The 56064-nt window shown below is 73.9% G+C and carries 57 protein-coding genes, 1 tRNA gene, 1 other RNA gene and 3 pseudogenes (1 of these 62 only partly in view); 23 read left to right on the top strand and 39 right to left on the bottom strand.

Annotation, left to right across the window (positions count from 1 at the left end):
- Positions 1–64 carry the 5' end (the start) of a dioxygenase family protein gene (locus ACI79A_RS08610; protein WP_457082013.1) on the bottom strand. Its footprint begins 842 nt before the window's first position, so 64 of the gene's 906 nt are visible here — the first part of the coding sequence; the start codon lies at positions 62–64; the stop codon falls past the left edge of the window.
- Positions 65–175: 111 nt separating this feature from the next.
- Positions 176–613 carry a DoxX family protein gene (locus ACI79A_RS08605; RefSeq protein ID WP_457082010.1) on the bottom strand — a complete coding sequence of 146 codons (438 nt, stop codon included), beginning with the start codon at positions 611–613 and terminating at the stop codon, positions 176–178.
- Positions 614–779: 166 nt separating this feature from the next.
- On the opposite strand from ACI79A_RS08605, the gene ACI79A_RS08600 reads away from it, so the two are divergent.
- Entirely contained in the window at positions 780–1310 is a 531-nt protein-coding gene (locus tag ACI79A_RS08600) for a MarR family winged helix-turn-helix transcriptional regulator (protein WP_457082008.1), read from the top strand.
- A 157-nt stretch (positions 1311–1467) separates the two neighbouring features.
- On the opposite strand, the gene ACI79A_RS08595 is transcribed toward ACI79A_RS08600, so the two are convergent.
- Positions 1468–2667: a DUF222 domain-containing protein gene (locus ACI79A_RS08595; RefSeq protein ID WP_457082006.1), complete on the bottom strand. Its 1200-nt coding sequence runs from the start codon at positions 2665–2667 to the stop codon at positions 1468–1470.
- Positions 2668–2891: 224 nt separating this feature from the next.
- Between ACI79A_RS08595 and ACI79A_RS08590 the strand changes: the two genes are divergently transcribed.
- Genes ACI79A_RS08590 through ACI79A_RS08580 form a run of 3 tightly spaced genes read left to right on the top strand, consistent with a single transcriptional unit; the run spans position 2892 to position 4861 of the window.
- Positions 2892–3299, top strand: coding sequence for a YciI family protein (locus tag ACI79A_RS08590; protein WP_457082004.1), 408 nt, complete (start codon positions 2892–2894; stop codon positions 3297–3299).
- A 1-nt stretch (position 3300) separates the two neighbouring features.
- Positions 3301–4437 (top strand): RNA polymerase sigma factor, encoded by a 1137-nt coding sequence (locus ACI79A_RS08585; RefSeq protein WP_457082002.1) that lies wholly within the window; start codon positions 3301–3303, stop codon positions 4435–4437.
- Positions 4438–4492: 55 nt separating this feature from the next.
- Complete coding sequence (locus tag ACI79A_RS08580; protein ID WP_457082000.1) at positions 4493–4861, top strand: VOC family protein; 369 nt, start codon at positions 4493–4495, stop codon at positions 4859–4861.
- 75 nt (positions 4862–4936) lie between these two features.
- Here ACI79A_RS08580 and ACI79A_RS08575 read toward each other — a convergent pair whose 3' ends face one another.
- Complete coding sequence (locus ACI79A_RS08575) at positions 4937–5080, bottom strand: hypothetical protein (RefSeq protein ID WP_457081998.1); 144 nt, start codon at positions 5078–5080, stop codon at positions 4937–4939.
- Between ACI79A_RS08575 and ACI79A_RS08570 the strand changes: the two genes are divergently transcribed.
- A complete protein-coding gene (locus ACI79A_RS08570; RefSeq protein WP_457081996.1) occupies positions 5079–5801 on the top strand; it encodes a hypothetical protein in 723 nt (240 codons plus the stop codon). The two genes, ACI79A_RS08575 and ACI79A_RS08570, sit on opposite strands and share 2 nt — an antisense overlap.
- Positions 5802–5971: 170 nt before the next feature.
- On the opposite strand, the gene ACI79A_RS08565 is transcribed toward ACI79A_RS08570, so the two are convergent.
- Positions 5972–6838 carry an AraC family transcriptional regulator gene (locus ACI79A_RS08565; protein ID WP_457081994.1) on the bottom strand — a complete coding sequence of 289 codons (867 nt, stop codon included), beginning with the start codon at positions 6836–6838 and terminating at the stop codon, positions 5972–5974.
- Between the two features lie 1423 nt (positions 6839–8261).
- On the opposite strand from ACI79A_RS08565, the gene ACI79A_RS08560 reads away from it, so the two are divergent.
- Both ACI79A_RS08560 and ACI79A_RS08555 read left to right on the top strand, forming a co-directional pair.
- On the top strand, positions 8262–8561 hold the full coding sequence (locus ACI79A_RS08560; protein WP_457081991.1) for a helix-turn-helix domain-containing protein: 300 nt from the start codon (positions 8262–8264) through the stop codon (positions 8559–8561).
- A gap of 73 nt (positions 8562–8634) precedes the next feature.
- A pseudogene (locus tag ACI79A_RS08555) lies at positions 8635–9708 on the top strand (tyrosine-type recombinase/integrase); the annotation flags it as partial.
- Positions 9709–9860: 152 nt separating this feature from the next.
- Here the strand turns inward: ACI79A_RS08555 and ACI79A_RS08550 are convergent.
- The 6 genes and pseudogenes from ACI79A_RS08550 to ACI79A_RS08525 all read right to left on the bottom strand — a co-directional run bounded on the left by ACI79A_RS08550 (position 9861) and on the right by ACI79A_RS08525 (position 13590).
- Positions 9861–9933: transfer RNA gene (locus ACI79A_RS08550), tRNA-Ala, on the bottom strand.
- A 93-nt stretch (positions 9934–10026) separates the two neighbouring features.
- Complete coding sequence (gene kdpC, locus ACI79A_RS08545; protein ID WP_457082173.1) at positions 10027–10638, bottom strand: potassium-transporting ATPase subunit KdpC; 612 nt, start codon at positions 10636–10638, stop codon at positions 10027–10029.
- On the bottom strand, positions 10638–11006 hold the full coding sequence (locus ACI79A_RS08540; protein WP_457082177.1) for a hypothetical protein: 369 nt from the start codon (positions 11004–11006) through the stop codon (positions 10638–10640). Before ACI79A_RS08540 ends, kdpC begins: the two co-directional genes overlap by 1 nt.
- Positions 11007–11133: 127 nt before the next feature.
- Positions 11134–11334: pseudogene (locus ACI79A_RS08535) on the bottom strand (HAD family hydrolase); the annotation flags it as partial.
- Between the two features lie 20 nt (positions 11335–11354).
- Entirely contained in the window at positions 11355–12176 is an 822-nt protein-coding gene (locus ACI79A_RS08530; RefSeq protein WP_457081989.1) for a P-type ATPase, read from the bottom strand.
- Positions 12177–12339: 163 nt separating this feature from the next.
- Entirely contained in the window at positions 12340–13590 is a 1251-nt protein-coding gene (locus ACI79A_RS08525; RefSeq protein ID WP_457081987.1) for a 3-deoxy-7-phosphoheptulonate synthase, read from the bottom strand.
- 190 nt (positions 13591–13780) lie between these two features.
- On the opposite strand from ACI79A_RS08525, the gene ACI79A_RS08520 reads away from it, so the two are divergent.
- Positions 13781–14050 carry a helix-turn-helix transcriptional regulator gene (locus tag ACI79A_RS08520; protein ID WP_457081985.1) on the top strand — a complete coding sequence of 90 codons (270 nt, stop codon included), beginning with the start codon at positions 13781–13783 and terminating at the stop codon, positions 14048–14050.
- Positions 14050–14532, top strand: coding sequence for a hypothetical protein (locus tag ACI79A_RS08515; RefSeq protein ID WP_457081983.1), 483 nt, complete (start codon positions 14050–14052; stop codon positions 14530–14532). The genes ACI79A_RS08520 and ACI79A_RS08515 overlap by 1 nt, the downstream gene beginning before the upstream one ends.
- A gap of 72 nt (positions 14533–14604) precedes the next feature.
- Here ACI79A_RS08515 and ACI79A_RS08510 read toward each other — a convergent pair whose 3' ends face one another.
- From ACI79A_RS08510 to ACI79A_RS08490, 5 genes are all read right to left on the bottom strand, one after another.
- Complete coding sequence (locus ACI79A_RS08510; protein ID WP_457081980.1) at positions 14605–15399, bottom strand: M23 family metallopeptidase; 795 nt, start codon at positions 15397–15399, stop codon at positions 14605–14607.
- 204 nt (positions 15400–15603) lie between these two features.
- On the bottom strand, positions 15604–16686 hold the full coding sequence (locus ACI79A_RS08505) for a hypothetical protein (RefSeq protein WP_457081978.1): 1083 nt from the start codon (positions 16684–16686) through the stop codon (positions 15604–15606).
- Between the two features lie 8 nt (positions 16687–16694).
- On the bottom strand, positions 16695–17384 hold the full coding sequence (locus tag ACI79A_RS08500; protein WP_457081976.1) for an SCO family protein: 690 nt from the start codon (positions 17382–17384) through the stop codon (positions 16695–16697).
- A complete protein-coding gene (locus ACI79A_RS08495) occupies positions 17381–18097 on the bottom strand; it encodes a YcnI family copper-binding membrane protein (protein WP_457081973.1) in 717 nt (238 codons plus the stop codon). The genes ACI79A_RS08500 and ACI79A_RS08495 overlap by 4 nt, the downstream gene beginning before the upstream one ends.
- A gap of 24 nt (positions 18098–18121) precedes the next feature.
- Entirely contained in the window at positions 18122–19855 is a 1734-nt protein-coding gene (locus tag ACI79A_RS08490; RefSeq protein ID WP_457081971.1) for a copper resistance CopC/CopD family protein, read from the bottom strand.
- Positions 19856–20026: 171 nt separating this feature from the next.
- On the opposite strand from ACI79A_RS08490, the gene ACI79A_RS08485 reads away from it, so the two are divergent.
- The 7 genes from ACI79A_RS08485 to ACI79A_RS08455 all read left to right on the top strand — a co-directional run bounded on the left by ACI79A_RS08485 (position 20027) and on the right by ACI79A_RS08455 (position 26171).
- On the top strand, positions 20027–20644 hold the full coding sequence (locus ACI79A_RS08485; RefSeq protein WP_457081969.1) for a DUF47 domain-containing protein: 618 nt from the start codon (positions 20027–20029) through the stop codon (positions 20642–20644).
- A 7-nt stretch (positions 20645–20651) separates the two neighbouring features.
- Positions 20652–21653 carry an anion permease gene (locus ACI79A_RS08480; RefSeq protein ID WP_457081967.1) on the top strand — a complete coding sequence of 334 codons (1002 nt, stop codon included), beginning with the start codon at positions 20652–20654 and terminating at the stop codon, positions 21651–21653.
- 9 nt (positions 21654–21662) lie between these two features.
- Positions 21663–23105, top strand: a complete 1443-nt coding sequence (locus tag ACI79A_RS08475) for an MFS transporter (protein WP_457081965.1) — start codon at positions 21663–21665, stop codon at positions 23103–23105.
- 58 nt (positions 23106–23163) lie between these two features.
- Positions 23164–23271, top strand: a complete 108-nt coding sequence (locus ACI79A_RS08470; RefSeq protein ID WP_457081963.1) for a putative leader peptide — start codon at positions 23164–23166, stop codon at positions 23269–23271.
- Positions 23272–23355: 84 nt separating this feature from the next.
- A complete protein-coding gene (locus tag ACI79A_RS08465) occupies positions 23356–24345 on the top strand; it encodes a sulfite exporter TauE/SafE family protein (protein WP_457081961.1) in 990 nt (329 codons plus the stop codon).
- A 145-nt stretch (positions 24346–24490) separates the two neighbouring features.
- Positions 24491–25510: an NAD(P)/FAD-dependent oxidoreductase gene (locus ACI79A_RS08460; protein WP_457081959.1), complete on the top strand. Its 1020-nt coding sequence runs from the start codon at positions 24491–24493 to the stop codon at positions 25508–25510.
- 10 nt (positions 25511–25520) lie between these two features.
- Entirely contained in the window at positions 25521–26171 is a 651-nt protein-coding gene (locus tag ACI79A_RS08455; RefSeq protein ID WP_457081957.1) for a class I SAM-dependent methyltransferase, read from the top strand.
- Between the two features lie 57 nt (positions 26172–26228).
- On the opposite strand, the gene ACI79A_RS08450 is transcribed toward ACI79A_RS08455, so the two are convergent.
- The 8 genes from ACI79A_RS08450 to ACI79A_RS08415 all read right to left on the bottom strand — a co-directional run bounded on the left by ACI79A_RS08450 (position 26229) and on the right by ACI79A_RS08415 (position 33989).
- Positions 26229–27206: an NAD-dependent epimerase/dehydratase family protein gene (locus tag ACI79A_RS08450; RefSeq protein WP_457081955.1), complete on the bottom strand. Its 978-nt coding sequence runs from the start codon at positions 27204–27206 to the stop codon at positions 26229–26231.
- A 73-nt stretch (positions 27207–27279) separates the two neighbouring features.
- On the bottom strand, positions 27280–27762 hold the full coding sequence (locus ACI79A_RS08445) for a DUF5994 family protein (protein WP_457081952.1): 483 nt from the start codon (positions 27760–27762) through the stop codon (positions 27280–27282).
- 424 nt (positions 27763–28186) lie between these two features.
- Positions 28187–30076 (bottom strand): translational GTPase TypA, encoded by a 1890-nt coding sequence (typA, locus tag ACI79A_RS08440; RefSeq protein WP_457081950.1) that lies wholly within the window; start codon positions 30074–30076, stop codon positions 28187–28189.
- 150 nt (positions 30077–30226) lie between these two features.
- Positions 30227–30571, bottom strand: a complete 345-nt coding sequence (locus ACI79A_RS08435) for a hypothetical protein (RefSeq protein WP_457081948.1) — start codon at positions 30569–30571, stop codon at positions 30227–30229.
- Between the two features lie 26 nt (positions 30572–30597).
- Positions 30598–31878: a DUF4232 domain-containing protein gene (locus ACI79A_RS08430; RefSeq protein ID WP_457081946.1), complete on the bottom strand. Its 1281-nt coding sequence runs from the start codon at positions 31876–31878 to the stop codon at positions 30598–30600.
- Between the two features lie 40 nt (positions 31879–31918).
- Positions 31919–32686 (bottom strand): DsbA family protein, encoded by a 768-nt coding sequence (locus ACI79A_RS08425; protein ID WP_457081944.1) that lies wholly within the window; start codon positions 32684–32686, stop codon positions 31919–31921.
- Positions 32676–33149, bottom strand: coding sequence for a MauE/DoxX family redox-associated membrane protein (locus tag ACI79A_RS08420; RefSeq protein WP_457081941.1), 474 nt, complete (start codon positions 33147–33149; stop codon positions 32676–32678). Before ACI79A_RS08420 ends, ACI79A_RS08425 begins: the two co-directional genes overlap by 11 nt.
- 282 nt (positions 33150–33431) lie before the next feature.
- Complete coding sequence (locus ACI79A_RS08415; RefSeq protein WP_457081939.1) at positions 33432–33989, bottom strand: YceI family protein; 558 nt, start codon at positions 33987–33989, stop codon at positions 33432–33434.
- Between the two features lie 88 nt (positions 33990–34077).
- Between ACI79A_RS08415 and ACI79A_RS08410 the strand changes: the two genes are divergently transcribed.
- Together ACI79A_RS08410 and ACI79A_RS08405 are read left to right on the top strand one after the other, a co-directional pair.
- Entirely contained in the window at positions 34078–34569 is a 492-nt protein-coding gene (locus tag ACI79A_RS08410; RefSeq protein WP_457081937.1) for a MarR family winged helix-turn-helix transcriptional regulator, read from the top strand.
- Between the two features lie 328 nt (positions 34570–34897).
- Positions 34898–35476, top strand: a pseudogene (locus ACI79A_RS08405) (endonuclease domain-containing protein); the annotation flags it as partial.
- Positions 35477–35616: 140 nt separating this feature from the next.
- On the opposite strand, the gene ACI79A_RS08400 reads toward ACI79A_RS08405, so the two are convergent.
- From ACI79A_RS08400 to ACI79A_RS08390, 3 genes are all read right to left on the bottom strand, one after another.
- The gene (locus tag ACI79A_RS08400) at positions 35617–36777 is read right to left on the bottom strand and encodes a glycerophosphodiester phosphodiesterase (RefSeq protein WP_457081935.1); all 1161 of its coding nucleotides are present in this window, start codon (positions 36775–36777) and stop codon (positions 35617–35619) included.
- 187 nt (positions 36778–36964) lie between these two features.
- Positions 36965–37813 (bottom strand): patatin-like phospholipase family protein, encoded by an 849-nt coding sequence (locus ACI79A_RS08395; RefSeq protein ID WP_457081933.1) that lies wholly within the window; start codon positions 37811–37813, stop codon positions 36965–36967.
- On the bottom strand, positions 37810–39930 hold the full coding sequence (locus tag ACI79A_RS08390; protein WP_457081931.1) for an MMPL family transporter: 2121 nt from the start codon (positions 39928–39930) through the stop codon (positions 37810–37812). The genes ACI79A_RS08395 and ACI79A_RS08390 overlap by 4 nt, the downstream gene beginning before the upstream one ends.
- 66 nt (positions 39931–39996) lie before the next feature.
- Between ACI79A_RS08390 and ACI79A_RS08385 the strand changes: the two genes are divergently transcribed.
- On the top strand, positions 39997–40527 hold the full coding sequence (locus tag ACI79A_RS08385; RefSeq protein ID WP_457081929.1) for a MarR family winged helix-turn-helix transcriptional regulator: 531 nt from the start codon (positions 39997–39999) through the stop codon (positions 40525–40527).
- A gap of 60 nt (positions 40528–40587) precedes the next feature.
- Complete coding sequence (locus ACI79A_RS08380) at positions 40588–41616, top strand: potassium channel family protein (protein WP_457081927.1); 1029 nt, start codon at positions 40588–40590, stop codon at positions 41614–41616.
- Between the two features lie 11 nt (positions 41617–41627).
- On the opposite strand, the gene ACI79A_RS08375 is transcribed toward ACI79A_RS08380, so the two are convergent.
- The 3 genes from ACI79A_RS08375 to ACI79A_RS08365 all read right to left on the bottom strand — a co-directional run bounded on the left by ACI79A_RS08375 (position 41628) and on the right by ACI79A_RS08365 (position 43375).
- Positions 41628–41804 carry a DUF1059 domain-containing protein gene (locus ACI79A_RS08375; RefSeq protein ID WP_457081925.1) on the bottom strand — a complete coding sequence of 59 codons (177 nt, stop codon included), beginning with the start codon at positions 41802–41804 and terminating at the stop codon, positions 41628–41630.
- Positions 41805–41904: 100 nt separating this feature from the next.
- Positions 41905–42087 carry a DUF1059 domain-containing protein gene (locus ACI79A_RS08370; protein WP_457081923.1) on the bottom strand — a complete coding sequence of 61 codons (183 nt, stop codon included), beginning with the start codon at positions 42085–42087 and terminating at the stop codon, positions 41905–41907.
- A 40-nt stretch (positions 42088–42127) separates the two neighbouring features.
- Positions 42128–43375, bottom strand: a complete 1248-nt coding sequence (locus tag ACI79A_RS08365; RefSeq protein WP_457081921.1) for an EAL domain-containing protein — start codon at positions 43373–43375, stop codon at positions 42128–42130.
- A gap of 186 nt (positions 43376–43561) precedes the next feature.
- Here ACI79A_RS08365 and ACI79A_RS08360 point away from each other — a divergent pair, with 186 nt between their 5' ends.
- The 3 genes from ACI79A_RS08360 (at position 43562) to ACI79A_RS08350 (ending at position 47213) form a co-directional block, all read left to right on the top strand.
- Entirely contained in the window at positions 43562–44953 is a 1392-nt protein-coding gene (locus ACI79A_RS08360) for an APC family permease (protein ID WP_457081919.1), read from the top strand.
- 78 nt (positions 44954–45031) lie between these two features.
- Complete coding sequence (gene ggh, locus ACI79A_RS08355; protein WP_457081917.1) at positions 45032–46561, top strand: glucosylglycerate hydrolase; 1530 nt, start codon at positions 45032–45034, stop codon at positions 46559–46561.
- Positions 46562–46670: 109 nt separating this feature from the next.
- Positions 46671–47213, top strand: a complete 543-nt coding sequence (locus ACI79A_RS08350) for a superoxide dismutase family protein (RefSeq protein ID WP_457081915.1) — start codon at positions 46671–46673, stop codon at positions 47211–47213.
- Positions 47214–47262: 49 nt separating this feature from the next.
- On the opposite strand, the gene ACI79A_RS08345 is transcribed toward ACI79A_RS08350, so the two are convergent.
- The 9 genes from ACI79A_RS08345 to ACI79A_RS08305 form a co-directional block, all read right to left on the bottom strand.
- Entirely contained in the window at positions 47263–48264 is a 1002-nt protein-coding gene (locus tag ACI79A_RS08345; RefSeq protein ID WP_457081913.1) for an aldo/keto reductase family protein, read from the bottom strand.
- A 61-nt stretch (positions 48265–48325) separates the two neighbouring features.
- A complete protein-coding gene (locus ACI79A_RS08340; protein WP_457081911.1) occupies positions 48326–49165 on the bottom strand; it encodes a hypothetical protein in 840 nt (279 codons plus the stop codon).
- A gap of 299 nt (positions 49166–49464) precedes the next feature.
- Positions 49465–49599 (bottom strand): methionine/alanine import family NSS transporter small subunit, encoded by a 135-nt coding sequence (locus ACI79A_RS08335; RefSeq protein ID WP_457081909.1) that lies wholly within the window; start codon positions 49597–49599, stop codon positions 49465–49467.
- A complete protein-coding gene (locus ACI79A_RS08330) occupies positions 49596–51224 on the bottom strand; it encodes a sodium-dependent transporter (protein ID WP_457081907.1) in 1629 nt (542 codons plus the stop codon). The genes ACI79A_RS08335 and ACI79A_RS08330 overlap by 4 nt, the downstream gene beginning before the upstream one ends.
- Positions 51225–51441: 217 nt before the next feature.
- Positions 51442–51817: a transfer-messenger RNA gene (ssrA, locus tag ACI79A_RS08325) on the bottom strand.
- Positions 51818–51894: 77 nt separating this feature from the next.
- Positions 51895–52440 carry a GNAT family N-acetyltransferase gene (locus ACI79A_RS08320; RefSeq protein WP_457081905.1) on the bottom strand — a complete coding sequence of 182 codons (546 nt, stop codon included), beginning with the start codon at positions 52438–52440 and terminating at the stop codon, positions 51895–51897.
- Position 52441: 1 nt separating this feature from the next.
- Complete coding sequence (gene corA, locus ACI79A_RS08315; protein ID WP_457081903.1) at positions 52442–53611, bottom strand: magnesium/cobalt transporter CorA; 1170 nt, start codon at positions 53609–53611, stop codon at positions 52442–52444.
- 261 nt (positions 53612–53872) lie between these two features.
- Complete coding sequence (locus ACI79A_RS08310) at positions 53873–54757, bottom strand: hypothetical protein (protein ID WP_457081901.1); 885 nt, start codon at positions 54755–54757, stop codon at positions 53873–53875.
- Positions 54758–54775: 18 nt separating this feature from the next.
- Complete coding sequence (locus tag ACI79A_RS08305) at positions 54776–55771, bottom strand: GNAT family N-acetyltransferase (RefSeq protein ID WP_457081899.1); 996 nt, start codon at positions 55769–55771, stop codon at positions 54776–54778.
- Positions 55772–56064 lie beyond the last annotated feature (293 nt).

Below are 56064 nucleotides of genomic sequence, written 5' to 3'. Positions count from 1 at the left end.
CGGCGAACGGGTGCGCGGCCGGGATGCGCGCGTCGGCGGTCGCGGTCGTGCTGAGCGTGGTCATGAGACTCCTCGGTGGTCGTGACGCGAAGGCGGAAGTGCCCGAAGGCGACCGGGACGGTCGGAGCGGGCCGGGCAGCCTCTCGCGAGCTGCCCGGCCCACCGGAGCACTGCGTCAGGCGCCCGCGGGCTGCGCCACCCGCCGGCGGTCGGCGATCAGGTGGTCGATGCTGTAGCGCCCCGCGCCGATGACGGCGAGCAGGAGGGACACAGCGCCGAGCACCAGGACGAACTCGTAGCCGCCCGCGTCGACGAAAAGGCCGGACCCGGCGTGGGCGAACGCGAACGCACCCACCATGTCGACCAGGAGCAGCAGCCCGACGACCGGCACGGCCAGTCCGACGACGAGGGCGGCGCCGCCGACGAGCTCGACGATCGCGGCCAGCCATGCAGCGGCGGTCGCGGCGGGCACGCCGATCTCCGCAAAGAAGGCGGCGGTGCCGTCGATGCCGTTGGTGAACAGCTTCTGCCAGCCGTGGGCGAAGAACACCACGCCCACGGCGACGCGGGTCAGCAGAAGGGCGACGTCTCGGGCGGGGGCGGGGAAGGTCATGAGGTTCCTGTCGGTGCGAGGGCGGTCGGGGTGCAGGTGTCGGCCGGGTACCCGGGCCGGCGCGGAGGCCGGCCGCGAGGCGTGCCAAGGGCATTGGTTGTCGTTACAAGTGAGAGCATGCCCGAGGGAACTTGTTTCTACAACCATGCGGGTTGAGGATGGTGCCATGGAGACCCCCTGGCTCGACCGGCGTGAGATGCGCGCGTGGGTACGCCTCATCGGCGTACTCGAGCTGCTGCCCGGTGCGCTGGATGCGCAGCTGCGCCGGGACTCCGACCTCACGCACTTCGAGTACTACGTGCTGGCAGTGCTCTCCGAGGCACGCGACCGGAGCCTGCGGATGACCGAGCTGGCCCGGCACACCAACGCCACCCTCCCCCGGCTCTCGCACGTGGTCAGCCGGCTGGAGACCCGCCGCCTGGTCGAGCGCGCCCCCTGCCCGGAGGACCGGCGGGCGACCAACGCCCGGCTCACCGGCCCGGGCTGGGCGAAGGTGCAGGAGGCAGCCCCCGGCCACGCGGCCACCGTCCGGCACCACGTCATCGACGCCCTCGACGTGGAGCAGATCGACCAGCTCGCCGCAATCGGCGACGCCGTCCTCGCCCGGCTGGACCCGTCCGGTTCGATGGCCGCCATCTACACCCGGTACGACGAGTCCGACGGGTCCCCGCCGTCGGAGGGGACTACCGAGGGTTGACGACGGCGTCCGACCGGGGCGACCAGCCGGGGCTCACCGGCCGCCTCGGGACCGTCCACTCACCCGCCGGCGGCAGACCGGCTCAGCAGGGGGGACCGACGTGCACACCGACGTCCGGGCGCAGCGGGGCTGCGTCCGGACGCGGGTGACGAGCAGGTCAGAGCAGGGGTCCGATGAGGATCTCGGTGCCGTCGGGGCGCCAGGTGCGCCATCGGCCATCGGGTTGTCGCTGGACCCGGAACCCGTGGTGGACCTTGGTGTGGTGACGTTCACACAGCAGGGCTGAGTTGTTCAACGACGTCTCACCACCGTGCAGCCAGTGGATGAGGTGGTGGACGTCGCACCACCAGGTCGGCGCACCGCACCCGGTGAACACGCACCCCTTGTCCCGCCGCTCCACCGCCTTGCGCAGTCCCGGGGTGACCACCCGGTGGTCCCGACCCAGGTCCAGTGGAGTGCCGTCGGGGCCCATCACGATCCGGGAGATGCTGCCGTCGCACGCCAGCCACCGCGCCCGGGCGGCGGAGATGCTGGCCCCGAATCCGGTCTGCGCGGCGCCGGGGCCGGTGGCCGGGTCGACCGCAGCGTCCAGGTCCAGTTGCAGCACCACGTGCGGCTTCACCGTCCGCAGCGTCGGCAGGTTGCCCGAGGCCAGCTGGTTGTCACACACCTGCACGAACGCATCAGCCTGCTGCTGGGACCGGTTCCGGGTGTCCCCCTTCGGCCGGTCGGCCTGCACGTGGGACTCGATCGCGGCCTGCACCTTCTCCCCACCCACGGCATCCAGCTCGAACCGACCCGTGACGCTGCCGTCGGCGTGCTTGACGATGGTGAACCGCCGACCCTCCGTCGGGTCCGGCTCCGGCCCGTCAGGATCCAGGGCGTCCTCGAACAGCTGCACCGCAACCTTCAACGACTCATGTGGCGCACCGGCGGCGATCACCGCCCAGGTCCGGTCGAACTCCGCGAGGTCGATGCCCTGCTCGTGGGCCTTCGCCACCTCACCAGGGCCGACCCTCTCCGCCAGCACGTTCACCTGCGCCGCAGTCACCACACCGGCCGCGAACCCCTCGGCCAGCACGGGGAAGTGCTCCAGCGCCCGCCCAGACCGCACGATCCGCGACGCCTCGACCGGCGCCAGCCGCACGTGCCCGATCAACCACGACCGCATGCTCTTCAGCCCGTCGCGCTCCGCCGCCTGGGTGGCCTCCGCGTGCCGCACCGTGCGGGTCAGCTCCGCAGCCACCCGGTTCGCCACGGCCACCAGCAACCCCGTCCGGTCCAGCACCTCACCATCGGTCAAACCGTGCAGGCCCTCGGCCGCGAGGGCATCCAGCGCCGACGTCAACTCGCTCACCGAGCACCTCCCGTCGATTCGAACGTGTGTACGAAGAATGCCGGTCCGAGCGGCCGCCGACAGCACGAATTCGCAGGTCAGAAGCCTGTCCACAGATCAGTCGGAGGCCTTGACAGGCGGCCGGTCGCCCCCGGGCGATCGCCCGATGTCGAGAACACGCAGCCGGTTCCGTCCCCGGGGTGTCCGCGGCCACGATGGGCCGCAGCACACCGAGGAGGACCACGATGGCCAAGTACCTGCTGCTCAAGCACTACCGGAGCACGTCGAAGTCGCTCGACTGCGCGCCGATGGACCAGTGGACGCCGGACGAGGTCTCGGCCCACGTCCAGTACATGAGCGACTTCGCGACGAAGCTGACCGAGACCGGCGAGTTCGTCGACGGCCAGGCGCTCGCGCCCGAGGGCCTGTGGGTGCGGTACGACGGCGAGGGCCGCCCGCCGGTCACCGACGGCCCGTTCGCCGAGACCAAGGACCTCATCGCCGGCTGGATGGTGATCGACGTCGACACCCAGGAGCGGGCCGTCGAGCTGGCCGGCGAGCTGTCGGCGGCCCCCGGCCCGGGCGGCGAGCCGATCCGCGAGTGGCTGGAGCTGCGGCCGTTCCTGGGTGCGCCGCCCACCGTCACCGAGTGACGTGGACGACGTCCTGCTCCGGGGTCTGATCCCGGGGGTGATCGGCGTCCTCGTCCGCCGCGGGGCCGACTTCGCGGCGGCCGAGGACGCCGTCCAGGACGCGCTGGTCGAGGCGGTGCGCAGCTGGCCGGCCGACCCGCCGCGGGATCCGCAGGCCTGGCTGGTGACCGTGGCCTGGCGCCGGTTCCTCGACGCGACCCGGTCGGCGGCGGCCCGCCGCCGGCGCGAGGAGCTTGTCGACGAGGAGCCGGCGCCCGGGCCGGTGCCGTCGGCCGACGACACGCTGCACCTGTACTTCCTGTGCGCGCACCCGTCGCTGACGCCGTCGTCGGCGGTGGCGCTGACCCTGCGCGCGGTGGGCGGGCTGACCACCCGCCAGATCGCCGCCGCGTACCTGGTGCCGGAGGCGACGATGGCCCAGCGGATCAGCCGGGCCAAGCGCGCCGTCGCCGGCGTCCGGTTCGACGTGTCCGGCGACGTCGCCACCGTGCTGCGGGTGCTGTACCTGGTGTTCAACGAGGGCTACTCGGGGGACGTCGACCTGGCGGCGGAGGCGATCCGGCTGACCCGGCAGCTCGCGGCGGTGGTCGACCACCCGGAGGTGGCCGGGCTGCTCGCGCTGATGCTGCTGCACCACGCTCGGCGGGCGGCCCGCACCGCGGACGACGGGAGCCTGGTGCCGCTAGCTCAGCAGGACCGGCGGCTCTGGGACACCGCGCTGATCGCGGAGGGAGTCGACGTGCTGCAGGCAGCGCTGGCCCGGGACCGACTGGGCGAGTTCCAGGCGCAGGCGGCGATCGCGGCGCTGCACGCCGACGCCCGGACCACCGAGGAGACGGACTGGGTGCAGATCGTCGAGTGGTACGACGAGCTGGCGAAGCTGACGGACAGCCCTGTGGTGCGGCTCAACCGCGCGGTGGCGGTCGGTGAGGCGGACGGCGCGCGTGCGGGTCTGGCGGCGCTGGCGTCGGTGGACGCCTCGGTGCCCCGCTACACGGCGGTCGAGGCTCACCTGCACGAGAAGGACGGCGACCTGCCGACGGCGGCGCGGCTGTACGCCAAGGCCGCGGCGAAGGCACCCAACGCCGCCGAACGCGACCACCTCACCCGGCAGGCGGCCCGCCTCAACTCCCGATGACTTCTGCGCCGACCCGGAGTCCGTACCGGGAGACGACCGACCCGGAGGAGATCCCGTGCCCACCATCCTGCCCATGGTGCTCACCGCCGACCCGGAACGGCTGCGGGACTTCTACGTCGCCGCGCTGGGTGCGCAGGTGGTCGAGCGGACCCCGCCGGAGGACGACGGCGATCCGCCCTTCTTCCTCAGCCTGCGCATCGGTGACTCGACGCTCGGACTCATCCGGGAGGCCGAGCCGCCCGCCGGCAACCGGGTGCTGCTGGGGATCGACGTCCCGGACGTCGACGCCCTGCTGGACGCCGTGCGCTCGCACGGTGGCTCCGTGACCGGTGGGCCGACGAACATGGCCTGGGGCATGCGGGTGGCGCACGTGCTCGACCCGGACGGCAACCCGGTCAACCTGCAGTGCCCGACGAGCAGCTGAGACGGTGCCCTGGCCGACCGCCGAGGGCTGGCTGGGCAGGCTGGGGTGAGCAGCCAGGGGCTGGCCAACAGGCGATCAACGCTGGAGGCGGGGGTCGAAGAAGTCGCGCAGCGCGTCCCCGAGCAGGTTGAGGGCGAAGACCGCGATCGACAGGACGATGCCGGGCGCGAGGATCAGCCAGGGCGCGAGCTCCACGTACCGCGCTCCGCTGGCCAGCATGCCGCCCCAGGTTCTCGACGATGCCTCACGTCGGTTGGGCCGCAGTCCCAATGACGTGGTCGAGCTAGCTACCCGGTCGCCTCAGTCGGCGCAGTTGCTGGCCGAGGCCCTGTTCGCTGCGGCCCGCACGGTCAATGAGCAGAAGATCCGGGCTCTCGCCCGGGCGTTGGCGAACGGGCTACGCGACGATGTGGCGCGGCCAGACGAGGAGCAGCTCGTCGTAGCAGCCCTCGGCGAAGTTGAGGCCCCGCACATCAAGGTCCTCACTCACCTGGGACCCGAGCGGGCACGCACTCGTACCCAGGCGACCGGTCTCCGGAGCCGAATCACAACTACTCGCGGACGGCGTCCGATGTCGCTGGCTGAGGAGAGCCGGCTCAGCCGGGCATCGGTTCGAGCCGTGCTGTCAGTCCTCGAGCGGGCCGGAATGGCTGTCGCTGATGACGGTTCGGAGACCATCCGGATCGATAGATTGATCATCGAGATGCAGGAGGAGGTGAACAAGATCACCGACCTCCTGCTCAATCCACCCAGGAACGGGAAAATTCCTAGCAACAAGAAGCCGCATCAGTTAAAGCGGCCCGGCTCGCCGGCAACTGCAGGTTGGGTGATCACGCCTTTCGGACAACTCTGCTTGGACTATCTCGAGGACGTCGACGTCACCATCGCGGCGAGCGATGCGCTCGAGGAAGTAGAGGACCAGACGCCCGCTCACGACTAGCTCGAGCGCTGCGTCCAGCTCTGCCGAATCAGCGCCTCGCCGGGCAGTGCCCGGTAGCCCATCGTCGTGCGGTACCTACCAGTAGACACGACCTGTACGGGATGCTCTCGGGTGCAGCACATGCCGCCGGGCCGGACTCCAGAAATGCTGGAGCCCGGCCCGCATCTCGCTCAGGCGCGCTCGATGGGGATCCAGATCTCGCACGTCGCCGTGCTGAAGTCCGGGGCGTGGTCGAGCACCGAGACGACTGAGGGGCCGGGGCGGAGCCGCCACGGGTTGGAGGGGAACCACTCTGTTGCGGACGCCGCATACGCCTCTTGCAGAGCCGCCGGGTGCGGACCAGAGGTTCGGAAGACCACCCACGTGCCCGCGTCGACGTCGATCGTGTCGAGGTCCTCGGGAACCTGAGCCTCGGCGCGGACCGCCACGCCGTGCAGATAGGTCAGTTCACTTCCCTCGGTGTAGTCGGGGTCGACATCGGCACTGACTTGGAGCAGCCCCGAAGGGTCGGTGTTGCTGAGCTGTTTGAGACGCTCGTGCTCGGAGGCGGGCAGCGACTCGATGTGCCGCTGGATGTGCGGGTTGACGCCCTCGTAAATCAGCGGCACCCGAACGGCGTGGCCGATCAGACGGAAGGTGGGGCGTTCGACGATTCGGGCATCCATGGGAGTGCTCCCTTCGACGGTCAGGCGAAACCTGAGTAGCGGTTGACTGCGAAGGGGGCCACCGTTGCGACGGACATCGCCGTGGCTCACGCCGTGCACGGAACGGAACGCCCGCCCGAAGGCTTCGGTCGAACCGTATCCGTAGCGCACGGCGATCGTGAGCAGATCCTCGTCCCCGACGACATCAGTCGCAGCAACGGTCATCCGCCGCCGCCGCACGTAGTCGGACACCGGCATCCCGGCCAGCGACGAGAACATGCGACGGGCGTGGTGGCCCGTCGTTCCCATCGTTCCGGCGAGTTCGTCGATGTCGAGGTCGTCACCGAGGTGCTGCTCGATCTCATCGACGAGGCGGTTGAGGATCCCAATCACGGTCGCTCCCTTCACCGTCCACCCTCGTCGACGCGAGATCCCCACCGCCCGACTTCTCCGGTTCGATTCTGCCGGGTCAGCCCCACGACTTCGTGCTGGACCGAGGGCAGCAGCCTCTCCCAATCCCCCGCGAAGGAACGTCCCGTAAGCCGAACCCCTACCGGGAATGGGCAAGTCAAGTCGTCAGCCACGAGAGGCCGTCTCGTATGACCCGCCCGCGGACATGCCCGGTGACGGGGCGGATTCCGGGACAGCTCAGCCACCGAATTGCACGGATAGCGGCGCCGCTGCTGACGGCCGCGCAACTCGCCGCTCCCCCGTCCAGCGTCAGGCGCCGCGCCGAGTTCAGCCCTTCCAAGAGGCTTCCAGTTCCCACTGGCGCCGAGCGAGGCTCACGTGCACTCCTCACGCAGCTGGAGATTCCAAGATCACGAAGCGACACACCTCATGCCTTGCGGCTTGAACACCCCGCAGAGGGCCGCGATCGGCGCACCCACGCAGCCGAGGTCCTATCCCGAGGTGGTGCTCGGCCGCCGCAGCCACCGCGGTCGCGTGGTCACCACGCCAAGACCTTCTTGACGTCACGGCCGCCGGGCCGCGCGATCGCTGCGAACGCCTCGGTCTCCCCGACGACTCGACGGGCTCCAGGCGATCCGCGGTCCTGGTCGACTTCGATGACGCGCTCCATACTGCCCCCGGGCGGAGACTGACGGGCCCCTGGCCGTGATGACTCGGCGACCCGCGCGGGCAAGTGATCGGCAACCAAGGTCCCGGTGTCACCCTCGTCCACCGGCCGAGCTATCTGCGGCGGCCACCGACGTCTCGTCGCCGCCGACTCGTCACAACGATTTCAAATGGACCCTTGATGCATGAGGTGTGTCGGGTCGTGGTCTTCTCCGGTTCGGCAGTCGAGATGGCCTGCGCAGAGCGTTCAGGCGAGGACGGGCGTGCGTCGCCGATCGGGTCGACGGTGCGGAGGTCTGCTCAAGGGGTGACGTGGCGCGGCACGCGGCGGCGAGCTCGCAAGGATGTGCGTTGGACGCTCGCCCAGGCGTTAGCGGCACCAGTTCCTCAGGCGGCAGCAAGGCCCCGTCGGCGGCCACCCGTGCGCACCTCGTCGAGCACGACCCGTCGATGCCTGCGCTACGACCGGCGACGGGCTCGGTTCGCTGTGACCGCGTGACACTGCGCGGGGCCGTCGCCGACTGGACGAAGACCGGAGACGCCTCGCAGCAAGGTCGGAGGACGAGCGACCCCGACGGACGGGACCCTCGGCGAACCGGGGCCCGGGCCGCCGGAGAACTGGAGGAAAACAGGAACTTCGCCGGGCACTGTCACCAACCGGCCGGAAATGGCGCCTTCTCCAGGTGGGCGTGCGGCGCCGAACGCCGGCGCACGAGGCCACAGGACGAGGAGGGGCCAGATGAGCGACGCGCAGCGACCTCAGGAGCCGGTCTCCAGCGACCCGCTGCTGCTCACACCGGAAGAGGCCGCCACGGTGCTCCGCCTCGGGCGCACGACGATCTACGCGCTGATGAAGGCTGGCGACCTGCACCCCGTCCACATCGGCCGGAGTTGCCGCCTCTCCCGCAGCGAGCTCGAACGATACGTTCGCGGCCTGGAAGCTCCCCGCACCGCTCCTCGTGCGCTGCGCCGGACCCGGACCACCACGGACCAGCGCGGACTCTTCGAACTCGGCCCGACGTCGCCTGATGCCGCGTGAGTCCACAACCGCTCCGCCGGTGTCGGACCGCTCGGCCAGACTGACACTCCGGCCCACGACCCAGGGGTGACCAATGGCGGGACGCGCCTCGAACGGCGAGTCGACGATCTACAAGGGCGCCGACGGCCGCTGGCACGGCTACGTATCCGTCGGCTTCACGCTCGACGGCAAGCTCGACCGCCGGCACGTCAGCAGCAAGAGCCGCGGCGTCGTGGTCGCCAAGGTCCGAGAGCTCGAGCGCAAGCGCGACTCCGGGACGGTCGGCGAGACGTCGACCCCGACCGTCGCCTGGTGGCTCGAGCACTGGCTGACGACCATTGCCCCGCGCCGGGTGCGTCAGCGGACGCTGGAGAGCTACGGGTCGGCCGTCCGCAAGCACCTGATCCCCGGCATCGGCCGGCACCGCCTCGACCGGCTGCGGCCGGAGCACCTCGACCAGCTCTACACCGCCCTGCTGGACGACGGCTACTCCCCCGCCTCGGTGCTCCGGCACCACCGCATCCTGTCCCGGGCCCTCACGGTCGCGGTCCAACGCGGCCACGTCCCGCGCAACGTCGCCGCGCTCGTCGACCCGCCGGCCCAGCGCGCCAGCGACGTCGCCACCGCCCTCGACCTCGGCGAGGCCCGTGCCGTGCTGCACGCCGCGGCCGGCGTCCGCAACTCCGCCCGCTGGACCGTCGCGCTCGCTCTCGGCCTCCGCCAGTCGGAGGCGCTGGCGTTGCAGTGGAAGGACATCGACCCGCTGGCCGGCACCCTCACCGTGCGGCGCAGCATCCACCGGGTCCGGGGCGGCGGGCTGATCTACGAGGAGCCCAAGACCCGCCGCAGCCAGCGCACGTTGGCGCTGCCGCTGCCGCTGGTCGCCGCACTGCAGGAGCACAAGGCCGCCCAGCTCGGCGAGCGGATGCTGGCCGGCTCCGAGTGGCACGACGAGGACCTGGTCTTCGCCCAGCCCAACGGCCGGCCGATCGACAAGAAGACCGACTACGACGACTGGACCCGCCTGCTCCACAAGGCCGGCGTCCGCCACGTCCGGCTGCACGACGGTCGGCACACCGCGGCCACCCTGCTGCTGAGCGAGAACGTCCACCCGCGGGTTGTCATGGAGCTGCTCGGCCACAGCCAGATGCGCACCACGATGGACATCTACAGCCACGTCATGCCGGCACTGGCACGCGAAGCCGCCGACCGGATGGGCACCCTGCTGCTGCCAGGTAAGGGTGGGCAAACTGCAACCACAACTGCAACCAGAGACGACTCAGGCCGTCCTCCAGAAGGAGAACGGCCTGGTCATCGGGGTGGAGCTGAGGGGACTCGAACCCCTGACCCCCACACTGCCAGTGTGGTGCGCTACCAGCTGCGCCACAGCCCCTTGCCGACCCGGTCTGGTGTGTCCGAGCCGTGGAGAACACTACATCAGGGTGAACGGCGCCCGGCGGAGGGGTCCCCGCCGGGCACCGTGTCGTCAGCCCTCTGCGCCGAAGCGCTGGTCGAGCGCCAGGTTGAGCTCCAGCACCCGCACGTGCGGCGCCCCGATGAAGCCGAGGTCCCGCCCGTCGGTGTGCTCGTGCACCAGCGCCCGGACGTCGTCCACCGGCATCCCACGCGCCTCGGCGACGCGGGCCACCTGCAGAGCCGCGTACTCCGGCGAGATGTCCGGGTCGAGCCCCGAGCCGGACGCCGTCACCGCGTCGGCCGGCACCTCGTCGACAGCGACCCCGTTGAAGGCGGCCACGTCAGCCCGCCGCTCCCCCACCGCAGCGACCAGCTCCTCGGAGTTCGGCCCCAGGTTCGACCCGCCCGATGCCGCGCCGTCGTAGTCCGACGCCGACGGCCGGGTCTGGAAGTACTCCGGCAGCGGGTCGCCGTCCTCGTCGGTGAACGACTGGCCGATCAGCGACGAACCCACCACCGTGCCGTCGGACGACGAGACCAGCGACCCGTCGGCGCGGGCCGGCGCGATCAGCTGGGCCACGCCCGTCATCAGCAACGGGTAGGCCAGCCCGAGCGCCACGGTGGCCACGAGCAGGGCACGGACGGCGGCCACCAGCTGGCGGCCCGAACGCAGAGCGGACATCACGCGATCCCGGGGATGAGAAAGACGAGCAGGTCGATGAGCTTGATCCCGACGAAGGGCAGCACCACGCCGCCGACGCCGTAGAGCAGCAGGTTGCGGCGCAACATCGCCGACGCGGACGCCGGCCGGTACTTCACGCCGCGCAGCGCCAGCGGCACCAGCGCCACGATGATCAGCGCGTTGAACACGACCGCCGAGAGGATCGCCGACTCCGGCGACGCCAGCCGCATCACGTTGAGCGCGTCCAGCCCCGGGAACACCCCGGCGAACATCGCCGGCAGGATCGCGAAGTACTTCGCCAGGTCGTTGGCGATGGAAAAGGTGGTCAGCGACCCCCGGGTGATCAGCAGCTGCTTGCCGATCTCCACGATCTCGATCAGCTTCGTCGGGTCGGAGTCCAGCGTCGACCATGTTGCCGGCCTCCTTGGCCGCGGTCGTCCCGGTGTTCATCGCCACCCCGACGTCGGCCTGCGCCAGCGCCGGGGCGTCGTTCGTCCCGTCCCCGGTCATCGCCACCAGCCGGCCACCGGACGGCTCCCGCTGGATCAGCGCCAGCTTGTCCTCCGGCGTCGCCTCGGCCAGCACGTCGTCGATCCCGGCCTCCGTGGCGATCGCCCGGGCGGTCCGCTCGTTGTCGCCGGTGATCATCACCGTGCGGATCCCCATCCGGCGCAGCTCGGCGAACCGCTCGGACATCCCCGCCTTGACGACGTCCTTCAGGTGGATGACGCCAGCACCCGGGCGCCGTCGGCCGGGGCCGACGCCAGCAGCAGCGGCGTCCCGCCGGCGGCGGAGATGCCGTCGACGACGTCCCCGACCTCCGGCGGCACCGGGCCGTCCTGCGCCCGCACCCACGCCAGCACCGCGCCCGCGGCGCCCTTGCGCGGTTGCCGGCCATCGGGCAGGTCGACCCCGCTCATCCGGGTCTGCGCGGTGAACGGCACGAACACCGCACCGGGCAGGTCGCCGCGCCCGCGCAGGCCGTAGCGTTCCTTCGCCAGGACGACGATGCTGCGGCCCTCCGGCGTCTCGTCCGCCAGCGAGGCCAGCTGCGCCGCGTCGGCGACCTCGTCGTCCGAACAGCCGCCGACGGCGACGAACTCCGACGCCTGCCGGTTGCCGAGGGTGATGGTGCCGGTCTTGTCCAGCAGCAGGGTGTTCACGTCGCCGGCCGCCTCGACCGCGCGGCCGCTCATCGCCAGCACGTTGCGCTGCACGAGGCGGTCCATCCCGGCGATGCCGATCGCCGACAGCAGCGCCCCGATCGTGGTCGGGATCAGGCAGACCACCAGCGCGATCAGCGTGGTCAGCGACTGCTCTGCTCCCGAGTAGAGCGCCAGGGGCTGCAGCGTCACCACCACGATCAGGAACACCACGGTCAGCGAGCTGAGCAGGATGTTCAGCGCGATCTCGTTCGGCGTCCGCTGCCGGGAGGCGACCTCGACCAGGGCGATCATCCGGTCGACGAAGGTGTCCCCCGGCTTGCTGGTGATCTCCACGACGATCCGGTCGGACAGCACCGTCGTCCCGCCGGTCACCGCCGACCGGTCACCGCCGGACTCGCGTCCCGGACCCGCAGCATCCGCCGGTTGGAGTCCTCGCTCGCCCGGCTCACGCACGCGATCAAGGCACCGCCTGGCTGTTCGACGGCAGCTTCCGCGGCCACCTGGGCAGCCCGCCGTCGCGCCGCCAGGCCAGGCATCAGCCGGCCGTGCCGCCGCGCTCGCGCCGTTCCCGGGCCGCGCCGGCCAGTTCCTCGAGCAGGGTCTCCGTGGTGGCCAGGTCCACGCAGGCATCCGTGACGCTCTTGCCGTGCTCGAGCGCGTCGGGACGCCGCTGGTCGAGGTCCTGCCGCCCCGCGACGAGGTTGCTCTCCACCATCACCCCGCGGATCGCCGTCTCCCCGCCCGCGATCTGGCCGGCCAGGTCGCGCACGACCTCGATCTGGCGCAGGTGGTCCTTCTGGCTGTTGCCGTGCGAGGCGTCGACCACGAGCACCTCCGGCAGCCCGCGCGCACGGAGCCGCTCGCGGGTGCGGGCGATGTGGGCGGCGGAGTAGTTCGGGCCGTCCTTGTCACCGCGCAGGATCACGTGCCCGGTCTCGTTGCCCGTGGTCGACAGCTGGGCGGAGATGCCGTGGCGGTCGACGCCCAGGAACTCGTGCGGCGCCCGGGCGGCGATGACAGCGGAGATGGCGGCGTCGATGCTCCCCTCCGGGGAGTTCTTGAACCCGACGACGGCGGAGAACCCGGACACCCGCTCGCGGGCGGTCTGGTCGGTGACGTTGCGCGCGCCCACGCCGTTGTAGGTCACCAGGCCGTCGACGTACTGGGGGGTGAGGGCGTTCAGCGGCTCGGCCGCCACCGGAACCCCCGTGGCGGTGATGCGGGCCATGAGCATCCGGGTGGCCACGAGCCCGACGCTGATCCGGTTGGAGCCGTCGAGGTACGGGTCGTAGGCGAAGCCCTTCCAGTCCACCTCCGTCCTCGGCTTCTCCGTGTACGTGCGCATCACGATCTCCAGGTCGGCCCCGAAGCGGGCCCGCATCCGGCGGAGGAAGTCGGCGTACTCCAGCGTGGCGACGGGGTCGTGGATCGAGCACGGTCCCGCGATGACCGCCAGGCGCCCGCTCCGGCCGCTCACGATCTCGGTCATGGCCGCGCGCCCGGCCCGCGTGGTGGTGGTGGCCGACTCCGGGAGCGGCACCACCGAGGCGACGGCCTCCGGGGTGACGACGATGCTCAGGCCGGCGATCCGGGTGTTCACCAGGCCGGACAGGTCGACGGCGTCGGAGTCCGGCAGCCCGAGCTGTTCGCGGACACCGGGGAGCAGTTCGGCGTGCATCGCGTCGATCCGCCGGTTGACCTGTCGCTGCACGTCCAGCAGGTGGTCGGCGATCCGTGCCGCGACCTCGAGCAACCGGTCGGCCGGGGTGTCCTCGTGCTGGGCCATCGGGGCGTACTCCTCCTGGACGGTCGGCTCAGCGGAGGGCCGGCACGCCCACCCGGCGGAGGTGCAGTCCGCCCACCGCTCCGCCAGGGAACCATCTCCCCGCTCCACCCGGACCCGCCGCATCCACCGGCCAGAGCGGTAAACGGATCAGAGATAGCGCGCGACTCTCCATTTGTAGTAAGTTTGCTACATGCCGCCGCGCAAACGCTCCGACGAGCCCCAGCTGTACAACCGGCTCACCGTGCTGCGCACGGAGCGCGGGATGTCCCGCCAGGAGCTGGCCGACGCGGTCGGCGTGCACTACCAGACCATCGGCTACCTCGAGCGCGGCGAGTACAGCCCCAGCGCCACCCTCGCGCTGCGGCTGGCCGCGGTCTTCGGCCTCCCGATGGAGGCGGTCTTCTCCCTCACCCCGTTCCGCACCCTGTCCGAGCAGGTCTACGGCACCAAGGAGTCCTGATGAGCGCCCCCACCCGCACCCAGCGTCGCGCCGCCCGCCTCGACGACCCGCAGTTCGAGTCACTCCGCACCCCGCGCACGCGCCGCCGGCTGGTCGCCGCCCTCAGCGGGCTGCTGGTCGCGGAGGCCGGCCTCGTCCTCATCGCCGAACGCGCTCCGGTGGTCTTCGTCGTTGGCATGGCGGTCGTGGTGATCGCCTTCGTCCTGCTCCTCGGCGCCCTCAAGGCCAGCACCCGTGGGGTGGAGGAACTCCCGGCCGAGGCGCTGGACGAGCGGCAGTGGCAGCTGCGCGGTGAGGCCTACGCCCGCGCCTACTGGATCGGCTTCGGCCTGCTGACCGCCGAGCTGTTCGTCGCCGCCGTCTGGCTGTTCGCGGACTGGCCGGCACCGGGCGACAACGTGCTCATGGGCGCCCTGCTGCTGCCCTTCCACGTCGCCCTCGTGCTGCCGACGCTCGTCACCGCCGCCACCCGCGACCTCTGAGCCCTGCCCGGCTGTGCTTTCGGCGCCGAAAGCGCAGGCGGAAGGCTCGCTTTCGGCGCGGAAAGCGAGTTCTCAGAGGTCGACGCCGCGGGCGGCCAGCCACTTGACCGGGTCGACCCGCTTGCCCTCCAGCCCGCCGGAGTGCACTTCGAAGTGCAGGTGCGGCCCGGTCGACTGGCCGCGGTTGCCCAGCAGCGCGATCTGGTCACCGGCCTCGACGACGTCGCCGGCGCGCACCTGGATCTTCTCCATGTGGCCGTACACGGTCACATCGCCGCTCTCGCCGAGGATGTACACGGCCAGCCCGTAGCCGCTGGCCGCACCGGCCCGCAGCACGACGCCGTCCTCCACCGAGTACTCCGGGGTGAGCATCGGGGCGGCGAGGTCCACGCCCCAGTGCGTCGTGCCCCAGCGCGAACCGAAGCCGCTGGTCAACCGGTAGGTGTCCAGCGGGGCGACGACCTTGGGGCGGGCGGCCTCCGCAGCCGCCGCGGCCGCCTCCTCCTCGCGGGCCCGGCGCTCTGCGCGGGCGGCGGCCACCTCGGCCAGCCGCTCGCGGGCCTCGGCCTCGCTGATCGACGACTGCGGCATCAGCGCCGCCTCCTCGTCGATGAGCGAGGAGTCGGCGGCCAGCAGCGCGGCCACCTCGACCGGCTGGGCCTCCGCCGTCGGCAGCGCGTGGCTGCCCAGGAAGGCGACCAGGCCACCGATCGCCAACGCCGCCAGCAGCGCGGCGGGCCGCCGGCTCCGCACCGCGTCGGGGCGGACGGCGAGACGCTCGGCGGTGTCGGGCGAGACCTCGGCGACGACCTCGGCGACGGTCCGTCGGGTTCCCTCGACGACGCTGCCGACGTGCCTCGAAGTCATGCGCGCTGCCCCTCCGTTCGACGGCGACGCGGGAAGCGCCGGATCGGTACGGCAGTCATCCAAACATCGAGTTGCAGCTTTGTAATTTGTCCGACGGCGTGTTCCCCGAGACACGCCGTGTGACGCCTTCGTCACGGTCCGGAACGGGTCGACATGTCGACACGGCGACACATCGACCCGGCGATCCGGCGCCGCCGGAGCGGGTCAGCCGCCGACGGGCTCCGGCGCGGGCGCCTCGACCGCCGGGCGTCGCCGGACGTCGTCCCGGAACCGGCGGGCCGCCAGCGCCCCGCCGACCACCAGGCCCAGCCCTCCGACGACCAGGACGGCGACCGCGGCCCGACCGAGCAGCTCCGGGCCCCGGGTGATCGTGTGCGCGGTCCACAGCACGTCGACGTCGGGCAGCCCCTGCACCAGCAGCAGCCACCCGCCCACGACCGCCATCAGCCCGGTGAGCACCCCGCGGTCGCGCAGGGCAGCCCGGACGCCGACGCCCGCGACCAGCACCGCCAGCAGCGCCGGCAGCAGCGCGGAGACCAGCGCCCCCGCGTGGGAGCCGACCGTCACCGGCGGCTCGGGGGTGGCCAGCGCATGCGCCAGCGCCGCCAGCCCGCCGGCGCCCAGCGTGACCGCCAGCGGGCGTGGCGTCCGCGCCCGCCACCCGGCCAGCACGGTGCCGGCCAGCAGCAGCCCGTAGACCGGCCAGACCAGCCAGGCGGGCGGTGGCGGGCTCCAGGTGAGCTCACCGGTGACCAGCAGCGGCGCACCGGCGTGCGTCATCGGCACGGTCCACTCCGCGACCAGGTGCGCGCGGGTGGGGTCGGCAGCGACCGCCGGGGGCAGCAGACTCTCGGTCATCCAGTGCGTGCGGTGGTCGTGCCACACGTACTGCGGCTCGGTGGAGACCTGCTCCCAGCGGGGCGGCGCGGTCACGTCGACGTCGTCGGGCACCGGGGTGAGCCCGTAGCGGTCCAGGTTCAGGTAGGTGGCCGGGCTCAGCGCGTTGCGCCAGACGCCGTCCGGCCCGATCCGCAGGTACGGCTCGTCGTTGTAGCCGGGGACGGTCAGCTCGGCGCCGGTCTCGTTGACCACCTCGAGGGCGTCACCGAACTCCAGCACCCGGACGCTCACCCCGGCCGGCTGCGGGCTGACCGAGGTGACCCGCCCGTCGAAGTCGCTGCCGGCCGCGCCCCCGCCGACGTGCGCGACGGCGGGGCTCGCCACCGCCAGGGTCGCCAGAAGCCCCAGCAGGACGACGCCCAGCCGGCCGCCCCAGGCGTGCACCACCCCGCCGCTCACTCGGCCGCGACGAGCGCCAGGTCGTGGGCGATGTCGCGGCTGGTGTTGCCGGCGTTGAAGGCGACGTCGGCCTCCCCGTCGGTGCCGTAGAGCAGCAGCATCGCCGAGTGCGCCTCGCCGTTGTCCTTCGCCAGCGGCACGCCGGCGGCGATCTGCGCCTGCTCGATCTGCTCCTGGTCGCCGGTCAGCCCGACGAACCGGGTGGGCAGCTCGGCGTCGAACTGGGCCAGGTACTCCCCCAGCACCTCGGGGGTGTCCCGGGCCGGGTCGGTGGTCACGAATACCACGTTGGTCCGCTCCGCCACCGCCGGGTCGACGTCGCCGAGGGCCAGCCGGACGTCGGCCATCGTGGTCGGGCAGATGTCCGGGCAGTTGGTGAAGCCGAAGAACAGCAGCGTCGGCCCGTCGGCGGTGGCCGCGGCGAAGTCGTAGGGCTGCCCGGCGGTGTCGGTCAGCGTGAACGACGGCTTCTGGTAGGGGTCCTTCAGGTGCAGGCCCGAGTACGGGCTGTCCGCCCCCTCGACCGTGACCGGGGGCGACACCTCGGCGCCGTGGTCGTGTCCACCGGCCTGGGCCGGGTCGTCGGCGGCGGCGTCCCCGCCGCACCCGGCGAGCACCACCCCGGCGGCGAGCAGCACCCCCGCCAGGGCGGGACGGAACCGGGCAGGGAGGGTCCGGGAGCTCACGAGGACACGGTACGTCGGCGCGCGGCCAGACCGAGCCCGAGACCGCCGAGCCCGGCGAGCAGGCCGAGGGCCCCGAGCACCAGCGCGGTGACGGCCAGCCCGTCGCCACCGTCGTCCTCCGCGGCGGTCGTCGTCCCCGGGTCGGCGGTCTCCCCGTGCCCGGCGTTCCCGTCCGCAGCCAGCGACAGCACCGGCGCCGGGTGCTCGGGTTCGGGCTGCCCCTCGACTGCGGGCTCGATCCAGGCCGCCTCGGTGCCGTCGCTGTAGGTCTGCACCGCGCTGAAGGCCAGTTCGTCGGCGTCGGGGAAGGGCCCGCCGGAGAGCGCGAACTCCTGGAACTGCCCCGGGTCGATGCCCCCGCCGTCGACGGCGCGGAACTCGACCACCGAGACGACCTCGTCGACCTCGCTGCCGTGCACCTCGACCGGCTCGTCGAGCTGGGTGCGGGTCATCGTGATCGTCCAGCCCGGCACCGGCTGCGCGCGCAACGAGGCGAGCGGGGCGTCGGTGGGCACCTGGATGCGCAGCGCGACGGTGCTGGCGGTGTCGCTCTCGTTGGGTACCCGGAAGGTCAGCTTGCCGTAGCCGCCGGGCGAGGCGTCCGAGCTGGAGACGGTGACGTGCGCGGAGGCGGCGCCCACGCCGGCGGTGAGCACGGTGGCCAGCGCCACGGGGAGCACGACGCCGAGGCGGCGCGTGGTGGACAGGCTCATGGGGTTCTCCTCGATCAGGGTGGGTCAGCGCACCGGGAAGGTGGTGCTGGCGGTGACGGCGGTGAACTCGTCCAGCCGGACGGTGACCGTGAGGGTCCAGGTGCCGGCGGTGGGCAGGGTGGGGTCGCCGACGTAGTGGCCGGGTCCGGCGCCGGCGAGGTCGACGTCGATCGGGCCGATCTCCTGCTGCGGCTCGGTGAGCGTGACGCTGATCTGCCGCGGCTGGACCAACGTGCCGGCGTCGTCGAACAGGTAGACGTGCAGCGACGCGGGGCCGGGCGAGGCCGGGGCGAGGGTCACCTGCACCGTGCCGTCGGTGCCGCCGGCCGACTGCAGCGGCAGCGTCACCTCGACCGGGTCGGCGACGGCGGCGCGCGCGGGTGGGGTGCCGACCAGCACCGCCGACACCGCGAGGACGACGGCCGCGCCGGCGAGCTCGACCAGCACCGAGCGCCGCAGCACCCCGAGGTGCTCGGCCGGTGACCCCCCGGCCGGGACACGGGACCGGCGGCGGTCCCCCAGCCGCTGCTGCACCCAGTCCCGGCTGACCAGCGCGGCGACCAGCACCCCGAGCACCAGCACGAGCTTGGCCACCAGCAGCCACCCGTAGGCGGTGTCGACCAGCGCGGACGGCGAGCCGACCTCGCGCACCGACTGCAGCACGCCGGTGACCACCAGCGCGGCGATCAGCCCCGCGGCCAGCCGCGACCACCGGGGCAGGGCGAGCGCGAGCTCCCCCACCCGGTCCGCGGCGTCCTCGCGCCGGCGCAGACCCCCGGCGAACAGCGCGGTCAGCCCACCCAGCCAGCCGGCCATCGCCGCCGCGTGCACCGCCGCCACCGGCACGGCCAGCCCCGGCAGCGGGCCGGCCACCGGGTGCCCGACGGCGGCCACCGCCACCACCAGCGCCGCGGCGAGCACCCCGGCGCCGACCAGCAGCCCCGGCGCCGGCGGCCGGCCGGCGCGCCAGCCGGTGGCGAGCAGCGCGACCAGCGCGGCCGCCAGCGGCAGGCGGGCGAGCAGGGTCAGGCCGTGGGCGGAGCCGAGGGTGGCGCCCACCAGGTCGGGGTCGAGCAGCGAGCCGGGACCGAGGCCGGCCGCGTACGGCCCCTGCAGCAGGAACCCGAGCAGCGCACCGGCGGCGACGGCGCCCAGGCCCCCCAGGGTCAGCCGGCGCAGCAGCGGCACCGCCCAGCCACCGGGCCAGCAGACCGCGAGCGCCAGCGGGACGCCGAGGCCCAGCGCCAGCCCGAGGTAGCCCAGCCAGCGGGCCGCCGGCAGCGCGGTGGCGACGACGGGGTGGACGTCGGCGTCGTCGGCCGCGGCGGAGACCGGCAGCAGCTCGCCGTTCCCGACCACGAAGGAGAAGGCCCCCGAGACCGGGTGGGAGTCGGCGGAGACCACCCGGTAGGTGACCAGGTAGCCACCGTCGGGCAGGTCGTCGCGCAGCGGCACGGTGACCGTGCCGTCGCGGGCCTCGGCCGCGCCGGTGTCGACCCGCTCGCCGTCGGCGCCCAGGGCCCGGGCGTAGCCGGCGCCCAGCGACACCGGCTCGTCGAACTCGAGCGTCACCTCGTCCGGGACGTCGTCCAGCCGCGCACCGTCGGCGGGGGTGGTGGTGACGAGCGTGGCGTGCGCCGCGGCCGGCGGCGCGGTGAGCACGTCGAGCCCGAGCCCGGCGGCGAGCAGCCCCGCCAGCAGCAGGAGGGCGGGGACGACGCGGTACGTGCGGGTCCTCCCGCGGCCGGCGTGCTGCACGGGTGGTCAGTCGCCCGGCGGCAGCCACCGGTTCCCGCTGTGGCGAAGAGCACCCAGGGTCACCCGATGGACGGAGGGTGAACTCCCGGTGAACGGTGCGGACCTATGCTGCCTGCGGCCCCGCCCCCTCGGGCAGCGCGGCCACCGATCCCCTCGTCCCCGGAGCACCGCGTGGCCTTCCGCCTCACCCCCCGCGACTCGAGCTTCTACGGCATGTTCACCGCGGCGGCCGAGAACCTGGTCACCGCCACCGACGTGCTCGACGAGTTCGTGCACGAGCACGCCCGCCGCGAGGAGCTGGCGCAGCGGTTGCGGGACCTGGAGCACGTCGGCGACCAGGCCACCCACGCGATCTTCCGGCAGGTCAACTCCAGCTTCGTCACCCCGTTCGACCGGGAGGACATCATCGACCTGGCCAGCGACCTGGACGACGTGATGGACGCGATCGAGGCCGCGGCCGACCTGGTGGTGCTCACCAACCTCGGCACCCTGCCCGCGGAGATGGGCCAGCAGGTGGCGCTGCTGCAGCGCTGCGCCCAGGTGACCGCCGAGTCGATGCCGCGGCTGCGCTCGATGCGGGACCTCGCCGACTACTGGATTGAGGTCAACCGGCTGGAGAACGAGGCCGACAAGCTGTACCGCCGGCTGCTGTCCCGGCTCTACTCCGGGGAGTTCGACGCGCTGGAGATCCTCAAGCTCAAGGAGGTCGCCGACGAGCTGGAGGAGGCCGCCGACGCCTTCGAGCACGTGGCCAACGTGGTCGAGACCATCGCGGTCAAGGAGTCCTGACCAGCGCATGGAGCCGCTCTTCCTGGCGCTCGCGGTCATCGTCGTCGTCGCGCTGGCCTTCGACTACACCAACGGCTTCCACGACGCGGCCAACGCCATCGCCGTCGCCGTCTCCACCAGGGCACTCACCCCGCGGGCAGCGCTCACCCTCGCCGCGGTGATGAACCTGGTCGGCGCGCTGCTCTCCACCAAGGTGGCGGAGACCGTGGGCGCCGGCATCATCGAGGCCCCCACCGGGGGCGAGGGCCTGCAACTGGTCTTCGCCGCGCTGCTCGGGGCGATCGTGTGGAACGTGATCACCTGGTACCTCGGGTTGCCCTCCTCCTCCTCGCACGCGTTGATCGGCGGCCTGATCGGCGCCACGCTGGCGGCCGCCCACTCGGTGCAGTGGACGGGCGTGCTCGAGGACGTCGTCGTCCCCATGGTGGTGTCACCGCTGGTCGGGTTCGGCGTGGGCTACCTGGTCATGCTGGCGATCCTGTGGGCCTTCCGCGGCGTCAACGCGCACCGCGCGCACCGCGGCTTCCGCCACGCGCAGGTGGCCAGCTCCGCGGCCATGGCGCTGGGCCACGGCATGCAGGACGCGCAGAAGACGATGGGGATCATCACCCTCGCGCTGGTCACCGCCGGGGAGATCGACACCTTCGAGGTGCCGCTGTGGGTGGTCTTCGCCGCGGCCATCACGATCAGCGCCGGCACCTACGCCGGAGGCTTCCGGATCATGCGCACCCTGGGGCGGCGGATCATCCAGCTCACCCCGGCCGGCGGCTTCGCCGCGCAGACCGTCGCCTCCAGCGTCATGGTCACCACCGCGACCGTCTTCGCCGTCCCGGTGTCGACGACGCACGTCACCACCACCTCGATCATGGGTGTGGGCGCCACCCGCCGGTTCTCCGCGGTGCGCTGGGGGGTGGCCGGCAGCATCGTCGTCGCCTGGGTGGTGACGCTGCCGGCCGCGGCCGGGGTCGCCGCGCTGGCCTACGTGGTCACCCACGCCGTCGTCGGCTAGGAAGGGCCGGTGACCTCGTCCCCCGGCACCCCCGAGGGGACCCGCTCACCGGACCGGTCACCCGAGCCGGTCGCGCTGGGCACGCCACCGGGCCGCTGGGTGCTGATGGCCACCGTGCTCGCCTCGGCGATGGCGATGCTCGACGCCACCGCGGTCAACGTGGCGCTGCCGTCGATCGGTGCGGAGCTGGGCGCGTCGCTGTCCGGCCTGCAGTGGACCGTCACCGGTTACACGCTCGCGCTCGCCGCGCTGATCCTGCTGGGCGGTGCGCTGGGCGACCGGTACGGCCGGCGCCGGGTGTTCCTGCTCGGCGTCGTGTGGTTCGCCGCGGCCTCGCTGCTGTGCGGTCTCGCGCAGAGCACCCCGCACCTGGTCGGCGCGCGGGTGCTGCAGGGCATCGGCGGCGCCCTGCTGACGCCGGGCAGCCTGGCGATCATCCAGTCCTCCTTCCGCCGGGACGACCGGGCCCGGGCGATCGGTCTGTGGTCGGCGCTCGGCGGGATCGCCGGCCTGGTCGGCCCCTTCCTCGGCGGTCTCCTCATCGACGCGGTCAGCTGGCGCTGGGTGTTCGGGGTCAACGTGCCGGTGGCCCTACTGGTGCTGGTCGCCGCCCGGCACGTGCCGGAGAGCCGGGACCCCGCGCACCACGGGCGCTTCGACGTCCTGGGTGCCGTGCTCGGCGCGCTGGCCCTGGGCGGTGTCACGTACGCGCTGATCACCGCCGGGGAGGACCCCGGCGGCGTCGGCGTGTGGCTCGCGGCCGCCGGGGGCCTGCTCGCCGGCGGCGCCTTCCTGCTGCGCGAGCGGCGTGCGCCCGCGCCGATGCTGCCGTTGCGGGTCTTCACCGACCGGCAGTTCAGCGGCGCGAACCTGAGCACGCTGGCGGTCTACGGCGCCCTGGGCGGGATGTCGTTCTTCCTGGTGCTGCAGCTGCAGACCGTGCTGGGCTACGGCGCCACGCTGGCCGGTGCGGCCATGCTGCCCTCCATCCTGCTGATCACGTTGCTGTCGGCCCGTGCGGGCGCGCTGGCCCAGCGGATCGGACCGCGGCGGCCGATGGCCGTCGGCCCCCTCGTCGCCGCGGCCGGGCTGCTCTGGCTGACCCGGGTGGACGCGGGCAGCTCGTACTGGGTCGACGTGCTGCCCGGGTCGGTGCTGCTCGGGCTGGGCATGGCGGCGCTGGTCGCCCCGCTGACCGCCACCGTGCTGGGCGCCGCGCCCGACCACCTGGCCGGGGTGGCCAGCGGCGTCAACAACGCGGTGGCCCGGGCGGCCAACCTCCTCGCGGTGGCGGCCCTGCCCGTGGCCGTGGGCCTCTCCGGCGTCGACCACGCCCGGCCGGAGGCCTTCAGCACCGGCTTCGCCGTGGCCATGGTGGTGTGCGCGGGTCTCATGCTCGCCGGCTCGGCCATCGCCTGGCTGACCATCCGGGACGACGTCCTGCGCGGCTGATCCCACTGCGTGGGAGACCGTTGCGCACAATCTGCACCAAAGTGGTAGGAATGCCCCCGTGACGACGACGGCCCTGCTCCCGGCTGCCCTCCCGGGCGAGCTGCTGGTGAGCCGTCTGCACGTCGACCTGCTCCGGGTCGCCACCGCCACCTGTCCGGGCCGCTGATCCCGCGCCGCTCGCGGCGCCCCTCGTTCAGCCTGCCCGACGCGCTCCGCCGCGCCCGGCGCCACGATCCCGGAGCACCCCCACGTGAAGACCCTGATCCTGCTCGCCCTGGCCGGCCTCGGCGCGCAGCTCGTCGACGGCAGCCTCGGCATGGGCTACGGCGTCACCTCGACGACCCTGCTCCTGGCCATCGGCACCAACCCCGCCGCCGCATCGGCCACCGTGCACCTGGCCGAGATCGGCACGAACCTCGCCTCGGGCCTGTCGCACTGGAAGTTCGGCAACGTCGACTGGAAGGTCGTCGCCAAGATCGGCGTCCCCGGGGCGGTCGGCGCGTTCGCCGGCGCCACCGTGCTGTCGAACGTCTCCACCGCGATCGCCGGCCCGGCGATGTCGCTGATCCTGCTCGGGCTGGGCATCTACCTGCTGGTCCGGTTCACCCTCCGCGGCATCGACACGAGCCGGCTGGGCAAGCCGATGCGGGCACGTTTCCTCGCCCCGCTCGGCCTGACGGCCGGTTTCATCGACGCGACCGGCGGCGGTGGCTGGGGTCCGGTGAGCACCCCGGCCATCCTGGCCAGCGGGCGGCTGGAGCCGCGCAAGACCATCGGCTCGATCGACACCTCCGAGTTCCTGGTCTCCCTCGCCGCCAGCCTCGGCTTCCTCTTCGCCCTCGGCAGCCAGGGCATCAACCTGTTCTGGGTGCTCGGCCTGCTCGCCGGCGGCCTCGTCGCCGCGCCGCTGGCCGCCTGGCTGGTGCGCTACGTCCCGCCGCGGCTGCTGGGCGCCGGCGTGGGCGGGATGATCGTGGCGACCAACGTCCGGAGCCTGCTCACCAGCGACTGGGTCGACGCCGCCGACCCGGTTCGCTACGCGGTGTACACCGTGGTCTACCTGACCTGGGCCGCCGCGGTCGTGTGGTCCGTCCGCGAGTACCGCAGGGACCGAGCCCAGGAGTCGGCCGACGCGCTGGCCGCCGAGGCCGAGGAGCTCGCCCGCGCCGCGCGGGAGCCGAACACCACCGAGCCGCAGGCGGGCGTCCGCGCCGGCCGCCCCAGCGCTCCCCGCGAGTAAGCCACACCCGCCCGGGGGTGATCAGGCCACTCCCGGCCCCGGTTTGCTGGACCGGCAAGGATGTTTGTCGTCCAGGCTGCGGCGCTCGCATCCTCGACCCCGACGGCGGCCGAACCCCGGCCGCCCGGGGACGAGGAGCGCGACCATGGGCGAGCGGTACGACGTGGTGGTGGTCGGCGGCGGTGCCGCCGGGCTGAGCGGGGCACTGGCACTGGGCCGGGCCCGCCGGTCGGTGCTGGTGGTGGACGGCGGGGAGCCGCGCAACGCCCCGGCGACCGAGATGCACAACTACCTGGGCCGGGACGGCACCTCGCCCGGCGACCTGCTCGCGGTCGGCCGCGCCGAGGTCGCCGGCTACGGCGGCGAGGTGGTGTCCGGCGAGGTGGTCTCGGCCGCCCGGGACGACGACGGGTTCACCGTCGCACTCGCCGACGGGCGGACCGTGGCCGCCCGGCGGCTGCTGGTGACCACCGGACTGGTCGACGAGCTGCCGGAGGTGCCCGGACTGCGGGAGCGGTGGGGGCACGACGTCCTGCACTGCCCGTACTGCCACGGCTGGGAGGTGCGCGACCAGGCGATCGGCATCCTGGCGACCGGCCCGATGGCGGTGCACCAGGCGCTGATGTGGCGGCAGTGGAGCCAGGACGTGACGCTCTTCCTGCACACCGCGCCGGAGCCCTCCGACGAGGAGTGGGAGCAGCTGGCCGCCCGCGGCGTCGCGGTGGTGACCGGGGAGGTCGCTGCCGTCGAGGCCACCGGCGACCGGCTGTCCGGCGTCCGGCTGGCCTCCGGGCGGGTGGTGCCGCGCGACGCCCTGGTCGTCGCCCCCCGGTTCACCGCCCGCTCCGCCGTCCTGGAGTCCCTCGGCCTGCCGGTGCAGCCGGTGGAGGCCATGGGTCAGGTGGTGGGCCACGCCGTCCCGGCGACGCCGGTGGGCACGACCGACGTCCCCGGGGTGTGGGTGGCCGGCAACGTCACCGACCTGATGACGCAGGTCATCGGGGCGGCCGCTGCCGGGCTGAAGGCCGGCGCCGGCATCAACGGCGAACTGAGCATGGAGGAGACCCGGCAGGCCGTCGCGGCACGCCGGGCGGCACCCTTCTCCGCGGCGACGGAGCGGGAGCGGCGCGACCAGGTGCTCGGCGACCGCCGGCACGGGATCTGAGGAGCAGACGGTGCACGAGCACACCCAGCAGCACGAGCACGAGCACGTCCCCGGCGGGAGCGGTCACGACCACGCCTCCTGGGAGGAGCGGTACCGCGAGGCCCCGACGCTGTGGAGCGGCCGGGTCAACCCGACGCTGGTGGCCGAGGCCGCCGGCCTGCCCCCGGCGCGGGCCCTGGACGTCGGCTGCGGCGAGGGCGGCGACGTCCTCTGGCTCGCCGGCCGCGGCTGGCGGGTGACCGGCCTGGACTGGTCGGCGGTGGCCCTCGCCCGCGCCGCCGAGCACGCGGCGGCCGCCGGGGTGAGCGACCGGGTGGAGTGGGTGCAGGGGTCGTTCGAGGACTGGCACCCGCCGGTCGCGGCCTTCGACCTGGTCACCGCGCACTTCCTGCACCCGACGGCGGAGCAGCGGGAGGTCCTGCTGCCGCGGCTGATGGCCGCGGTCGCCGCCGGCGGGACCCTGCTGTGGGTCGGCCACGCCCACCAGGAGGAGGCCGCTGCCCGCTGGGGCGCCGACCGGTTCGCCGCCGCCACCGAGGTCGCCGCCGTGCTGGACCCGGGCGCCTGGGAGGTGCTGGTCGCCGAGGCGCGACCGCGGCCGGCCGGCGACGACGGTCACCACCACGCCGACGAGATCGTCCGGGCCCGCCGGCGAGGGTGAGCCGTCCGGAGCAGGGTGGGGCCGCGGGCGCACGCGGCTCCACCCTGCGGGCACGGGTCACCCCACCGCGGTGAGCAGCGCCTGCTCCAGGGCGGGGGGCAGCCCCGGCAACGAACGCCCGGCCGGCGGCTCGGGGCGCGGTGCGGCCTGCATCCACGCCCAGGTGTCGGCGACCGAGGCGCGGACGGGGCGGGACGGCAGGCCGAGCGCGCGGGCCCGGGTCGTGCCGACGTCCCAGGCGGTCACCGCGACGTCGGCCGGCAGCCACAGCGGGAGGTGGTGCCACGGCTGCACGCCGGCCGCCGTCAGCTCGGCCTCGGCCACCGGCACCCACTCGACGTCGCCGCCGGTGACCTCGCGGCACGTCTCCAGCAGGTCACCGAAGGTGGTCATCTCCACCGGGCCGGTGGCGTTGACGGCCCCGCCGGGGGGCCGCTCGGCCATCTCCACCAGCCATCCCGCCAGGTCACGGGCGTCGACCAGCGCGATCGGCTGGTCCAGGTGCTCGGGGACGACGACCCGTCCGCCGGCCGCGATCCGGTCCAACCACCAGCCCAGCCGGTAGAGCGGGTCGTGCGGGCCCACCAGCAGTCCGGCACGAGCGGTCAGGAACCGCCGGCCCAGCGCCGCGCCCAGCACCCGCTCGGCGTGCGCCTTCACCGGCCCGTAGTCGTCGTCGGGCGTCTCCCAGGTCGGCTCGTCCTCGTCCCGCACGGGCCCGGGAGGCCAGTTGCGGTAGGCGTTGAGGCTGCTGACGAAGGCGTAGCCGGAGACGCCGGCCAGCGCGGCAGCGGCGTGGCCGGCAGCGGCCCGGGTCTGGCACGAGGTGTCGACGACGAGCTCGGGTGCCCAGCCGTCCAGCGCTGCGGGCAGCGCGTCGGGGTCGTCCCGATCGCCGTGCAGCGCCAGCACGCCGTCCGGTGGCGCGCCGGAGACGCCACGGGTGAAGGTGGCCACCTCGTGCCCGCGGGCGAGCGCGGCGGTGACCACGTGCCGGCCGAGGAAGTGCGTGCCGCCGAGCACCAGGAGTCGCATGCGCTGACCCCATCGCACCCGGGAGGCCGCCGTCGAGCCGGTTCGCTCGCGGCGTAGCCCCCGGGCGCAGGGGTCAGCCGGCGCGGACGCTGGTGAGCGGGACGACCTCCGGGCCCGGCCGGGAGCCGGCAGCGGCCAGCACCCGCTGGGCGTTGCCGGTGCTCTCCTTCAGCCCGGCCAGCCGCAGCGCCCGCACACCGGTGAGCGCGTCGGCCTCCGGCGGGACGACCAGCAGGTCCAGCCGCCGGTCGTCCTCGACGGTGAGCGAGACCAGCTGCGGGTCCATGCTGGTGAAGGCCCCGGTGCGCACGATCCGGCCGGCCACCGCGATCCGGCGGTCGACCGGCTGCCACACCGTGGACGGGTAGGTGAACCGTTCGACCCGCACGCCCAGCCCGGCCAGGGCCGCCACCAGCTCGGGGAGCTCGGCCGCGAGGTCGCGGCTGCGCGGCCACCACGCGCCGTCGACCGCGACGTCCGCCCGGGCCCCCTCCCGCCGCAGGCGCACCCGCACGTCGATCCCGTTCCGGAAGCCCATTGCCCGCTGCACCGTCATCGGTTCTCCGACCACCTTCCGCACAGTTCCCCCAGACGCCGCCCGGCCTTCCCCTGCCGGACGCACGTCTCCCGAGCGGAAAGTAGGCCGCCGCGCGCGACACCCCGACGCGGTACGGGCATCGTCGCGCAACGTGTCCGGGCGCCCCGGCCCGTCATCACGCTGTGTTCATAAGTGGCAACTCTGACCACAAGAGTCCCACCCACCCTGTCGTTGATCATCGGCATGTGGCGCCCCGACACGCCGCACGGTAGGACCACCCGCCGATGATCAACAGCGAGAGGCGGGAGTGCGGGCGCGCCGGAGCGGGCGGGCCGGGAACGACGGACGCCGCCGTCCCCGGTGGGGACGACGGCGTCCGTCGGTCAGGCCCCGTCCGGAGGCTCACCCGAGCGTGCGAGGGATGAGAGGGACGGGACCTTTCTCAGGGCTTGGGCTTCCGGTTCCGGGATCGGCCGCGGATCGTCTGGTCGAGCTCAACCTTGCGCACCCGCACGGCGCCCGGGGTGACCTCCACGCACTCGTCCTCGGCGCAGAACTCCAGCGCCTGCTCCAGGTTCAGCAGCTTCGGCGGGATCAGCCGCTCCAGCTCCTCGGAGGTGGACTTGCGCATGTTGGTGAGCTTCTTCTCCTTGGTGATGTTCACGTCCATGTCGTCCGGACGGGAGTTCTCACCGACGATCATGCCCTCGTAGACCTCGGTGCCGGGCTCGACCATCATCTGGCCGCGCTCCTGCAGGGAGAACATCGAGTAGGTCGTCGCCACGCCGCTGCGGTCGGCGACCAGCGAGCCGGTCGGGCGGGCGCGCATGTCGCCCAGCCACGGCTCGTAGCCCTCGAGGTTGTGGTTCAGCACCCCGGTGCCCCGGGTCTCGGTGAGGAACTCGGTGCGGAACCCGATCAGCCCGCGCGAGGGGACGATGTACTCCATCCGCGCCCAGCCGGTGTCGTGGTGCACCAGGTTCTCCAGGCGCCCACGACGGACGGCCAGCGCCTGGGTGAGCGTGCCGACGTACTCGCCGGGGGTGTCGATGGTGACCCGCTCGACCGGCTCGTGCAGCTTGCCGTCGATCTCCTTGGTGACCACCTGCGGACGGCCGACGGTGAGCTCGAACTCCTCGCGGCGCAGCTGCTCGACGAGGATGGCCAGCGCCAGCTCGCCGCGGCCCTGCATCTCCCAGGTGTCGGGGCGCTCGGTGGGCAGCATGCGCACCGAGACGTTGCCGACCAGCTCCTGGTCGAGCCGGTTCTTGATCAGCCGGGCGGTCAGCTTCTTGCCCGACTTGCCCGACAGCGGCGAGGTGTTGATCCCGATGGTGATCGAGATCGACGGCTCGTCGACGGTGAGCGGCGGCAGCGGGCGCGGGTCGTTCGGGTCGGCGAGGGTGTCGCCGATCATGATGTCCTCGATGCCGGCGATGGCGACCAGGTCGCCGGGGCCGGCGCTATCGGCCGGGGTGCGGGTCAGGCCCTCGGTGACCAGCAGCTCGGTGATCTTGACGCGCTGGATGGTGCCGTCGACCTTGCACCAGGCCACCTGCTGGCCCCGCTTCATCTCACCGGAGTGGATGCGCAGCAGCGCCAGCCGGCCCAGGAACGGGGAGGCGTCGAGGTTGGTGACCTGCGCGCGCAGCGGCTCCTCGGCGTCGTACTCCGGCGCCGGGATGGTGTCCAGCAGCGTCGTGACCAGGGGCGCGAGGTCCGGGCTGTCCGGCACGGTGCCGTTCTCCGGGCGGTTCAGCGACGCCTGGCCGGTGCGGCCGTTGCAGTAGACGATCGGGAACTCGAGCGCGTCGGCGTCCATCCCGGCGTCCTCGAGCAGCTCGAGGAACAGCTCGTAGCACTCGTCGACGACCTCTTCGATGCGCGCGTCGGAACGGTCGGTCTTGTTCACCGCGAGGATGACCGGCATCCCCTTGCCCAGCGCCTTGCGGAGCACGAAGCGGGTCTGCGGCAGCGGGCCCTCGGAGGCGTCGACGAGCAGGACGACGCCGTCGACCATGGACAGGCCGCGCTCGACCTCACCGCCGAAGTCGGCGTGGCCGGGGGTGTCGACGATGTTGACGACGACGGGGTTGCCGTCGGAGTCGGCCAGTCGGATGGCGGTGTTCTTGGCGAGGATGGTGATCCCGCGCTCGCGCTCCAGGTCCATCGAGTCCATGACCCGGTCCTGGGTCGAGTCGTTGTCCGTCCCCTCGCCCTTGGCGCGGCCCAGGGCACCCGCCTGCCGGAGCAGGGCGTCGACGAGGGTCGTCTTGCCGTGGTCGACGTGGGCGACGATCGCCACGTTGCGCAGGTCGTTGCGGGTGGGCATGCGGAGAGGCACCTCGGGGGATCGCGTGGGGGTCCGCGCGCAACCGCGCGCACCAGTCATAACGGCCCAGGCGGCCGAGACCTTCCCATGCTAAGGGACGACGGGCCCCCTCCGACCGGCTGTGACCGGTCCCGCACTCGGACGGGCGGCTCAGACAGGGGACGGCGCGCGGTCGGCGACGACCCAGGACAGCGCGGCGACCGCCACGGTGACCAGCCCGACCGCCAGCCATGCCGGCCAGCCGACGCCGAGGGCGAGCACGTGGGCGAGCACGAAGGCAGCCACGTACGCGACGGCCAGGCCCGCAGCGACCGCGAGCCCGCGGCGGCGGTACCAGAGCCAGGCGGCGCCCAGCCCACCCGCGGCGAAGACGAGCCCGCCCAGCGCCCGCACCCCGGTGCCCTGCGCGACCCCGAAGCCGGCGGCCAGTCCCACCGCGGCGAGGACGGCGGACGGGAAGCGGGTCTGCACGCGGGCGAGGGTCGAGGGCGACATGCCCACCAGTCTCCCCCGCCGCCGGGTCAGCGCTCCGGCGCCCACGGTGCGATGCCCCACGCGCCGCCGTCGGCGATGTCGAACGGCGCCGATCCGCCGTGCCCGGTCAGCCGCGCCTCGACCAGCGTGGTGGACGCGTCCAGCGCGACGGTGACCGCCTGCGGCGTCTCCTGGTCGGCCCAGCCGCCGTAGCTGCGCCAGGTGAGCAGCGCGAACGCCCGGCCACCGGGCGCGACGCCGACCCGCTGAACCTCGGCGGGTCCCCCCTCCGGGGCCTGCCCCGGTCCGACCTGCAGGGCGAGCGGCTCCCCGTCCTGCAGCAGGACGACGACCGGGACGCCCTCCAACCAGCAGGGCGAGGACCCGGTGTTGGTGGCCACCAGCGCAGCCGCGCGGGCGCCCATGGCGGCGTCGAACCCGCCGACGTGGAAGGACAGGTCCTGCTGCACGCACGGCACGTCGGCCACCACCGGCTCCGGCGTCGGCTCCGGTGTCGGCTCCGGTGTCGGCGTGGGGACGGGGGTCGGCGTCGGTGCCGGTGCCGGCTCGACCGGCGGGGCCGGGTACGCCACCGGGCTCTCCGCCGGTCCGGGGGTCAGGACCCCGACCAGCAGCAGCACCCCGGCGGCGAGCACGGCGACGCCCCCGGCCACCGACGGCCACACCGGGCGCTGCCCGAGCCACTGCAGCGACCGCTGGCCCAGCACGGCGACCGCGACCACCACGGCGTCGACCACCGGGAGCACCTCCAGCCGCGGCTCCTCGAGCGTCGCCCAGGTGAGCACCACGGCCCCGACGCCCGCCGCGCTCACCGTGAGCGCGGCGAGCCACGCCCGCCCCGGGGTGGAGGCGACCGGGTCCCCGAACTGCCCCACCCACAGCACCACGACCGACTGCGCCAGCCAGGCCGCCGCGAGGGTGACGGCGAGGCCGTGCGTGCCCCAGAACGCCGCGAACAGCAGCGGGAACCCCGCCAGCAGGGCCGCACCGAAGGCGACCGCCCCGGCGGTCAGGGCGTGCACCGGCGCGGGGAAGCGCCGCGCGGTCTGCTGCGCACGCCGGGCCGGCAGGACCCACGCGAGCAGCACAGCGGCGACGACCAGCACCACCAGACCGCCACCGACCGGCCACCACAGGCGCTGCAACGCCGCCTCGACGTCGGCGGCCGTGCACTCCCCCGCCAGCTCGCAGGGCGGGCCGGACTCCAGCCACTCCGGCGTGTACCGGCCGGCGCGCAGCGCGCCGGCGGCGGCCAGCAGCCCACCGAACGCACCGACGGCGAGGACGGCGTTGCGAGCGCGGGTCACCGCCGCAGCTTCCCCCACCCGGAGCCGGCAGCCGGGGAGGTCAGCCCTGGGCGGCGGCCTGCACGGCGGCGGTGATCTCGTCGGGGGTCAGGTCGCTGGTGTCCAACTGCTCGCCGTCGACGAGGACGGTCGGCGTGGCGTTGACGCCGTCCTGGCTGGCCCGGTCGGTGGCCGCGGCCACCCAGTCGGCGTAGCGCCGGTCGCGGATGGCGGACTCGACGGCGTCCCCGGTGGCGCCGGCCCGCGCCGCGTACTCGACGAGCTGGTCGTCGGTCAGGCCCGGACCGCCCTCCTCGGGCTGGTGGGCGAAGAGCAGCTCGTGGAACGCCCGGTAGGCGTCCGTGCCACCCGCGTCCAGCACGACGGCGGCCGCGTTGAGCGCCCGGCTGGAGTACTCGGTGGTCGAGGCGCGGTCGAGGAAGGCCATCCCGTGGTAGCGCAGGCGCACCGTGCCGTCGTCGACCAGCCGCTGGACGGTGTCGCCGCTGCTGGCCTCCAGCTGGGCGCACGCCGGGCACTGGAAGTCCTCGTAGAGATCCAGGGTCACCGGGGCGTCGGCCGCGCCGACTGCGACGGTGTACCCGTCCCCGGTGGTGCCGGTGGGCGCGGCGGCGTCGGTGTCGGTGGAGGTCCGGGAGGACTGGACGATGAAGACGACGACGAGGGCGACCACGAGCACGACGGCGGCGGCCACGCCGCCGATCACCGTGCGCCGGCGCCGCTCGGCGGCCGCCCGGGCCTCGGCCTCGGCGGCCCGCTTCCGCGCGATCCGCTGCCGGGCAGCGTTCCGCTTCTCCTCACCGGACACCGGTGACCTCCGTCCTGTCGAGGGGTGGCGCGCCGAGGGCGAGCCTCGACCGCGGCCACCACGCCAGCGCGAGGGCGACCAGCAGCAGGCCGGTGTCCCGCGCGATCTCGCCGGGGTAGGCGGTCTGGCCGGCCGCGACCTCACCGCCGCCGCCGAAGCAGCCGCAGTCGATCTGCAGGCCGCGGGCCCATGCGGCGGCGATCGCGGCGATGAAGACGGCCATCAGCACCGCCGCGGCGATCGCCGCAGTGCGCACGAACACGCCGGCCAGCAGGGCCAGGCCGGCGGCGATCTCCATCACCGGCAGGCCGAACGCGACTGGGCTCACCAGCGCCTCGGGCAGCAGCCGGTAGGCGCGCACGGCCCGCTCGGCGGCGCCCGGGTCGGGCAGCTTCAGCGCGCCGGCGACCACCAGGACGACGCCCAGCAGCAGCCGCGCCGCCGTCGCCAGCCAGGGCGCCACCGCGCCTCCTCGTCCGTCCACTCCCCCACTGTCGTCCCGCAGGCCCGGGGAGTTCCTGGCGATGAGCTGCGTGTTCACCCGAAGGGGCCGACAGATGTCGAAGGTCCCGGGCACCGCCCGGGACCTTCGAACGTGACGTGACCGTCGAGCGCCACGCGCCCGGCGGCCGGCCCCTCTGCAGAGTCCCGCGCCGAGCTTGCGAGTGGCGGGGGAAAGGCCTTCCTCCAGGGGCCCGCCGCGAGCTCGCGAGTGGTGGGGAGGAGGAAGGCCCTTCGACCTTCGTCAGGCGGTGCGGAGCACGCCCTCGATCTCCAGCTCGACGTCGATCTTGTCGCCGACGACGACGCCGCCGCCGTCCATCGGCATGTCGATGTCGACGCCGAACTCCTTGCGGGAGATGGAGGTCTTGCCGGAGAAGCCGGCGCGGGTGCCGCCGTAGGCGTCGGGGCCGAAGCCGTTGAGCTCTAGGGCCAGGGTGACCGGCTTGGTGATGCCCTTGATGGTGAGGTCGCCCTCGACGACCCAGTCCTCACCCTTGTTGCGCACGCCGGTGGAGCGGAACTCCATCACGGTGTGGTTGCCGACGTCGAAGAAGTCGGCCGACTTGATGTGGGCGTCGCGCTGCTCCTGCCGGGTGTCGATCGAGTCCATGTCGATGGTGGCCGTGACCGACGACTGCGACGGGTCCTCGGCGGTGACGATCACGCCGGAGAACTCGCGGAAGTAGCCACGCACCTTGCTGACCATCATGTGGCGGACGGAGAAGCCGACGGTCGAGTGGGACGCGTCGATGTCCCACGTGCCGACGACGTAACCGGGGATCTGGGTGGTGCTGGTCATGATGACTCCAACTGGTTGAACGCTTGACTGGGTCTGTGGCGCGTCAGCGTAGTTGAGAGCTTGAGTATTCCGCCAGTACCCTGAGCGGGTGAGTACCGACGTGTCCCCCGAGCGCCCGGCGGCAGCCGGGACCCGCTGGCTCGACGCCGACGAGCAACGAGCCTGGCGGGCCTACATGTACAGCTGGATGCTGCTGGACGACCTGCTGGACCGCGAGCTCACCCGGGAGACCGGCATCTCGCACGCCTACTACGAGATCCTGGTCCAGCTGTCGGAGACCGAGGGCCGGCAGCTCCGGATGAGCGAGCTCGCCGAGCGCTGCCTGTCCTCCCGCAGCCGGCTCTCGCACGCGGTCTCCCGGCTGGAGGAGCGCGGCTGGGTCCGCCGGCAGGTCTGCGCCGAGGACGGTCGCGGCCAGCTCGCCGTCCTCACCGACGAGGGCTTCGCCGCCCTGGAGGCCGCCGCGCCGGTGCACGTCGAGGGCGTGCGGGCGCACCTGTTCGACCAGCTCTCCCCCGAGCAGATCACCGCGATGCGCGACATCGGCGAGACGCTGCTGCGGCACCTGCACGACCAGTGACCGAGTGACAGCTCAGCGGGTCTTCCCGACGCGGGAAGCCCGCTGAGCTGTCACTCAACGGCTGTGGACGACGCCCGCCTGACCTGTCCCGGTGCGGCAGGGTGCAGCGGTGCCCCGCCCGACCCGCCGTCCCGAACGGCTCCGTGGCCGCGTCTTCCGCGGCAGGACCGCCGTCCGCGACGGCCTGCTGAGCCGGGACGACCTGCGCAGCGGCGCCTGGGTGCGACTCTTCCCGGACGTCTACGCCGACGCCGCCCTCGAGATCACCCACCTGGTGCGCGCGCGGGCGGTGGGCCGCCTGCTCCTCCCCCACGGCGTCGTCTCCGGGATGAGCGCCGCGGTGCTCTGGGGGCTGACCGACCTCGCCGGCGCCGAGGACGACGTGGAGGTGACCGTCGCACCGGGGGCACCCCGCGGCGCCGCCCCGGGGGTGACGGTGCACCGGCGCGTGCTCTGCCGAGAGCAGGTGCGCCCCGTCGAGGGAGTCCGCGCGACCGCCCCCGAGACGACGGCGCTGGAGCTCGCCGGACGACTCCCCCTGGACGACGGCGTCGTCCTGCTGGACCGGTTCGTGGCGGCGCGGACCACCACGCTGACCACGCTGCAGCTCACGGCCGCCGAGCTGACCGGCCGCGGCTGCCGCCGGGCCCGGACGGCGTGCGCCCTCGCCGACGGGCTGGCCGCCTCACCCCAGGAGACCCGGCTGCGCCTGCTGCTCCAGCGGTCCCCGCTGCCGCCCCCGGTGGCCCAGTACGTGGTCCGGCGCGACGGGGCGTTCCTGGCGCGCCTCGACTTCGCCTGGCCCGAGCACCGCGTCGCCCTGGAGTACGAGGGCGCGTGGCACACCACCCGCATCGCCGCGGACCGGCGGCGCATCGAGGCACTCCAGGCCGCCGGCTGGCGGGTGCTCTTCGTGACCGCCGCCGACCTCCACTCCCCCGCCGAGCTGCTGGCAAGGACCGCCGCCGCACTCACCGAGTGGCAGCTCAGTGGGCTTCCCAGGCCGGGGACGCCCACTGAGCTGCCACTCGCCGAGCGCAGGGTGCGTCAGGCGGCGGGAGCCGCGGCCGGGTCAGCGCCGAGGAACAGGTCGCGGGTGAGCACGCCGGTGTCCGGGTTGTCGGTGAACAGCCCGTCCACACCGGCCTCCCAGAAGCGCAGCTGCTCCTCGATCGCCCGGCCGTAGGCCGCCGGGTCGGTGCCCTCGTCGAGATCGGCGGGCAGGAACGCGTTCTCGTTGCGGAACGTGTAGGGGTGCACCAGCAGGTCGACCGCGTGGGCGTCCGCCACGAAGGACGTCGGCTCGCCCAGCGTGCCGTCGGCGCGCAGCGGGATGACCTGGGCCTTTTCCGGGCCCACCCCGTCGGCGTACCGGGCGATGGCGGCCAGTCCGGCTGCGGTGGAGAGGTCGGCGTAGGTCCGCGGGTCACCGGCGGCCACCAGGTCCGCCGGGGCACCGCTGGCCGACAGCAGCTGGACCAGCGGCACCCGCACCCGGGCCGCGTGCAGCTCCCGGAGGTTGGCCGTCTCGAACGACTGCAGGAACACCGGGGCGTGCCGGCGGTTCAGACGGGCCTCCCGCAGGTCGGCCAGCAGCGGCTCCTCCAGCGAGAGGCCCACCCCGTCGAAGTAGGTCGGGTGCTTGGTCTCGATGTAGACGCCGATCTCCCGGCGCAGCTCGCGGCTGAGGTCGGCCCGCAGCTCGAGGAACTCGTCCAGGGTCGGTACGGCGAACAGCCCGTCGTAGAGGGTGTTCTCCTCCCGCAGCTCCGGCAGCCGCTCGACCGCCCGCAGCGTCCTCAGCTCGGCCAGCGTGAAGTCCTCGGTGAACCAGCCGGTCAGCTCGACGCCGTCCACCGTCTTCGTGGTCCGCCGGTCGGCGAACTCCGGGTGGTCGGCCACGTCGGTGGTGCCGGAGATCTCGTTCTCGTGCCGGCAGACCAGCACGGCGTCGGCGGTGCTCACCACGTCGCACTCGATGTAGTCCGCCCCCGTCCGGGCGGCCAGCTCGTAGGAGGCGAGCGTGTGCTCCGGCCGGTAGCCGGAGGCACCCCGGTGGCCGATGACCAGCAGGTCCTCGGCGGCGTCGGCACCGGGGTGAACGCCGCGCGGTGGGGTGGCCCAGGAGGCCGGGGCGACCACCAGGGACAGCAGGACGGCGAGCACGGCGGTCAGCGCAGCGGCGGACAGCCGGGACGTACGGCTCATCGGAACCCCTCCGGGCTCGGACGGCGACCCTCGCCGGCGGCCCGTCCACCCAGCACAGTGCGACCTCAGCCCCCGCACAGGCAGGGCTCCACGAACAACGGGTGAACCGGCGGCCGCGGACGGCGCGTCCCCCGGCGGGTCGCGCCGCGGGGTGCCCCACCGGGCCGGCGTCCGGACCGGAGTGGCGTCAGCCCCAGGCCTCGGCGACCTCCGCGGCGACCGCGGCGGCCTGGGCACGGCCGGCCCGGGCGGACGCCGGTCGGGCGGCCTGGTCGAGCACGTTCTTCCCGATCGCCGCCCGGCTGCCCTCGTCCGGCGCGACGACGGCGACCCGGCTGATCATCCCGGTCACCTGCGCGTCCACCCCCGCGATCGGCCCCCTCCCCCGCGGGATCGGGGCCACCACGACCACCCGGTCGCAGCCGGTGGCCAGGTCGGCGTTGGCCGCCGACCGCATCCCGCCGTCGACGTAGCGCCGCCCGTCGATGGTCACCGGCGGGTACACCCCGGGGACCGCGCAGCTGGCCGCCACCGCCGCGAGCAGCTCCACGCCCGACCCGCGGGTGAAGGTGCGGAACTCCCCGCTCTCCGCGTCGACCGCGGTGAGCAGAAGCGGCCGGTCCGGCCACTCCGTCCCGGGCAGCCGGGCGGCGATCATGCCCCGCCAGTCCGCCTCCGAGGGGGTGGCCCCACCGTCGGCCGCGGCCACGGCCAGCGCCCCCACCCGGCGGCGGAACGCGGCGTCGTCCCGCCGGGCCAGGAGCATCGCCAGCCCGTAGCGGGCCAGCGTGCGCCGGCCCAGCCGGGCCGTCTGCCCCGGCCGCGGCGGGGCGACCTCCCGCTCGAACAGCTCGGTGAGCGGGACGCCGCTGCGCACCTGGGTGCCGACCACCGACCCGGCGGAGGTGCCGACCACCAGGTCGGCGCGGGACAGGTCGATGCCGGCGTCGGCGAGCCCGGTGAGCACCCCCGTCGCCCAGGCGATCCCGGTGATCCCGCCGCCACCGAGGACCAGGGCCCTGCGCTGCTCGCTCACCCGGCCATCCTGGCCCGCCGCCGCCTCCCCCGCAGCGGCCACCACCAGTTCACCTCGCCGAACGCGGCGACCAGCGCCGGGGTGAGCACGCCGCGCACCACGGTCGCGTCGAGCAGGATGCCCAGCGCCAGGGTGGTGGCGAAGATCTGCACGTCGACCACCGGCACGGTCGACAGCGCGATGAAGGCGAGGAAGAGGATCAGCGCCGCCGAGGTCACCAGCCGCCCGGTGTGGGCCACCCCGCGCACGGTCGCCTCGTCGGTGCCCAGGCCCGCCTCGTGGCCCTCCCGGATGCGGGACAGGATGAACACCTCGTAGTCCATCGACAGGCCGAACAGGAACGAGAACGCCGCGACCGGCACCCAGAAGGTGAGCGTGCCGGTGGCGCTGGCGCCGAACAGCAGCTCGGTGAGGTGGCCCTCCTGCCAGATCCAGACGGTCATCCCGTAGGCGGCGGCGATCGAGACGGCGTTGAGCAGCAGCGCCTTGACCGGCAGCCAGACCGAGCGCAGCGCGGGCGCGAGCAGCGCGAGGGTCACCCCCACGACGAGCAGCAGCACCCACCAGGCGTTGCCGTACACGGCGTCGACCGAGTCGGCGTCGCCGGCCGCGGTCCCGCCGACCCGGGCGCCCGGCAGGTCGTCGGCGGCCGCGCGCACCGCGGTGAGCGCGTCCCGGCCGGCCGCGGACGACGGGTCGGCGGCCAGCACCACGTCGACCAGCCCGGCCCCGCCCTGCCCTCCGCCCTGCCCCCGGGACCCGCCCTGCACCCAGGGGTCACCCGGGGGCGCCAGCACCTCGGCCACCCCCGGGACGTCGGCCAGGGCGGCGACGGCCGCGTCCCGGTCGTCGGTGAGCACCTCGACCGGGCGCGCCAGCCCCGCCGACATCCCGGCGTCGGTGACCTGGCCGAACGCGGTGGCGGCCGGGCTCGACCCGCCCGCGGTCGCGCCGACCTCGGGCGAGCCCAGCCGGATGCCCAGGACGGGGAGGGCCAGCACCACCAGCAGGGCGGTCGCGAGCACCGCCGAGACCCAGCGGTGGCGCACCACGGCGCTGCCGATGCGGTGCCAGAGCCGGCTCTCCGCCGCCGGCGGCCGGCGACGCGGCCACTCCAGCCGGCGGCCGACGGAGGCCAGCACGGCCGGCAGCAGGGTCAGCGCGACCAGCACGCTGACCAGCGGGATGAACAGCCCGCCGAAACCGACCGCGCGCAGGAACGGCAGCGGCAGCACCACCAGGGCCAGCAGCGAGATGGCGACGGTGACGCCGCTGAACACCACGGCGCGGCCGGCGGTGCGCATCGCGGTGCGGATCGCCTCGTCGTCGTCCGCGCCGGCCGCCCGCTCCTCCCGCCAGCGGAAGACGACCAGCAGCGAGTAGTCGATGGCCACGCCCAGCCCGATCAGGCCGACCAGGTACTGCACGATGAAGCTGACGTCGGTGAGCGCGGTCAGCCCGAGCACTAGCAGGAACGTCGTGGTGATCGCGACCGCGGCCATCAGCAGCGGCACCAGGGCCAGCAGCGACCCGAAAACCAGGGCGAGCACGACCATGGCACCGCCCGCGCCCAGCGCGATCTCCACGACGATCGGTCGCTGGTCCCCGCCGCCCTCGGCCAGCACGTCACGGCCGGTGACCACCGGCTCGGCGCCGGCCACGGTCACCCCCTGCAGGCTGCCCTCCAGCTGCGGGAGGGCGGCGGCGTAGGGCGCCGGCCCGTCGACCACCGGAGGCCAGACCAGCGCCACCGCCGTCCGGCCGTCCTCGCCGATCAGCCCGTCGGCGCCGGGGCCGCCGTCCAGCGGGGTGGCCACCCGCCAGCCGGGCTGCTCCAGGCGGCCGTAGAGCTCGGCCAGCTCGTCGGGGGCGTCGGTGACCCGGGCCCCCTCGGGTGCGGTGACGACGACCAGCAGTGGATCGGCGCCGCCGCCGTTGCCGAACCGCTGCTGGATGTCGACGTTCGTCTCGTAGGCCGGCTGGCCCGGGGTGGAGAAGTCGAAGCCCAGCCGGTCGATGGTGCGCGGGGCGAGCACCCCGCCGACGACGGCCACCGCCAGCCAGCCCAGCACCACCAGGCGTCTGTGCCGCAGCACCCAGTCGGTCAGTCGGCCCACGCGTCCCCCCTCCCGGATGACCATCAGTCAACTGATGGTCAGGGGCACAACCTACGGTCTCCCTCCATGGAGCACCCATCGGACGGAGGCGGTCCGCGTCCACGGGTCCCCGGCTGGGTCGCCCAGGACCCCGGCGGCATCCCCGCCTACGCGCTGGCCCGCGCGGGCGCCGCGGTCAGCGGCCTGTTCGCGGCGCAGCTGGCCCGGGTCGGGCTGCGGACGCACACCTTCTTCGTCCTGGTGCACCTGGCCCGGGACCGCGTGCTCACCTCCGCCGAGCTGGCGCGCCGGCTCCAGCTGACCCCGCAGAGCATGAGCGCCTTGCTGCGCAGCCTGGCCGACGCCGGCTGGATCGAGCGGCAGGAGGAGGTGCGCCGGGGGCAGCGCATCGACGTGCGGCTCACCGACGCCGGGCACGCGGCGCTGGCCGCCGCCGGCCCGCTGCTCGCGGAGCTGGGACGACCGGAGGCGCTGGGCCTGACCGAGGCAGAGGCGGCCACCCTGCACGGGCTGCTCCAGCGGGTGCTCGACCACGTCGCCCAGGGCCCCGGCGTCGGCCCGGCCGCGTCGCAACCCGACACCGCCGACCCGGGGTGACCGCGGTGGAGGGATCCCGGTCGCTATCGTCCCCCCGGTGACCAGGAAGGGGCCGGCTCCGTGCTGAACCACGGCGACCACACCGGCGTCCAGCTCGCGCACGTCGAGGCATCCCCGGCCCGGCAGGTGTGGCGGCGGGTGCTCATCGCCGCCGTCGTGCTCATGCTCACCGTGCTGATCGTCTACCTGCACCGGGACAGCTACCAGGACAGCCAGGGCGGCGAGATCAGCTTCCTGGATGCCACGTACTACGCCACCGTGAGCCTCTCCACCACCGGGTACGGCGACATCACCCCGGTCACGCCAGGCGCACGCCTGGTCAACATCCTGCTGATCACGCCCCTGCGCATCATGTTCCTGATCGTGCTCATCGGGACCACCCTGGAGGCGCTCACCGCGCGCTCCCGGGAGGAGTTCCGACTTCGACGCTGGAGGTCCCGCGTGCGCCAGCACGTCGTCGTCTGCGGTTACGGCACCAAGGGCCGCAGCGCCATCCGCGCGCTCCTGACCACCGGGACCGACGCCGAGCGCATCGTGGTGGTCGACACCGACCCGCGGATGATCGAGGAGGCGACGGAGGCCGGCCTGACCGGGATTCTCGGCGACGCCGGGCGCACCGAGGTGCTGCGCCGGTCAGCGGTGGAGAAGGCCCGGGCGGTCATCGTGGCCGCGCACCGGGACGACGCCTCGGTGCTGATCACGCTCACGGTGCGGCAGCTGAACCCCACGGTGCCGATCACCGCGAGCGTCCGCGAGGAGGAGAACGCCAGCCTGCTGCGCCAGTCCGGCGCCGACACGGTGATCACCACCGCGGCGACCTCGGGCCGGCTGCTGGGCCTGTCCACCGACCAGCCCCGGGTGGTGGCGGCGGTCGAGGACCTGCTCACCGCCGGCCGCGGGCTGGACCTGCAGCAGCGCACGGTCACCCACTCCGAGGTGGGGCTGAGCCCTCGCCAGCTGCGCGACGTGGTGCTGTCGGTGACCCGGGGCGGGCGCACGCTGCGCTTCGACGACCCGCTCATCGGCACCCTGCAGAGCGAGGACGTCCTCGTCGTCGTCAAGGCGCACCGGGGCCCCGAGGGCAGCTGAGCCGGCCGGCCTCAGACGTCGCGGATCGCGCGCCCCACGACGACGTCGACCCCGGGCATGTCCGCGGCCCCCTTGCCATGGCCGTGCTCGGCGTGCACGCGCCCGTGCAGCAGCAGCTCCTCCGCCGTCGGGGCGCGGAAGCTGGCTCCGCAGCCGGGGACGACGTCGGCGCAGTCGAACTCCTTCACCGGGTTCCTCCGTGATCTCTGGGCCGCAGCCGTGCGGCACCGGGTGTCGCGGCGGACGTCGACCGTCGACGCGCCGCCCTGTGCTCGGGGAGCCCCAGGCTCAGCCGATGTCGCGGATGAGGCCGCGGACGGCGGCCTCGATCTCCGGGGTGTAAGCCTCCCCCACGACGCCGTGGTGCACGGCGGCGTGGACCCGGCCGAGGGCGACGATCTCGTCGGCGGTGGCAGCGCGGAAGCTGCCTCCGCAACCGGGCACCACGTCGGAGCAGTCGAACTGCTTCACCGGGGACCTCCGGGGTTCTGCCGCTGCGCGGGGGGACGACTCACCGTGCCGCGTCGGCAGCCAGGACCCCGCCCTTGAGCTCGGCCAGCCGCAGCGTCATCCGTTCGGGGCGGACCAGGCCGAGCAGCCGGCCCCCGTCGGCGACGCACACCACCGGGTCGAACCGCCGCGGGGCGACCCGGGTCATCGCCCGGGTCGCGACCTCGACCAGCTGGGCCTCCGGCCGCACGCGCAGGCTGACCGGCACGACCTGCAGCTCGCCCGGGGCGTCGCCGTCCCGCGCCGCCGGCCGGACCAGGTGCGTGGGGCAGCCCAGCGAGTCGACGGTCACCAGCACGTCCAGGCCGGCGTCGGCGGCGAACCGTGCCCGGGCCTCGGCGAGGTCCACCGCCAGCTCCCCCGCGGGGTCGCCGGCCAGGTCGCCGACGGCCACCGAGGGCACCGTCTCGACCAGCGAGCCGATCGTGTCGGCCTGGTGCACCCGCCCGGCCATCGTCCGCAGCAGCTCGGCGGCCCCCGGGTCCAGCTGCGACCAGCCGGGGGCGGGCCGGGCCAGCAGGTAGCCCTGGGCCAGCGGCACCCCCAGCCGCACGAACGCGGCCAGCTCCTCGGGCCGTTCGATCCCCTCCACCAGCAGCCACGCGTCCAGCCGCCCGGCGTAGGTGCCCAGCAGCTCGGCCAGCGCGAGCTTGGCCTCGTCGCGGTCGGCGTGGTCGACCAGCGCGCGGTCCAGCTTGACGAACTGGGGGCTCAGCAGCGCGAGCTGCTGCAGCCCGGAGTAGCCCGAGCCGGCGTCGTCGAGCGCGATCGCCGCTCCGGCCGCGCGCAGCCGGGACAGCAGCGCGGTGAGGCGCTGGTGGTCGCCGACGGGCACGTGCTCGGTGAGCTCCAGCACCAGCCGGCCGAGGTCGGGAGCGGCCAGCAGCACGTCGGCGACCTCCGGCTCGGTGAGCAGGTGGGGGCTCACGTTCACCGACAGGAAGCAGCCCTCCGGCAGGTCCGCGCGGGCGCGCAGGGCGGCGGCGACGACCCGGCCCTCCAGGCGGGCGCCGAGCCCCAGCTCGTCGGCCATGGCGAACCACCGGTCCGGGCCGATCCCGGGGGCGGCGGGGAAGCGGGACAGCGCCTCGTAGCCGGCGACGACGCCTCGGCGCAGGTCCACGATCGGCTGGAACACGAGCGCCGGCTGGGCGGGGTCGGCGAGCACCGCCGCCAGCGCGGCGGCCCAGCCCCCCTCCGGAGCCGCGCCCGTGCGCACGTCGGGGACGCTGCTGGTCGCTGCCGTCACCGGCCACCCTCCCTGGTCGCGGCGCGGGCCCGTCCGTGGACCTTCCGCCGGTGCAGCCAGCCTGCCCGAGCCCGCGCCGGCACCGGGAGCGGTGGCGGAGCCGGGTCACCCGGGCGGGGCACACCGGGGCCGGGCGGCGGAACGCTCCGGTTGCCGGTGACCGGGCCGCCACCCAGAGTCCTGGGGATGAGCCAGGAGACCACTGCCGGCGACGACACGGCCGCGGAGAACCCCCAGGACGTGGGCGGAGGCGGGGCCCTGCGCCGAGCGGTCAGCGGAAAACTGCTGTACCTGTTCATCCTCGGCGACGTCCTGGGGGCGGGGATCTACGCGCTGGTCGGGGAGATCTCCGGCGAGGTCGGCGGCGCGCTCTGGGTGCCCCTGCTGGTGGCCTTGCTGCTGGCCCTGCTCACCGCCGCCTCCTACGCGGAGCTGGTCACCAAGTACCCCCGCGCCGGCGGGTCGGCGGTCTTCGCCGAGCGCGCCTACCGCTCGCCGGTGGTCTCCTTCCTCGTCGGCTGGTGCATGCTCGCCGCCGGTGTGACCAGCGCCGCCGGTCTGTCCCTGGCCTTCGCCGGCGACTACCTGGCGGTCTTCCTCGACGTGCCGGCCACCCCTGCCGCGATCGCCTTCCTGCTGCTGGTCGCGCTGGTCAACGCCAGGGGCATCAAGGAGTCGGTCCGCGCCAACGTGGTGATGACGGTCATCGAGGTGTCCGGCCTGCTGCTGGTCGTCGTCCTCGGCGCGATCGTGTTCGGTCGCGGCGACGGCGACGCGGCCCGGGTCGTCGAGTTCCCGGAGGGCGTCTCCGCCGGCACCGCGGTGCTGGCCGCGGCGATCCTGGCCTACTACTCCTTCGTCGGGTTCGAGACCTCGGCCAACGTGGCCGAGGAGGTGCGCGACGTGCGCCGGGTGTACCCGCGGGCGCTGTTCGGCGCGCTGGTGACCGCCGGCGTCGTGTACGTGCTGGTCGGCCTGGTCGCCTCGCTGGTGCTGCCGGCCGACGAGCTGGCCGGGTCCTCCGGCCCGCTGTTGGACGTCGTGCGCGCCACCGGCTTCGGCGTTCCGGACGAGCTGTTCAGCGCGATCGCGCTGGTCGCCGTCGCCAACGGCGCCCTGCTGACGATGATCATGGCCAGCCGGATGGTCTACGGCCTGTCCCAGCAGCGGCTGCTGCCGGCGGCGCTGGGCCGGGTGCTGCCCGGCCGCCGCACGCCGTGGGTGGCGATCGTGGTCACCACCGCGGTGGCGATGGGGCTGACGCTCGTGGGCGACCTGGGCGCGCTGGCCAACACCGTCGTCCTGCTGCTCCTGCTGGTGTTCCTCAGCACCAACACTGCGGTGCTGGTGCTGCGCCGGGACCGGGTCGACGAGCCGCACTACCGCGCGCCGGCGGTGCTCCCGGCGCTGGCGATCGCCTCGTGCGTGCTGCTGCTCTGGCAGCAGGAGGGGCGCACCTGGCTGCTGGCCGGGGTGCTCCTGGTGGCCGGGGTGCTCGTGTACGCGCTGGCCCAGGCACCCTGGTGGGGGAACCGGGGCGAGGTGCCCCGGGCGGAGCGGTCAACGACTCGTTCGTGACTTCTGCGTGAACAGCGGCGCGGCCCTTGCCCCGGCGGGGGAGGATCGCACCGACCGGCGAGAGGAGTGGGACCGCAGATGACCGTGTCGCAGCCCAGTGCGGTGGAGGTCGGCCTGATGGCGGGGCGGGCCGGCTACGTGCTCCGGGCGAACGACCGTGGGCGGTTCACCGTCGCCTCCCCCACCCTCTACCCGCACATGTGGAGCTGGGACGCCGGGTTCGTGGCGCTGGGCATCGCCACCGTGTCGGTGCCCCGGGCGCTGGACGAGCTGCGCAGCCTGCTGTCGGGCCAGTGGGCGACCGGCATGATCCCGCACATCCTGTTCCACCAGCCCAGCGACTACTTCCCCGGTCCCGAGCGCTGGCGCACCCAGGTGGCCGCCGCCCGCCCGGCCACCGTGCTCACCTCGGGCATCTGCCAGCCGCCGATCCACGTCATCGCGCTGTCCCGGATCCTGCACGACGCCCGGCGCCGCGGTGGCACCGACCAGCAGCTGGCCGAGGACTTCGTCCGGGAGACCTTCGACCAGTGGCTGGCCTGGCACCAGTACCTGGCCACCGCCCGCGACCCCTACAGCTACGGGCTGGTGGAGATCCACCACGGCTGGGAGTCGGGGATGGACGACTCGCCGCGCTGGGACGTGCCCTACGCCAACGTCCACCCGCAGCCGGACATGCCGCCGTTCGTGCGCGCCGACCTCGCCCACGTCGCCGACCCCTCGCAGCGCCCCTCGGACGCCGAGTACGCCCGCTACCTCTGGCTGCTGGAGCAGAAGGTCCGCACCCGCTACGACGACACCGCCTACCGGGCGACCGGGGACTTCGTCGTCGGCGACGTGCTGGTGTCGGCGCTGCTGGCCGCCGCCAGCGACCTGCTCGCCGACATGGGCGAGGAGCTGGGGATCGGCGGCGGCTCCGCCGGGGGCGTCGAGCAGTCCCGGGCGATCGCCCGGCGGTTCCGCACCGGGGTGCTGCGGTCGGTGGACCCGGACACCGGGCTGGCCCGCGACCTCGACCTGCGCACCGGCCACTGGCTGCAGGTCGAGAGCGCCGCCGGGTTCGCCCCGCTGCTCTGCGGCGGCGACGAGGGGGTCACCCGCCGACAGCGCGACCTGCTGCTGGGGCCGCGGTGGTGCGGGCACTCGCGCCTGCGCTGGCCGGTGGTGCCCTCCGTGTCCCCCGCGTCGGCCGACTTCCGCGAACGCACCTACTGGCGGGGTCCGCAGTGGCCGGTGCTGAACTGGCTGATGGCCTGGGCGCTGAACCGCTCCGGAGAGCAGGAGGCGGCCAACCAGCTGCGGCTGGCCGGGCTGTCCCAGCTCATCGACTGCGACTTCGCGGAGTACTACGAGCCGGTCACCGGCGAGACGCTGGGCAGCCGGGACCAGTCGTGGACGGCGGCGATCGCGCTGGACTTCCTGGCCGCGCGCCGGCCGGCGCAGCGGCGTCCGGTGCGGTGGCTGACCAGCGAGCTGCCCCGGATCACCCCGGCGCAGCGCGCCGCGCACCAGGCGGCCCAGCACGGCCGGACGGCCGGTCACCGGCCGGCGCACGGCCACGGCCACGGCCCGGCGACGTTGCCGCAGCCGCAGCAGCGACCGCACTGAGCCGGGCGCCGGTGACGATCCGGTGACGAACGCCGGACGGCGGGTGCCTCGGTGCGCGGTTCGGGGCACCCGGACAGCGTCCGACCACCGCACCCCTGTGGAGCCCCCCGTGCCGCGCAGCTACCTCGTCCCGGTCGCCACCGCCGTCCTGCTGCTCGCCGCCTGCGGTGACGACAGCAGCCAGACCGGGGTGGGCGGCGACTTCTCCCCGGAGGACGCCACCGAGCTGGAGACCACCCCGACGGTCCCGGTCGAGGAGAGCGCCGACCTGGTCGACCCGGAGGGGAGCAGCGCCGGCCAGGTGACGTTCACCGACGCGGAGACGGGCATGGAGGTGCTGGTCGAGGCCACCGGCCTGCCCGCCGGCGAGCACCCGCTGTCGCTGCACGAGACCGCCGCCTGCGACGCGCCGGCCACCTCCGGCGACCCGACCGGCATCGGGGACTGGACCGGCGTCGGCGCGGCGATCCCGGGCATCGAGCTGCCCCAGCTCGTCGTCGGCGAGGACGGCGTCGGCCAGGTCAGCTCGGTGGTGCCCGAGGTCGACCTGGGCACCCTGCTCGACGAGGACGGGACGGCGCTGCTCGTGCACGCCGTGGGGGCGGACGGGGAGGGCACCGAGGGCCTGGCCTGCGCCGCCGTCGGCGGCTGAGCGGTTCCCCGCCCCGGAGCCCGATCGGGCCCGGGGCGGGGACCGGGGGTCAGGGCCGGGGGTTCGGGCTCTGGGTGAGCGCCGGGTCGGTGACGGCCACCGGTGCCAGCACCTCGTCGATGCGGGCCTTGACGTCGGCCTCGAGCCGGACGCCGGCTGCCTTGACGTTGTCGGTGACCTGCTCGGGGCGGCTGGCGCCGATGATCGCCGCGGCCACGTTCTCCTCCGACAGCACCCAGGCCACCGCGAGGGCGGCCATCGACAGCCCCAGGTCCTCGGCGATCGGCTTGAGCTCCTGCACCCGGGTGAGGACGTCGTCGTTCATCCACCGCGAGATGAAGCTGGCGCCGCCACCCTTCTCGTCGGTGGCCCGCGACCCGGCCGGCGGCGGCTGACCCGGCCGGTACTTGCCGGTGAGGATGCCCTGCCCGATCGGCGAGAAGACGACCTGGCTGATCCCCAGCTCGCGGCAGGCGGGCATCACCTCGGCCTCGGGCACGCGGTACAGCGCCGAGTACTGCGGCTGGTTGGACACCAGCGGGATGCGCAGCTCGTCGGCGAGGGCCTTGGCCGCGCGGATCTGGTCGGCCCGCCACTCGGAGACGCCGATGTACAGCGCCTTGCCGCTGCGGACGACGTCGGCGAACGCCTGCATCGTCTCCTCGAGCGGGGTCTCGTGGTCGTAGCGGTGAGCCTGGTACAGGTCGAGGTAGTCGGTGCCCAGCCGGCGCAGCGAGCCGTCGATCGACTCCAGCACGTGCTTGCGCGAGAGGCCGCGGTCGTTGGCGCCCTCCCCCGTCGGCCAGTAGACCTTGCTGAAGATCTCGATGCCGCTGCGCCGCTCACCGGCGAGCGCGGCGCCCAGCACCTCCTCGGCCCGGCCCCCCGCGTAGACGTCGGCGGTGTCGAAGGTGGTGATGCCGGCGTCCAGAGCGGCGCGCACGCACGCGTGGGCGGCGTCGGCCTCCACCTGACCGCCGTGGGTGATCCAGTTGCCGTAGGTGATCTCGCTGATCTTCAGGCCGCTGCGGCCCAGGTGTCGGAACTCCATGCCGCACGTCCTACCCGGGCGGGGAACGCTCGCACGCACCGGAATCGTGCGTGCGTCGCGCTCACGTCCGCGCGTTGATCGGCACGATGCCGTGGTGGGCGGTCAGCACCGCGAAGAGGATCGTCACGACGACGACGACGACGGCGGGCGTCACCACCGGCAGCGTCCAGGCCCGCCGCGCGGTCGTCGCCGCCGGCGCACCGCCGGCCGCGCGCAGGTGGACGCACAGCACGGTGACGGCGATCGACAGGTGCAACCCGAACTCGACCCACTCCTGGAACCGGGTCAGCGGCGGCAGCGCGGGGAGCACCAGCGCGACCGGCCAGTACAGCGCCATGCCGAGGAAGCCGGGGACGGCGCACAGCGGCGGGGTCACCCGGGCCCAGAACCGCCCGTGCAGCACCGGTCGGGGCCCGCGCACCAGCAGGGCCAGCGCCAGCCCTCCGACGCCCATGAGCCAGGACACGGCCTTGAAGGCGGCCTGGAGGCTGAACTCCCCGGCGACCCGCACGTTGTGGACGTTCACCTCCGCCTGCTGGTTGACCGCGGCCAGCTCCGCCGGGGTGTCGAAGGCGAACACCCGCTGCCCCCAGGAGATCTCCTCCCCGGCCAGCACGAAGGCGCCCAGTGCCACGGCGACCAGCAGCGCGGCCGGCAGCAGCTCCCGCCGGCCGGCCAGGCGGACGGCCGCCGCGGCGGCGAGGACCGCGGCGAGCAGGCAGACGGCGAACTGCAGCCACTCCACGACGTTGTCCTCGCGGAGCACCGTGTAGTAGAGCGGGCGGGCGACCGCGAGGAGGAGCACGGCGACGGCGACCCCGGCCACGGGGGTCCAGGCGACGGCGCGCGCGAGGGAACGGGGCAACCCGTCGTCGGCGGCGTCCCGGTCGATCGCGTCCACCGTGGCGTGCCCGGGTCGCCGGGCCGTTGCGGACCTGTGCGCTGGGCTGCTGAGGCTGGTCAACATCGTCACTCCCGGTGCTGACGGACGCCGGCACCGCACGGGGATCCACGGGTGAACAGCGGGCGAACACCAGTCGTTGATCGAGGGACCGGCAGCTTAACCAGCTACGACGCCCGCGCGCTCCCCGGGGACCGCGCTGGTCGTGGGGCGGACTCCTCCCGGGAGCCGGTGACGGTGCGTGGCGGACGGACGACCGCGGGCCGCGTCCGCCGTCTGCCCGCGTCAGGAGTCCCGGGTCAGGAATCCCGACGCAGGTTCTCCGAGCGGTCCTCGACGGCGCCGTGGCGCAGCAGGCTCACGACGGCCAGGGCGAGGCCACCCCAGATGACCACCATCGCCACCACCATCATCACGATCGCGTCCGTGCTCATCGGGCCCCTCCCTCGTGGTCGCCGGTCGCCGGACGGGCCGGGTCCGTCGTGCCGGGGGTCGTCGTGTCCAGCGGCGCCGCCGGGTCGGAGCCGGGCGGTGGCCCGTCCAGGTGGGTGCCCGGGCGCCACTTCCCCCGGGCGAGCAGGAAGCCGACCAGCGGCAGCGCCACGACCAGCAGCCAGCCGAGGACCAGCAGCATCCAGGTCGGGTAGTCCCCATAGGGGTCGGAGAGGTCGTCCCGCAGGGCGAAGACGAGCACGATGGCCAGGCCGACCGGGGCGACGACGCTCGTCAGCACCCGCCAGCCGGTGCCGACCCGGGGACGGCCGTGGACGTTGAGGTGGTCGCCGAGGACGGGCAGCGCCCGGACCACCCAGGCGACGACCAGCATGCTGACCAGGGCGACGACGAGGATGCCGTACTGGTTCACGAAGTGGTCCACGATGTCGAGCACGTAGACCCCGCTCGTCGTGCTGAACAGCACCAGGCTCAGCACCGCGGCGGGAACGCCCACCGCGAGGGTCGCGGTCAGGCGGCTGGTGTCGAACTTGTCGCGGACCGCGGAGATCACCACCTCGATCACGCTGATGAGCGAGGTGATGCCGGCGATGACCAGGGCCCCGAAGAACAGGACACCGAGGAGCGCGCCGGCCGGGGCCTCGCTGATGATCGTCGGGAAGGCGACGAAGGCCAGGCCGATCCCACCCTCGGCGACCTCGTCGACCGCGGCCCCGTTGGCCTGCGCCATGAAACCGAGGGCGGCGAAGACGCCGATGCCGGCGAGCAGCTCGAAGCCGGAGTTCGAGAAGCCCACGACCAGGCCGGAGCCGACCATGTCCTCGCGGCGACGGACGTACGACGCGTAGGTGATCATGATGCCGAAGCCGACCGACAGCGAGAAGAAGATCTGCCCGAACGCCGCGGCCCAGACCGAGGCCGAGGTGAGCGCGGACCAGTCAGGGGTGAACAGCGCGTCCAGGCCGGCACCGGCACCCGGCAGCAGCAGCGCCTGCACGACGAGGGCGACGAACGCGAGCACCAGCACCGGGATGAAGACCAGCGCGACGGCCCCGATGCCCCGCTGGACGCCGAGCGCCATGATCACCAGGACGGCCAGCCAGACCAGCGCGAGGGGCACCAGCACGCCGGGCACCACGTCGGCGGTGACCGCGACGTCACCGGCCTGGAGGAACTCCCCGAAGAAGAAGCCCTCCGGGTCGGCGCCCCAGGCCTGGTCGAGCGAGAAGAAGGTGTAGCGCAGCGCCCAGGCCAGCACCGCGGCGTAGTAGATCGCGATGAGGAAGCAGATGCCCACCTGCCACCAGCCGAGCCCCTCGGTGCCGCGGCGCAGCCGGGCGAAGGACAGCGGCGCGGAGCCGCGGTGGCGGTGGCCGATCGCGTAGTCGAGCAGCAGGAAGGGGATGCCGGCGGTCAGCAGGGCCACCAGGTAGGGCAGCAGGAAGGCGCCGCCGCCGTTCTCGTAGGCGACGTAGGGGAACCGCCAGATGTTGCCCAGCCCGACCGCCGAGCCGATCGCGGCCAGGATGAAGACCCGCCGGGAGCTGAACCCGCCGCGCCGGCGCTCCACCTCGGCCTGCTCCGTGGCCCGCCCCGCCGTGCTCATCCGACCTCCCGTGTCCTCGTCCGCCGAGCCGGTCTGCACGGAGCGCACCGGTCGGCGTCCCGCCGATGGGAAGAGGATGCCAGGACCCGGGCCCCTCGGCTGCCGGAGGTCCTCGGCGCCCACGGGCGGGGCCGCGGGCGCGACATCGCGGGCAGGAGGGGCACGGACGCACGGAGGGCCCGGTCTGACGACCGGGCCCTCCGTGGTGGAACTGGGGGGGTGGAGGCGGCGGGAATCGAACCCGCGTCCTGCGACGCATCACCAGGGCTTCTCCGAGCGCAGTTCGCTCTGCCTCTGCTCGGCCCTCCTGATCTCACGAACGAGTCAGGATGACGGGCCCAGTCGCTGTTTGTTGTCCCACACGCACCCGCGACCGGTGCGTGCGGTGAGTCATCTAGCTGATGCCAGGATCCGGGCCGATGACGAACCCGGGCTGACAGACTCGCCTAGCTGCCGTCAGGCAGCGAGAGCGAAGTCGCGCTGATTGGAATCGGCGCTTGTGTTTTTTGCAACGGATGGTTAACGAGATCATCGTTGCCTTCCTCGGCTCGCTTCCCCTGGTCAAACGACCGCAGTCGAGACCAATCGCCCCCCTGTGTAGTTGTGCAATCAGGGTAACGGCTGCCGGGCCGGCTGTGTTCCCGCCGTCCCGGGAGCCGTCCCCGGGAGGTCAGGCCCGGCGCTCCCACCAGCGCACCCGGCCCACCGACCCGTCCGGCCGCGGCACGGACTCGATCCCCCGGTCGCGGTAGCCGGCCCGGGCGGCGACGGCGGCGCTGGCCTCGTTCTCCGGCAGCATCCCCAGCTGGACGCACGGGTGTCCCACCGACAGCAGCCAATCGGTCATCAGCCGGACCGATGCGACGGCCAGCCCGCGCCCGCGACCGGCCGGCAGCAGCGCGTACCCGACCGACGGCTCGGGCGAGCGCTTCACGGTGAGGGCGGCCATCCCGACCGCCGCGCGCTCGGCCCCGTCCTCGACGGGGCACACCGCATAGCGCTGGCCGAGCCGCCGGCGGGCCCGGTCGACCACGTCCGCCATCCGCTGCCGCGCGGTCGCCTCGTCCAGCTGCGGCGGGTGGGTGGTCCACCGGATGACCTCGGGGTCGCGGGACAGCGCCTGCTCCAGCGGCCAGTCCGCCACCGTCATCGCCCGCAGGACGACGCCGTCGGTCGCCAGCCGCTCCGGCGGAGCGGCCACCAGCCGATCGGCCACCTCAGATCCAGTCGCGGCGCTTGAAGACCAGGTACAGCGTGAGGCTGACCATGAACATCAGCACCAGCGCGAACGGGTAGCCGTAGTACCACTCGAGCTCGGGCATGTTGTCGAAGTTCATCCCGTAGACGCCGCCCACCAGACTGGGCGCGAACAGGATCGCCGCCCAGGCGGAGATCTTCTTGACCTCCTCGCCCTGGGCGATGCTGGTCACGGTCAGCTCGCGGATCTCGTCGTTCTGCCGCTGCGCCACCAGGGTGGCGTTCACGGTGAGGATGTCGCGCAGCTGCAGCCGGAAGCCCTCGATCCGCTCGTTGACCTGGGTGACGTGGTCGGCGACGTCGCGCAGGTAGCTGCGCAGCTCCTCGTCGACGCCGTACTTCTCGAACCCCGCCGTGATCGCGGCGAGGATCCCGGTCAGCGGCTGGCACGCCCGCTGGAAGTCCACGACCTCCTGGGACAGCTCGTAGATGCGCCGGGACACCTGCGGGTCACCGCGGAACACCTCGGCCTCGATCTCGTCGATGTCGTTCTCCAGCCCGGTGACCACCGGCGCGTACCCGTCGACGACGGCGTCCAGGATCGCGTAGAGCACCGCCTCGGTCCCCCGGGCCAGCAGCTCCGGGGTGCTCTCCAGCCGCCGCCGCACCCGGGTCAGGTCCGGGGACTCGCTGTGCCGGACCGTCACCACGAAGTCCTTGCCGAGGAACAGGTGCAGCTCGCCGAACTCCACCTCCTCGGTGGCGTCGACGTACCGGGCGGCTTTGAGGACGACGAACAGCGTGTCGCCGTAGCGTTCGAACTTGGGCCGCTGGTGGGCCTGGATCGCGTCCTCGACGGCGAGGTCGGGCAGGCCGTACTGCTCGGCGAGCTCACCCAGCTCGGCCGGCTGCGGGCGGTAGAGCCCGAGCCAGACCATCCGGTCGTCGAAGCCCTCGGTGAGCCACTCGTGGCTCTCCTCCGCGGTGTCGGGGGTGGCGATCCGCCGTCCGCCCGAGTAGACGGCGTTGTCGACGATCCGCGACGGGCTGGACGGCGTGGCCCCGTTCGCGGCCGGGCCCGGGGGCGGGTCCTGCGGCGGGACGACGAGCAGCGGGCGGGCGCGGCGGGTCAGGGTGGACAGCGCAGCGCGGGGCGCGCTGCGGGTGGTGGCACGGCGACGGTCGGTCACGAGGGACTCCCGGAAGCTGCTGGATCAGGACGCCGAGGAGGTCCCCACCGCGCGGCCGCCGGGTCGGACGGTGACCGGGCGGTTCAGCAGGTGGGGACCTCGGGACTGCAACTGGGGGGTTCGGTGCGCACGACCAGTCACCTCCCGGAGGTCCCACAGGGCCGGCGTGGATCAGCGGGCCGTCGTCCATCGTGACACGCCCGGGGCGGGCGCCGCACCCCCGAGCGCCCGTCCGGGTGATGAACACCCGACGACGCCGGCTCAGTCCCCGGCGGGGGTGCAGGGCCGGTTGTGGTCCAGCCGGCCGACGACGTACTGGACGAGCGTCACGTCCCCGCCGTCGACCAGCGGGGCCGACCGGCACATCCGGGCGGCGTCGGCGCGGTCGTCGGCCCCGGCCAGCCAGCTGTCCAGCCCGGTCAGGCTGCTCCCGGCGGGCACCGAGCCGACGATCTGCCGCCACTGGTAGCCGGTCGAGTACACGCCCACCTCGCCGCCCAGCGCGGTGAGGTGGTCGGTCATGCCCTCCAGCGTCGCCCGGTTGTTCCGCCTCGCGTCGGCGCCGCCGGCCTGCCAGGTGTTCATCGTCTCGACGTCGAGCCACCAGCGGTACCCGGCCAGGTCGGTCACGTCGCGCACCGCGGCGATGTCGGCCGGGACGTCGTCGTCCAGCTCCGCGGCGGCCTCGCGCGCGGCCCGCAGCACGATCCGCACGTCCCCCGCGGCCCGGGCGACGCCGTACTCGTAGGAGCAGGCCGCGCTGTTCCCGCCGTCGCAGACCCCGTAGCGGTTGCTGCCCAGCTCCGGCCAGGTGGTCACCTGGTCGCGCACCTGGCCGGGGTTGGCGGTGTTCACGTAGAACTGCACCGGCGGCTGCCCGGGCACCTCCCCGCTGGCCTCGGTCGCCCAGGCCCACTGCTCGGGCAGGCACCGGTTCGGCGTGGTGGCGATCCCGCCGTTCACCCCCACGACGGCGAACGCGGCGTCGTCGGGGAGCTCTGACCTGCACTGCGGGTACGAGACGTCGTAGCCGACGGGGTCGTCGCGGCCCGGGCGCTCGGCGGCGGCCGCCGCGGTGGGCGCCACCAGGGCAGCGCCGACCGTCAGGCCGGTGGCCGCGACGGCGCGCAGGGTGGTCCGCATCACCCCCCGACGGTACGCCGGTCAGGCCCCGGCGACCGGCTCGAGCACCCGCGACCAGGAGACCTGCGTGCGGGCGGTGGTGAAGCCCAGGCTCTCGTAGAGCCCGAGCGCCCCGGTCACGTTCTCGCTGTCGACCTCCAGCCCGGCGGTCCGGCAGTCCCGGGCCGCCGCGGCGTGCAGCGCCTCGATGATCACCGCCTTGGAGATCCCCCGGCCCCGGGCCGACGGGACGACCCCGATCTGACCGAAGTAGCTCTCCCGGGCACCGGTGGCCGCGGCGGTCGCCTCGGAGACGTAGGCCAGCGCGTAGCCGAGCACCTCGCCGTCCTCCACGGCCAGCACCGACAGGTCCGGGCGGAAGTTCCGCTGTCCGGTGAACATCACCTGCCAGGACGCCACGTCCCGCTCGCTGGAGCCGTAGTGCTCGGTGAAGGCGGCGTTGTGCGCCAGCCGCACCTGCTCGTCGCGGTCCCAGGTGAAGGGCACCAGGTCGACACCGTCGAGCCGGCGCCGCGGCGGCAGGTCGGTGAGCGGGCGCTCCATGTGGAAGAACCAGCGCACCTGCACCAGCCCGGCCCGGCGGAGCAGCGCCTCCAGCGAGGGCATGGTCGTGTACACGGTCGCGGTCAGCCGGGCCGGCGCCTCCGGGTGCCGCTGCGCGTGCAGCTGCTCGCCCCGCGCCAGCTGCCAGGCCAGCAGCGCCCGCCCGATGCCGCGCCCCCGCCACTCCGGGTGCACCCGCCCCTGCAGGTGCACCCCGTAGGCGTCCCGGAACGTGGGCGGGGCGATCGCGGTCGCGTACCCGACGACGGCGCCGTCCGTCGTCGTCACCAGCCGGGTGTCGTGCGCCAGGTCGACCAGCTCGTTGAACCAGGCGCCGGCGAGGTCCTCCGGCGACTCGTGCACGCCGGTGTCGTCCACCTCCTCGGCGGCGCTGAGCAGCGCCGCCACGGCGCCGACGTCATCGGGCCGGATCGGGCGGGCGGTCAGTCCGGCGGGGAGGGTGAGGTCGGGCACGAGCGTCGACGCTATCGGGTGCGCCCGGGTGCTCACGCCTGCGGCACCGGTCGGGCGGGGACCGCGAGCACACCCGCACCTGCGCCGCCGGACCGGCTGCGCCCTCCCGTCGGCAGTCGCGGCCTGCCCACCAGGAGTGGGCAGACCACGAGCGGAGCCGGGCCATCCGTACCCCACCGACAGTCGTGGGGGGGGGGGGGGGGGGGGGGGGGGGGGGGGGGGGGGGGGGGGGGGGGGGGGGGGGGGGGGGGGGGGGGGGGGGGGGGGGGGGGGGCCGCGCCCCGCCGGGGGCG

The organism is Modestobacter sp. SYSU DS0657, from assembly GCF_054050925.1.
Note: the sequence above shows the minus strand (reverse complement) of the source record. Positions and strands in the feature narration are given on the sequence as shown.

Coding starts and splice junctions, on each gene's coding strand:
- ACI79A_RS08330 (WP_457081907.1), bottom strand. CDS start 51,224: ATGAGCACGGCGGGGCGGGCCACGGAGCAGGCCGAGGTGGAGCGCCGG.
- ACI79A_RS08495 (WP_457081973.1), bottom strand. CDS start 18,097: ATGAGCCTGTCCACCACGCGCCGCCTCGGCGTCGTGCTCCCCGTGGCG.
- ACI79A_RS08600 (WP_457082008.1), top strand. CDS start 780: ATGGAGACCCCCTGGCTCGACCGGCGTGAGATGCGCGCGTGGGTACGC.
- ACI79A_RS08445 (WP_457081952.1), bottom strand. CDS start 27,762: ATGACGGTGCAGCGGGCAATGGGCTTCCGGAACGGGATCGACGTGCGG.
- ACI79A_RS08510 (WP_457081980.1), bottom strand. CDS start 15,399: ATGACTTCGAGGCACGTCGGCAGCGTCGTCGAGGGAACCCGACGGACC.
- ACI79A_RS08435 (WP_457081948.1), bottom strand. CDS start 30,571: ATGTCGCCCTCGACCCTCGCCCGCGTGCAGACCCGCTTCCCGTCCGCC.
- ACI79A_RS08575 (WP_457081998.1), bottom strand. CDS start 5,080: ATGCTGGCCAGCGGAGCGCGGTACGTGGAGCTCGCGCCCTGGCTGATC.
- ACI79A_RS08400 (WP_457081935.1), bottom strand. CDS start 36,777: ATGAGCCGTACGTCCCGGCTGTCCGCCGCTGCGCTGACCGCCGTGCTC.
- ACI79A_RS08605 (WP_457082010.1), bottom strand. CDS start 613: ATGACCTTCCCCGCCCCCGCCCGAGACGTCGCCCTTCTGCTGACCCGC.
- ACI79A_RS08385 (WP_457081929.1), top strand. CDS start 39,997: ATGGAGCACCCATCGGACGGAGGCGGTCCGCGTCCACGGGTCCCCGGC.
- ACI79A_RS08360 (WP_457081919.1), top strand. CDS start 43,562: ATGAGCCAGGAGACCACTGCCGGCGACGACACGGCCGCGGAGAACCCC.
- ACI79A_RS08570 (WP_457081996.1), top strand. CDS start 5,079: ATGCCGCCCCAGGTTCTCGACGATGCCTCACGTCGGTTGGGCCGCAGT.
- ACI79A_RS08525 (WP_457081987.1), bottom strand. CDS start 13,590: ATGGCCCAGCACGAGGACACCCCGGCCGACCGGTTGCTCGAGGTCGCG.
- ACI79A_RS08345 (WP_457081913.1), bottom strand. CDS start 48,264: ATGGAGTTCCGACACCTGGGCCGCAGCGGCCTGAAGATCAGCGAGATC.
- ACI79A_RS08460 (WP_457081959.1), top strand. CDS start 24,491: ATGGGCGAGCGGTACGACGTGGTGGTGGTCGGCGGCGGTGCCGCCGGG.
- ACI79A_RS08560 (WP_457081991.1), top strand. CDS start 8,262: ATGAGCGACGCGCAGCGACCTCAGGAGCCGGTCTCCAGCGACCCGCTG.
- typA (WP_457081950.1), bottom strand. CDS start 30,076: ATGCCCACCCGCAACGACCTGCGCAACGTGGCGATCGTCGCCCACGTC.
- ggh (WP_457081917.1), top strand. CDS start 45,032: ATGACCGTGTCGCAGCCCAGTGCGGTGGAGGTCGGCCTGATGGCGGGG.
- ACI79A_RS08335 (WP_457081909.1), bottom strand. CDS start 49,599: ATGAGCACGGACGCGATCGTGATGATGGTGGTGGCGATGGTGGTCATC.
- ACI79A_RS08590 (WP_457082004.1), top strand. CDS start 2,892: ATGGCCAAGTACCTGCTGCTCAAGCACTACCGGAGCACGTCGAAGTCG.
- ACI79A_RS08415 (WP_457081939.1), bottom strand. CDS start 33,989: ATGACCAGCACCACCCAGATCCCCGGTTACGTCGTCGGCACGTGGGAC.
- ACI79A_RS08450 (WP_457081955.1), bottom strand. CDS start 27,206: ATGCGACTCCTGGTGCTCGGCGGCACGCACTTCCTCGGCCGGCACGTG.
- ACI79A_RS08515 (WP_457081983.1), top strand. CDS start 14,050: ATGAGCGCCCCCACCCGCACCCAGCGTCGCGCCGCCCGCCTCGACGAC.
- ACI79A_RS08520 (WP_457081985.1), top strand. CDS start 13,781: ATGCCGCCGCGCAAACGCTCCGACGAGCCCCAGCTGTACAACCGGCTC.
- kdpC (WP_457082173.1), bottom strand. CDS start 10,638: ATGTCCGCTCTGCGTTCGGGCCGCCAGCTGGTGGCCGCCGTCCGTGCC.
- ACI79A_RS08480 (WP_457081967.1), top strand. CDS start 20,652: ATGGAGCCGCTCTTCCTGGCGCTCGCGGTCATCGTCGTCGTCGCGCTG.